We start from the raw sequence: 57,671 nt of genomic DNA, 5'->3' as shown, positions 1-57,671 counted from the left end.
ATGGAAAGAGCTGGCGGATAAGCTCGGATTTGAATTCACACCTGAGCACAATGAACGGTTAAAGGGTGTGAGCAGGATGGCGTCTCTTGATATTTTACTTGAAATCGGCGGATTAACATTTAACAGTGATGAAAAATTCCGGATGGCGGATGAAAAGAACCTGCGGTATCGGGAATACATTCTGAAGATGGAGCCTGACGAGATTCTGCCGGGCGTACTGCCTTTTCTGGATGAACTGCGGATGTCAGGAATCAGGATTGCGCTTGGTTCGGCCAGTAAAAATGCAAAAACAATCCTGAAACGACTGGGTATAATAGCATTGTTCGACGCCATTGTAGATGGTTCAATGGTTCAGCATGCTAAGCCTGATCCGGAGGTTTTTCTGCTTGGAGCCGGACTTCTCGGTGTTCAACCGGAAAAATCGGTAGTATTTGAGGATGCACAGGCCGGTATACAGGCGGCATTAAACGGAGGCATGGTTGCAATTGGTATTGGCGACAGTGGTGTGCTGCAAAACGCACATTATGTTGCAGATGGATTTAAGGATTTTACGCTGAAGAAGCTGCGTGAGATTGTGGAAAATCTTTAAAAGTACCAAAATGAATAATATCATAGAAAAAGATAACTGGAAAATCATTCAGTACCGGTTTGACCCGGAAATGCAGGAGGCGGCTGAAAGTATATTCAGCATCGGAAACGGGAAGATGGGACAACGGGCCAATTTCGAAGAATATTTCAGTGGTGATTCACTCCAGGGGTCGTACATTGCCGGGATATACTATCCTGACAAAACACGGGTAGGTTGGTGGAAAAATGGTTACCCTGAGTATTTTGCCAAGGTACTGAACTCTCCCTCTTTTATTCCGGTTCATGTAACAGTGGAAAATGAAGTGCTGGATCTGGCAACCTGGCAGGTGGTAGAGTTTGAGCGGGTGCTTGATATGCAGGAAGGTGTGCTATACCGGACATTTACAGCAGTTTCGCCACTGGGTAAAAAGATACAGGTAAAAACTGAGCGTTTCCTGAGTATGGATGACCGGGAAACAGCAGCCATTCGCTATTCCATTTCATTACCCGACAGGGGTGCAAATATTTTGATAAAACCCGGCATTGACGGCGACGTCAAAAACAGGGATTCCAACTATGATGAAGTTTTCTGGAATATTCTGGAAACAGAAAATAAAACGCTGACCAATCACCTTTTGGCTCAGACCAGAAAGTTAAACTTCAGGGTGGCATATTCAATGCACAATAAGTTATTTCTGAACCAGGTGGAGCTCACAGCCACACCGAATCACATTGCCACAGATAAGAAAATTGAATCCGCCTATGAGGTTTACCTGGATAAGGGGCTGGAACTGATTCTGGAGAAGCATGTATCCGTTATAAGTTCACTTAACCACCCGGCAGATCAGCTGGCAAAACTGGCTGTGGAAAGGGTAAAGAACGCTGCGCGTACAGGATATGCACAGCTGAAGCAGAATCATGCTGCATGGTGGGCAAAGAAATGGCACGACAGCGATATTGTCATCGAGGGAGATGTTGCAGCACAACAGGGTATCCGCTTTAATATTTTTCAGTTGAACCAAACCTATACCGGTGATGACCCGAGATTAAATGTTGGCCCCAAAGGTTTTACAGGTGAGAAGTATGGCGGATCAACCTATTGGGATACGGAAGCATATTGCGTTCCGTTTTTCCTGGGAACGGCACCTGCCGAAGTTACCCGTAATTTACTGCTTTACCGGTACAGGCATCTGGGAAAAGCCATTGAAAATGCAAATAAGCTTGGATTTAATAACGGCGCGGCACTGTATCCTATGGTAACCATGAATGGCGAAGAATGCCATAATGAGTGGGAGATAACCTTTGAGGAGATACACAGAAACGGAGCCATTGCCTATGCCATATATAATTATACAGAGTATACCGGAGATAAAACCTATCTTGAGGATTATGGCCTCGAAGTGCTGATCGGGATATCCCGGTTCTGGGCTTCACGGGTCAACTGGTCGGAAGAAAAACAGAAGTATGTAATACTTGGGGTGACCGGTCCGAACGAATATGAAAACAATGTCAATAATAACTGGTATACCAATTATATTGCAGCATGGTGCATGCGTTATACCATCAGTGTTATTCATGATTTAAGAAATTCCGGAGCTCAGAAGCTGTTGGCTGTTCTCGGGAAAACAGCATTTGATGAAAATAAGGAGATTAGAAAATGGGATGATATCATTGAAAAAATATATCTGCCATTTGATGAAGAGCGGGGGATTTTTCTGCAGCAGGATGGATACCTGGATAAACAGGATCAGCTCGCAGAAGAGATCCCGGATTCAGAACGGCCGATCAACCAGCACTGGTCCTGGGACAGAATCCTGCGTTCATGTTTTATAAAACAGGCTGATGTCCTGCAGGGCATGTTTATTTTTGAACACGAATTTGATTATAATACCATTAAAACCAATTATGAATTTTATGAACCCAGGTGTGTGCATGAATCATCCCTGTCTCCTTGTGTTCACAGCATAATTGCTACAGGATTAGGAAAAACAGAGCGGGCATACGAGCTTTATCTGCGTACTTCCAGACTCGATCTTGACGACTATAATAAAGAAGTGGCGGAAGGTCTTCATATAACCAGCATGGCCGGTACCTGGATGTCTGTGGTGCTGGGATTCGGAGGTGTTAAGGTCAGGAACGGAAAGCTTCATATTAATCCTGTTCTTCCGGATGGATGGCAACAATTTTCCTTTAAAATAAACTTCAGGGAACGGATCCTTATTGTGACCATCAATGATACCGGTGTGGAACTTTCGCTGGAAAAAGGTAACGACCTTGAACTCTTTTTAAATGGTAATTTAATGGTGATAAACTAAACAATATGATATTAAAACGCATTTTATATCCTATGGCAGTTTTGCTTTCACTGCAGCTTTCGGCTCAGAAGGTTGAAAAAATAGAACCGCCCATGTGGTGGACGGGTTTTGAAAACAGTGCACTTCAGCTGATGGTGTATGGTGAAAACATTACCCTGTTAACACCGGAAATTGAATATCCCGGTGTAACAATAGAATCCATCGTAAGGGCACAAAGTCCAAACTATCTTTTTGTCAATTTAAAGCTGGCACCTGATGTTGAACCCGGAACTGTTGAAATCCGGTTCAGGCAGAAAAACAAAACAGTTCAAACCATCAACTATACTTTAAACCAGAGGGAAGAAGGTTCTGCAAAGCGGCAAAGTTTTTCTGATAAAGATGTAATCTATCTGCTTTTTCCTGATCGTTTTGCCAATGGTGATCCCTCAAACGATAATGTAAATGGTTATGCCGATAAAGCAAACAGGAAGGATTTATTTGGCCGTCATGGGGGAGATATTAAGGGAATTGTGAAGCATCTGGATTACCTGAATGAGCTGGGCATAAGTGCGTTATGGACTACCCCAATGTTAGAGGATAATCAACCGCGTGGTTCGTATCATCATTATGCCACCACGGATTTTTATAAAATTGATCCAAGGTTTGGTTCAAACGAAGATTATAAAAACATGGTGGATGCGTGCCATCAGAAAGGGATAAAAGTGATTATTGACCTTGTTCCGAATCATTGTGGGTCTGCTCATCCATGGATGAAAGATCTTCCGTTTCAGGATTGGATCAATGGCGGGACAACATATACACAAACCAATTACCAGATTCCGACGACGAATGATCCTTATGCTTCAAAACGGGACCGTGATTTAAACTTTAACGGCTGGTTCGTGAGTGAAATGCCGGACCTGAACCAGAATAATCCGTTTATGCTGACCTATCTGAAGCAGTACGCTGTTTACTGGCTGGAATATGCCGGAATTGATGGGATCAGGGTCGATACATATCCGTATAACGATCCTGACAAAGCTGCAGAATGGACCAAAGCAATTATTGCTGAATATCCGAATATGAATATCGTTGGGGAATGCTGGCAGCACTCACCGGCCGAAGTGGCTTACTGGCAAAGTGGTTCCCTGAATTACAACGGCTATGATTCCGGATTACCGTCTGTTATGGATTTCTCCTTGCATGATCAGTTTATGGAGGCCTTTAATGAAGACGATATGAGCTGGAATAACGGCATGCGTCGAATCTGGCATACCTTAACGCAGGATTATTTTTACGCTGATCCGTATAACCTGGTTACACTATTGGAAAACCACGATACACAACGCTTTTCTACCATTGTTGAAAACGACATGCAAAAGTATAAGCTTGGAATGATGTTTCTTCTTACAACCCGCGGTATTCCACAATTATATTATGGCAGCGAAATACTGATGGGAGGTGATAAGAACGTTGGTGATGGCGATATCCGTCGTGACATGCCGGGTGGCTGGGCAGCGGATAAACGATCCGTTTTTAGTCCGGATCAGCGGACTGAAACCGAAGCTGAGGTTTTTAATTACGTCAGCAAACTTATTAAATACCGTACAACACATCCTGTATTGCAGAATGGTAAACTGATGCACTATATTCCAGAGAATAATGTATATGTGTATTTCAGATTCAATGAGGATCAGACAGTCATGATAGTTCTGAACAATAATCCTGAAGAACAGACTTTGGAATTAAACCGTTTTAGCCAGATGCTGGATGGATTTGAAAAAGCTACAGATATCATGAGCCGGGAAGATCTGAAAATTGATGTTTCCCTGAAAATTAAGGGAAAATCAGGATTGTTACTTGAACTGAATTAAAGCCCGGCCTGAATGAGACGGTTCCATGTTTTGTTTATCAGCATCGTGTTGTGGATTCCTTTTTCAGGTGTTGCGCAAAACAACTATATATCACATACATTTGACGGAAAACAACTCATAGTCTGCACAGATTCCGGCGAATATGTTCTATCTGCTTTGCAGGGAAAGGCATTTAAATTATCCTTCGCGAATAAGCGGGTTTATTCCAATAAAATTTATGCCCCTGTCGAAAGAGGTGTAAAGGAGCTTCGTCTGACGGAATCAAAAACCGAGCTGATACTATCATCCGCTGAAGTCACTGTACACCTTGGTAAATCTCCTGTTAGCATCCGATTTGATTACAGGGATGAAGTTAAACTTACCGGACTGGAATTCGCTGTATCCGGCGATACAACTATTTACCAATACAGGATGAAGTCGGATGAAAAGATCTATGGTACAGGTGCAAGAGCTTTGCCTCTTAATCGCAGGGGATATCGTTTTCAGTGCTATAACCAGGCAAACTATGGTTATGGCATGGGAGCTGATTTTCTTAATTATTCCATTCCGCTAATCATGTCTTCTGAAAAATACATGTTGCTGTTCGATAATCCAGCCAGAGCATGGTTTGATATCGGGAAGCGTGATGTGGATCGTTTTTCATTTGAAAGCCTGGGAGGAAATGCAACAGTTTACTTTTTTGCTGATGATTCGTATGATAAGCTGGTGTCTGATTATGTGAAATTTACCGGGATGCAACCTATGCCGCCGGTCTGGGCCCTCGGAAACCTGCAATCAAGATTTGGATATAAGTCACAGATGCAAACCGAAAATGTTGTGGATTCCATGCTTCAGGCTGGTTATCCAATGGATGCCATTATCCTTGATATTTTCTGGTTTGGCCCTCAGATTCAGGATGGTGTAATGGGTAATTTGTCATGGGATTCTATACATTGGTCTGAACCGGAACGAATGATCCGTAAGTTCAGAGATCAGGGTGTGAAGACCATATTGATCAGTGAACCGTTTTTCACAAAAAAGTCAAAGCATTATACCTACCTGGATCAACACGGTTTATTTGGCAAAAATGCTGACGGAACAACCATGACACTCCCCAACTTTTACTTTGGCGAAGCCGGTTTGCTGGATATTTTTAATCCTGAAGCAGGAGACTGGTTGTGGCAGCAATACGATGCATTAAAACAGCAGGGCGTTGAAGGCTGGTGGTGCGATCTGGGAGAACCGGAAATTCATCCTGATTCCATGATTCATGTGAATGGTAAAGCATCGGAAGTACATGGTATTTACGGGCATAACTGGACTAAAGTGTTTTATGATCATTACCGGAAGGAGTATCCTGACGAACGTTTGTTTGTGTTAGGCCGGGCCGGTTATGCCGGGTCACAACGCTTTGGTCTTATCCCGTGGTCTGGCGATGTGGGACGAACATGGAGCGGACTACGTGCGCAGATACCGGTGATGTTAGGCATGGGGTTGTCGGGTCTGGCTTATATGCATTCCGATGCCGGTGGCTTTGCTAGTGGGACTAAGAACCCCGAACTCTATACCCGGTGGTTGCAGTATGCTGTTTTTACACCGGTATTTCGTCCGCATTCCGATTCGCATGCTGAACCGGAACCCATCTATTATGCGGATTCCATTCAGGACATTGTCAGACATTACATCAAGCTAAGGTATGCGATGTTGCCATATAATTACACCTTAGCATGGCAAAACCATCGTTCCGGAGAACCAATGGCAAAACCATTGTTCATGGTATGTGATGATCCCGAACTGTCAGCTAACGACTCCATCTATTTCTGGGGTGACAATTTGTTGGTGGCGCCGGTCATGCGGTCAGGTACAGGCGCGCAAAAAGTTGTGCTGCCGGAAGGAACCTGGTATGATTTTCATTCCGGAGAACTTATAGAAGGTGGCAGAACTATTGATGTTCCGGTTACCCTATCTGACATTCCCGTATTTGTAAAAGCAGGCAGCTTTATCCCCATGATTTCTCCGGTTCAGTCTACCGATGATTATAAAACCGATACTCTTATTGTTCACTTCTTTCCTGACCCGGAACGTAAAGCATCAAACTTTATCATGTATGCGGACGATGGTCATACCTTTGGTGCTTATGAAAAGAACCAATATGAGCTGATAGATTTCACATATAAAAACGGTGTTTTTACGGTTAAAAATTCAGGATATAATTATCCTGGCAGACCGCAAAAAAGGCTGCTTAAATTTGTAGTCCATCAACCTGATTTTGAAAAAGTGAAAATCAACAGGACATGGATAAAGCCTGAAATAAAAGAAAAGACCACCTCATTTATAGTCAACTTACCTGCCAACCGGACCAATGAAATGCAAACCCGGTGATTTATTTTTTCTCTCTTAACCGATAGAGTGCATTCGCAAACTCAATACCCAGATCAATATAATCGGGACTGGTATAATGCCATGGATCGGAATACGAATATTTTTTAGTGGAACGGACAATCGTTGCATTGGCATCTGTCCGGGCAAATTTTTCCTCGCCATACTGAACCAGGTCTCCATAAGGCCATGTTATGCCATTATTCTTCACTCCTGAATCAGATATTTTACCAATTACCACCGGTAGATCATTGGATCTGAAAGCAGCACGGATCAGCTCCATCAGTTGTTTCAGATTATCGTAATAGGCTGCAGCGACCTCTTCAGTGAAATCACCATCCGATTCTCCCTGCATCCAGAAAATACCTGCCGGCACCAGCACGTCCTCAACGCCATCGCCATTGATATCATTTACTGCAGAGGCATTTTTTACGGTTTCCAGAAAATGGTCATACTGATTAATGCCGGTTTTATCTGTGTAGTTGGGATCCCAGCTTCCGGCTCCTCTGGCTGCCCTCTGGTCGATGGATGTGCCGCCCCTGGAATATTTTATCAAGGCTATTTTCTGATCCGGATATAATGCCTGTAAACGTTGGGCAAGGGAAAGTTCTACACCAAACCGGTCAGAATAGGTATTGGATGTGGCATCACTTTTTGTCCCACGTCCGTGACCCGGTTTCAGTTGTTCCCATATCCCGATTCCTCCGCCCGTTTCATTATCTCTTGCTGTATTTCCCTGGAAGATCCATACATCTTTATTCGTCTTTTTCAGTGAGTCGGGCAGGTCTTTCACAAAACCGTATCCATCCATATTGGACTGGCCACCAAGGTAAAATACCATGATAGTATCTTTTACTGCTGTTTTCTTAGCTGATGCAAACGTTGGAATAAATAGTAAAATAGTTAATGCTGTAATTATTCTGGTTTTCATAATAGTATGATTTGTATTTTTATGTAGTGTGTGAAGTGTACCTATACTTCAATATTCACCCGGTGACTAAATTAAGAACTTATTTTTTTAATTCTGTCCCAATCCGGTGAAAAATGTGTTTTTACTTTTTCCAGTTCACCGGGATCAATAAATGGCTTTGGATCAATCCAGGCCGATGGAATGATCTTTGCGAGAAACAACAGTGAATATCGTACAGCCGCGAAACCGATGCGCCATAAAAAATGTAACACGGCGGATTTAAATTTGCGTCTTTTTGTCAGATTTACCCTTTTGGAAAGGTATCGAATTATCTTAAGTTGTTTTTCAGTATATGAGCTGTGTTTTCTGCTGAAATCAACCGAATCCAAATCGATTTCTGCATTGAGTATCCTTGATAATTTCAGTATAAAACCCTTAGGATCGTTCCTTAAGTCATCGTATAAAAGCACTACCGGTTTTTTGGCAAAATAGGTTTTCAACAAGTCAACCTGATGCGAATAATTCAGGTCTGTATGTTTGAAATAACCGTTATCTGACTCCAGGTCGAAGAATGCTGAAAATGTTCCACTGAAACCGTTTTTTACAAAACGACGGTATTGTGAGGCAATATAACTGTCGTGTCTTCTGAACACGATAACAGGTGTTGTGTCGGGAAAGGACTCTGTAAACCAGACGATTTCTTTTTCAAGTTGTTGATCAAATTCTCTTGAGATCAGAATGTTCTGATGATCCGTTTCTCCGATAATCTTTTTTACCTTGCTGTACTTTGTACGCTGAATGTAAAAGATGTTTTTTAATTGAGGGAAAACCCTGTACTGCAGAAAGGTGGTGCCGGTTTTTCCGGTTCCAACATGAAAGAAAATTTGTTTTTGAGGTGCAGAACTCATAGCTATATATCCGCATCAAAGATAGCATGAAATGCGAAAACTGAAAACGATCCTGATGGACTTAATCATCGCTCGTAATCTGAAGGATTACATTACCTGTTTTTTGTCCAGATAGTACATAGGTGTAAGCTTCCCTGATATCTTCAAGCGTATATTTTCGATCAATGAGTGGTTTAAATTTGCCCTTTTTCATCAAATCAAGAACAATTGTAAGACTGCCTTTAATATTTGCCGGTAATGGGAATTTTACTTTTTTGCCGGATGTAAAAGGAGAAACAAGGGCCAGAAAGGGATTTTCAGAATGGGGACCCAGTTCAGATGATATGTAGGTTCCGTTCGGTTTCAGTATGGGTTTGCACTGCGCAAATGAACTTTTCCCGACCGCATCGAACACGAAATCATATAATTCATGATCTTTCGTAAAATCCTCTTTCTGATAATCGATGACCCGGTCGGCACCAAGCGTTTTAACTGTCGTCAGGTGTTCAGATGGGGCTGTGGCAGTAACATGCATCCCCCGGGCTTTAAGTAGTTGAACAGCTGCTGAACCTATGGCTCCGGTTCCACCGTTAACCATTACATTATGATCCATAAACAGCGGAACTTTATTAATAAAATTTACAGCATAATGTGCACCTTCAGCGCAGGCGACTGCCTGGGCAAAGGAAAAACCATCAGGAATTGGAAAGATGGCTTTATCTTCGCGGATCACCATATATTCTGCCTGCGATGACAGCCCGTTATCGTCAAATCCCCACACTTTATCGCCACGTTTAAAGGCGGTTACACCTGTACCAACTTCTTCAACCACGCCTGCAAAATCAGTGCCGGGTGTGGCATCCTTTGGCCTTCCCAAACCTGTAAATGCCTGAATTAAGGCTGGCCTGCCGCGTAAAATGCCACAATCCGTGCGACTGACAGTAGTAGCATAAACTTTAATCAGCAGTTCATTAAACCGTGGTTGCGGTACCGGGATTTCACCTATATTGAGTACCTCAGGAAATCCATATTGGGTGCGGAGTACTGCTTTCATCTTACGGAGCTTCAATATGTTGGTCAATGAGAATCTGGTTTCCATCGGGATCCGAAATCATAAAGCTCGCTGGTCCTTTTGTATTTTCTTCGGCTTCCATTTCAATAGCAATATCCTTAACCTTCAGTTCTTTCTGGATATCACGAATGTCGGTGAACTCATGCAGGGGTTGTGCCTTATCATTCCATCCGGGATTGAAGGTCAGAATATTTTTTTCAAACATGCCCTGAAACAATCCGATCAGAGTTGTATCGTTCTTCATGATCAGGTAATTTTTATCCGGATCACCTGCAAAAACCGTAAATCCAAGTTTTTCGTAAAATGCTTTTGATTTTTCCAGATCTTTCACGGACAGACTAACAGAAAATGCGCCTAACTTCATGGTACAGAATTTATTATTAAAACACCATGAGCAGGTAAATTGTTGAGTACGATTTCTAAATTCCGGTATTACTCAGGCTCAATTATTGTAACTTATATGCAAGTCAATAGAACCGGTTGCATTGTTGCTGGTGTATTGTAACTTCCAGGTGCCCTGCGCTGCAGAAAATGTTTCATTAATCGAAAATGTTTCAGGCCCTGCAAAAGAATTTTTATAAACTTCAGCTCCTTCCGGATCACTGAGAATAACCTCTACAGATTCAGTATGCACAACTATACTTCCGATAAGAGATAGTAAATCAGCATCTTTATCCACATCCATCAATGTAAGGCCGCTGGAATTTGTGTTTATATCAGAATCAAAACCAAAACTGACCGGGGATTTTTTTTCACAGGATGATATCATTACCATCACAAAGAGTAGTATAATTAGTTTTTTCATGTTGTGTGTTTTTATATGAGAGGAACGAACATAGCAGCTATAAGTTACAACGGTTGTCAATGAATAAATCTTTTCTCAGAACGATTAGTAACCTGCGGTTTTAAGATAATTTTCAATCTCTGGTATACTGGTGTAATAGTCTGAAGAGAGCCTTATGCGCTTCCCGTTTTCAAACTGGATTTTTAAAATAAGTACAGGCCGGAACTTCAGATCAATACTTGTCATTTTATCCGTTTTTTTTCTTTGAACAGCTGAAAATGCGTTTGCAGAAAATCTGAATGTTTTAAACCTGTAAGGATATCTGATGGTTATATATTCATCGTTGATTTTGACCTCTTTAATTCCGGATATAAAAACCAGGGCGGTACTGAAAATTATAATCAAAACGGAACAATAAATTATATCTGTCGGATTCCTGTAGTTTATACCGTTAATAAATACTTGAATTATGAACAGAGTAGCAGAGATAATTAAAGCTACCGACGGAAAGGCGATAGCTCTGAGTTTATATCTGCTTTTGATGTTATTTCTTTTCTTATTCAATGTACAAGGTCCTTGATTTAGGATATTTAACCAGGTAGTTTAGATCAAAAGTCCGCTCTTTAGCGGGGTTGAGCTCAAACTCCCATTTCAGTTCTCCTGTGTCGTTATTCATCTTTGCGCCGGACAAATCTTTAATTTCGATTTCAATTTCTTCATTTTTCGATACCGGAACCTGATCCAGGATAACCATGCTGATTTTCTGACTCTTATTGTTTTTTACATTTATTTCCCAGGCACGGCTAACTTCTTTTTTAGTTCCGATAAACTGTCTGCTGGTCTTGTCTTTGAGTAATTCTCTTTGAACCACAACATTTTTGTCTCTTCCAAGTGATACCTGTAATGTATCACCTGCATTTCTCACATCAAGGATCGTTTTGCCGATGTAGGTTTCCTCAAAAAAGATATTGGCTTCACCTTCAAGAAAGTTATACTTACTCCAGTCTGTAATGTTTGCCAGCAGGAAGGCATCTTTGTCAACTTTTGGAATACAGAAATACTGGTAGTTTGCCGGCAAACTGTAATCTACCATTTCAACGGCATATGTTTTTTTATCTGACTTCAGTGAGTAAGGAACCGAGATCTCAAATTCAACAGTCGTTTGATTTTCGGTTTGAACAAATGGTACAGCTATACTTTCTTTATCTGCAATGTTCTTTTTGTTTCGGCTTCGTGAAATATCCAAACCTGCAATTCTACCCTGAAGAGCATCGCTTATACTGGTTGCTTCAACATCTTTAAAACTAACCTCACCTAATTCCTGAGCACTTTCATTTAGAGCGATATTAATTAATGGTTGATTTGCATCAACAGTCTTAGAGCTATACCCTATAAATGATATTTTTAACCGGTTAGAACCGGCAGGTAACATCAGGGAATAATGGCCATTGATATCAGCTACAGTTCCGATAGTCGTACCTTCTACTGATACTGAAGCACCGGGCAGAGGCTCACCTTTATTATCGTATATGTAACCTGATACTTCAGAAATTATGCGCCCATAATTTAAGGGTCTGTAATTATAGCTGATGTAATAGGGATTCAATGTGGGCATGACACCTGAAACATTGGGATCGGATGATGAAAACCTGATTTTAACATTTTCCCAATCCACTTTTGTATCCTGGTGCACATTGGCCTTGTATACGATTTCCACGGGTTCAGATATGTTTTTAGCCCGGATATCATAAGACGGGAACCATCCTGCATTTGTGACAAGATAGGAAAGTTCAAATTCAGACTTGCTGTTTGTTTTGGATTCAATCTTAATTACAATTTCACCGGTTGGAAATCCATGGTTATCCGATAGCTGGTTTCTCTGATTCTCAAGTTGCTGAATCTTTTTCTCTAACTGGTTAATATCGTCTTCCTGTTTAATTTCTTTTAATTTAAGCGCCTTAAGACGTTCCCCGTAAAATGCAGATGTTTCTTTCAGGTTCGTAATGCTCAATTCATTATTCCGTCCACTTATTATGCGGTTGTCATTCAGAAAATCGAGTTCCTTTCTGGTTATCGTAAGATAAGTCTGTCCCAACTTAAGTTCTTTCCGCAGCTCAAGTATTTCAGCATGTAGTTTCTCTGCTTCTGCGAGATCAGGTTTATTGTTCATGTAATTCCTCTGTTGCGAAACAGATTGTACCATCACCTTCCCTTTGACTTTTACCTGGATGCTTTTTGAATCTATATAGGGTGAGAGATTTACAAAAACAATATTTGTAATTCCTGTCGGAACATCAACTGTCTTTTTGCGGGTTACCTGAGCACCATCCAGAAAAACGGTTACATCATTAACTTTGGAATCAATCTTTAGCTCCTGAGTATCCTGAGCCGAAACCGGAATTAGAAGCATTGAAACAGAAAGTAAAAGAATAAAATATTTCATAGCTATTATTTATAACGTTTTGTTTGTTAGATATATGTTGATATGGCAACCATAACTTTTGCGCAATGATTAAAACCTTATTCTATGACCAATGTCTTGTAATATGTTCCGTATTTGTTCTCTGCTTTAAGTATATATACACCGGTGTTGAATTCAGAAAGATTAATTTGACCGTTGCTATCAATTGTCCTCTTTTTAAGAATTTTACCATCAAGTGATACGATACAAACATTGTAAGACTGATCCTGTGTATCAGATGATATTTGAATCTTATCGTGAGCAGGATTCGGAAATACCCGGAATGGGAAGCGGGTGGTTATATCTTTTGCTGTAAATATTTTTGTGTCAACCAGGTTTGATTGAATTGAACCTGATGAAAATGATGCTGATTTGGTTTCTACCGCACAGGAAGAAATATTATCTATTCTTATCTGATAGTACATTTCTCCGGCTGGTGGATATAAATCCGTAAAGGTGAAATAGTTGCTCGCAATTTCAGCTATTTTTTGCATGCCATCCGGAGAAAAACCTCTGTAAATCTGGTACGTATCGAATTCAAGTCCCTCGTAACCACTCCAGATTAAATTCCACGTGTCCCGAATGCCTTTGTTTATCGTCAGATGGATTGTTTTATGCGATAAACTCAGGCCAGTCTCAAATCCACAGGCATCAGAACCTGAAATTTTATACCGGTTGGAGTTCTGCAAAGAATTCGATAAGGTGTCAGTAAAATACGTCTCCTGATCCGCCAGCGCTCCGATTTTTATAAATTCATCCTTTTTTGTTGTTTCCTTATATATATAAACAGTATCACCCGTAAAGGATAAATCCTGCTTTTTAACGATAACATTATGATTTGCACTGTCAACCGTAACCATACATATTTCCGGTTGGTAATCTTCATTTGCCACAAGATACACAGTTTGTGTAGTTGAGTCTTTGCAACCCTTAGAGTTTGAAACTACAACACTAAAGGTTGTCGTTTCAGTTATTTCTGCGAATGGATTTTGTATACTGTTATCATCTAACAGACTATCAGGTGTCCACTTATAAGTTACATCTGTTGCAAACGGACTTCCATTTGTACTCACAGAGAGTTGGGCTTTTTCTCCACAATAAACATCGGTAGCATAAGATGTAGCTTTTAAAGGAGTAAAATTAGCTTTTATTGTATCTTTTGTGATGCAGCCTTTCGAAGTTGAGGCAGTAACAATATAAGTCTGATCCTGAAGAATCTCTACTGTAGGTCTTTGGATATTTGGATCATCCAAACCTGTAGAAGGTTCCCACTTGTAACTTAAGTCATCAAAAAAATAGTAATCAATACGAGGTCTGTTCATTTTCATTTTTAGCCCGCATACAAGATCAATATCATCTCCATAATCAAGAGAAAAGGAAGATACATCAAGATAAATGGAGTCTGTTGCACTATAATTAGTCGGACTCGTAGCAATAACTTTATAGTAACCGGATTCCTTAGGAGAAACAAAAATCCGGTTCTCATATGAATTTTCAGTGTATGGTACCCAGGTGTATTGAAGAGTATTGATATTTATGTTGCCTGTAACGCTGAAAGCGCATTCAACATGGTCTCCAACAACAATCCACTCACTGGTCTGACCTTCCAGTTGAGGATTGTTACATGCCGCACATCCATACAACCATTTAAATATATAGTCACCTTCAGAAAGATAAAGTGTAGTTTGATACGAAGAAGGTATTGTACCGTCAAATGCATAAACCACCTTGTTATTAAGTTTATTTACAATTTCGTAGTTAAAGATATCATCTTCTCCTGTAAACAAGTCTATTTGTAAGCTGGCAGGTAGTAGTACTTCTGCAATTAAATCGACTGTATCACCACAAATAAGGTGATCAGGATCAAAATTATAAACGGGTTCAGCAATTTTCACTCTGAATGTGTCCTGAGATTTTGCGTATAGGGTCGCACAAAGCACTACAGTTAAAACAATAAACTTTTTCATAATTTCAATAAACAGGTTATAAATAATTCAAACAATCAAATGTACTGGAAATTTATTACAGTTCAAATACTTCAATCCGTAACTCTTAAGATGCTGACCAACCATATGAAAGCAACATTTTGAGTTTGAGCTGCAAGCTGAAGAATATAACGGGTTTATACGTTAGTTTTCAATGTTCAGGATTAGTTGTTTTGGGTCGGTGATCCCTTAGTGTGAAAGTTTAAAAGACAAAACCTGAATCCCAAAGCGGATTTATCCGACGTAGCCCAAAAGGGGATCAATACCGGGAAAGCATTTAGCACAAAAAAGCCCACCGAAGTTCTGAAAAAACAGAACTTCGGTGGGCGATGGCGGAGAGAGGGGGATTCGAACCCCCGGTACAGTATTACCCGTACGCCGGTTTAGCAAACCGGTGGTTTCAGCCACTCACCCATCTCTCCTGAAATTGGGTGGACAAATGTATAAAACAGAATCTAAATAAACCAAATATTTAGGTCCAATTTTATTGTGTTTCTTATAATTTTCGCAGAACAACTCCTGATCAGCCTGATTTAAGAGGTGGCCTGGTCTTGTTTTTTCTGCTTTGGTTTGCTCTGAACCTCGTCAATCGATCTCCCCTGCTCATCCTCGTATAAAATAAAACGTTTGTAATACGATATCAGCAAGGTCGTAAAAGGTAAGGCGATAATCATTCCTACGATCCCAAGCAAAGCTCCCCATACGGATAAGGATAAGAGGATGATGGCAGGATTCAGCCCCATGCGTTTGCCCATAATTTTTGGTACTAAAAATCCATCCTGGAACGTCTGAACTACGGCATAAACAATAAGAACAGAAAGTGCTACAATCCAGACAGGCTGCCCTGTTTCAAGCGATTTCAGCAGAATTAGCAAGGTGGCAGGCACAATACTTATAATCTGCAGGTAAGGAATCAGGTTCAGCAGCCCCACAAAAATACCGAACACTATTGCCAGCGGAAGATCAATAATTGAGAAACCAATACTGAACAGCACACCTACAATCGTAGCAATTAAAAATTGGCCACGGAAATAGCGGTTCATGCCATCTTCTAGATCATCGGACAACTTATCAATAAAATGTCTGTATTTGTCGGGAATCAATTTGATCCATCCGGTTGATATTTTATCGAAATCCAGCAGAATAAAAATGATATAGAGCAGTATGACGAAAACCACAAAAATGGATAATACGGCATTTACAGACCCCGAAAAGATTTTCCAGGCCGAGGGCATAATTTTTTCAAACAGTTTTCCGTAATCCTGATTAGCAATGTATTGCTGGATCTCCGGCAACTCAATCAGCTTTCTGAAACTTTTTTCCCAGTTATCCGGGAACAGGATGGAGTCATGATTACTGGCAGCGTAATTCTTAAGCAGAGCTATGGTATGTTCCACCTCATAGGAAATTGGCTGAACCAAAAGGTAAACTAACCCTGTGAGTACACCAATAATAAGTATTAGGGTGATCAGAACGGACAACAATCTTGATTTGACCTTCACTTTATTCTGAATAAAGTTGACCACAGGATTCATAAGATAGGCTATAAGCCAGGCTACAAAAAACGGGATCAGTGCACCTCTGATATGGTTCACCAGAAGATACAATGCGATAATAACAATCGTGCCAATCACTATCCTGACCACCCGGTCGAATGTAAAGGGCTTTTCGTAGTTCGGATGCATGGTTATATTATTCGTTAAACGTCAATGATTTTTGTGACTCACTGTCTTTCAGTGCTTTCCCGAAACATTTACGGCATAAAGGTTCATAAAGTTCCTTTTCACCCAACATAATACGCTGTTTTGATAAGGTTAACCGGTGTGAAAACTGTGCAAGTGCACCGCATTTTACACAAATAGCATGCAGCTTGGTCACATGATCTGCCACAGCAAGAAGACCCGGTATGGAACCGAACGGTTCTCCTTTAAAATCCATATCCAGACCTGCAACAATAACTCTTTTACCTCTGTTGGCCAGTTTTTGACAAATATCAATCAACTCAGAATCGAAAAACTGTGCTTCATCGATACAAACCACGTCAACAGCGGCGCTCTCTTCCAGGATATGTTCAGCTTTTGTTAAGGAGATGCAGGGCACCGCCTTCATGTCATGTGACACAACCTTCGTTTCGGAATACCGCTTATCAACTGATGGTTTAAAAATAATGACGCTCTGTCTGGCAAATTCAGCCCGCTTTATACGACGCATCAGCTCCTCGGTTTTACCTGAGAACATTGAACCGCATATAACCTCAATATTACCTGTCTTTTCGTTAATTTCTGCTTCTGAAAATAGATTCATTATATACTACTTAGAGCAACCAAAATTATAATTTTAAAGCCAGAAACACCATGCTTGGAAAAATAATTTTAATTTTAGGTCGTATTTATAAGAGACCGAAAAACAAGATAAATGGATAGAAGTGCCTTATTAAAACTCATACATAAAGATTTAAACGAATTACAGCTTTTACTTGAAGGGATGGAAGGTTACGGTGATATTCCGGAACCCATAATCAAACTGGCTAAAAGCAAGGCCGAACAGCTAAAGGAAAATATTGACACACTTCCGGGAGAAGTTCGTGTGGCAATTCATGAAGTTGAGGATCAGAAAGAAGAAATACAGGTAGAAGAAGAGCCCCGCAAGCCTGAACCACACAAAGTAGAACCGGAGACAGAGCCAACACCTGAAGCTGCTGTAAAAGAAGATGCTGCAGAGCCGGAAAACGATTATGTACAGTCAGAAAAAGAGGAAACAGAACCTGTGTCTACTGAAATACAGGAACCTGAAATTCCGGTTCAACCCGAAGTAGTTGATGAAGAAATTGAAAACAGAGATGAGCGGGAAGATGAGCCCGTAATTGAGGTGGAGGAAGAAATGTTGAAAGTGGAGAGTGAAGCAGAAGGGGAAAGTAAAATTGTTACGACTAAAAAAAGAACTATCACCGTTTTGGGTGAAACAATCGAAGCAGGAGAAAAGGTTATTGACCGCATAAAGAAAGATATTTCGAATTCCATAAGTGCCAGGCTGGAGGGTTCACCCATTACGGATTTAAAAAGGGCAATCAATATTAATGAGCGGTTTATGTTTCAGAAAGAGTTGTTCAATAACGACCGGGATCTGTTTTTTAAAAGTCTGGATGACCTTAATGCCATGGACTCTTTTGATAGTGCTCTGGAGTATATGGTTCAGCACTTTGACTGGGATTTTGATGATGATACAACAGGACGATTTGTGTCATTGGTAAACCGAAGATATAAACAGTAGAATGGGAGCCGGTAAGTTATATGTAGTTCCAACACCAATTGGAAACCTTGAGGATATGTCGTTCCGGGCTGTCAGGGTGTTAAAAGAGGTGGATCTGATTCTTGCGGAAGATACACGGGTATCAGGCATTCTTCTGAAACACTATGATATTAAGACACCCATGCAGTCGCACCATAAGTTTAATGAACACCAAACGGTGCAACGTGTTGCTCAAAGCATTAATGCCGGATCAGATGTTGCTTTAATTACGGATGCCGGAATGCCGGCCATAAGTGACCCGGGCTACCTGCTGGTTCGGGAATGTGTGGCACAGGATGTCGATATTGAATGTTTACCGGGATCGACAGCATTTATTCCTGCCCTGGTTGTTTCTGGACTGCCGAATGACCGGTTCACCTTTGAAGGTTTTCTGCCGCAAAAGAAAGGACGACAGAAAATGCTGACCATTCTTTCTGAAGAGGACCGGACCATGATATTTTATGAATCTCCACACAGATTGGTAAAGGCACTTTCCCAAATGGCGGAGATTTTCGGATCTGAACGAAAATGCTCTGTATCGCGTGAAATAAGCAAGATCCACGAAGAAGTAAAGCGGGGAACACTGGAAGCTGTAAAGTGTTATTATGAAGAAAATCCACCAAGGGGCGAGATTGTGATTTGTGTGGATGGAGCCGGAAAAGCAAAACGAAATGAAGCTGAATAAAAAGTATAAACATCTGTTTTTTGATCTTGACAATACCTTGTTTGATTTTGATGCGTGTGCATTGCTTTCGCTGAAGGAGTGTTTCGATAAGTATAGTTTGAACCGGTGGTTTGAAAGTTTTGATGCTTTCTATACGGTATATGCAGAGATTAATATAAAACTCTGGAATGAATATAAGGTCAACAAGCTTAAAAAGGAGGATGTTAAGTATGGCCGCTTCAGAAAAACACTTGCCGTAAAAAATGTAGAGGATGAAAAACTGACTTACGCATTGGCAGAGGACTTTTTGCTTTTTTGTTCCGATAAAAATATTCTTGTTGATAATGCTCTCAGTGTGGTTAAGAAACTGCATGAAAACTATAGCCTTTATATTATTTCCAACGGATTTGTAGAGGTTCAGAACCGTAAGATGGGGCTGACAGGGCTTGCACCGTATTTTAAAAAAGTGGTATTATCTGAAGAAGTAAAAGCTCAGAAACCTTCACGGACTATTTTTGAGTACGCCGTAAAGTCCGTTAATGCCAGAAAGTCAGAAAGTGTGATGATAGGTGATAACATTGAGGCCGACATTGAAGGAGCCCGCTCATTTGGCATGGATCAGGTTTATTTTGATTACAATAAGCTCCCGGAGAACCATGGTGTAGCTACCTGGACGATTCAGAACCTGGAAGAGCTGCTGGAGATATTTTAACGCGATAAGGTTACGCTTACCTGTTGTGTCTGCCCACCAAGCGGAGGATTCACTTTGGATACTTTTACCGATGCTTTGTCCAGATCCGGATATTGATTGTAGATTACATCAAGTATGCGTTGGGCAACATGCTCCAGGAGATGCGATGTAACAGCCATCTGTTCCTGAACCAGGTTAAAAATAATCTGATAATTTACAGCGTCTGCAATATTGTCACTTTTTGCCGGAATGCTAAAATCTCCTTCAAGTCTGACATTTACCATAAAAGAGTTTCCAACTACCTGTTCTTCTCTGAAACAGCCATGGTAGGCGAAAAACTCCATATTTTCAAGTTCTATTACTCCCATTTCATATTAAAAATCAGGCTGCAAAATTAAGCTAATTTGCAACGACTAGCAATCTAAATGGGTTTTAAAGAAATTTAATACAGCTATTTTTTGTCATAAAAACTATCTTTGCATGGAATTTGTTAATAAAGGAGTTAAATTCTAAATTTAATATGGCAGAAGCTGATTTGCTTGTTCAAAAAGTAGTAGAAGGAATTCAGGAAAAAAAAGGAAAACGAATTGCAGTGGTTGATATGACTAAACTTGAAAATTCTGTTTGTTCATATTTCGTCATTTGTGAGGGAGATTCTACAACTCATGTGAACGCTGTCGCTGAGTCCGTTATTGATTACGTCCGTGAACAAATTAATGACAAACCCATTAATAAGGACGGATTTAAAAATTCAGAATGGATAGCTGTAGATTACGGTAACTTAATTGTGCATGTGTTTCAGAAAGAACCACGTAATTTTTACAAGGTTGAATCGCTTTGGGCAGATGCCGACATAACATGGATAGAGGATATATATTAATTATGGAAGAAAATAATAATTCACAAAGGAGACCTTCGGCTGGCGGATCGAGGCCTAAACCCGGAGATAAGATGCCTCCGATGAAACCTAAATTTAATCTTTACTGGATTTATGGTCTGATAGCCATATTTCTTGTTGTATTAAGTGTTTATGGAAATGGATCAGAGGGGAACTCCATGGCTTACGGTACCTTCAAAAATACCATACTTAAAGACAATGCAATTAAAAGGATTGATGTTATTACCAATCAGGATAAAGCAGAAATTTACCTGAAACCGGATAAAATCAGTGATTATATTAAGGATGGAAAAGATGATACGCCCGGGCCGCACTATACGGTTAAAATTCCAAGCGTTGAGATCCTTACAAACGATGTGGATGCTGCCAATGAGCAGAACAAGGATGAAAAGCTTACAGATATTCGTTATGAGGAACGGCCCGAATACTGGGGGAGCTTTCTGAGTTTCCTGCCTTTTGTGGTACTTATTGTATTGTGGTTCTACATCATGCGCCGTATGTCGTCACAGGCCGGAGGAGGTCCCGGTGGTATTTTCAGCGTGGGTAAATCAAAAGCAAAACTGTTTGACAGGGAGTCCAATATAAAAATTAATTTCAACGATGTGGCCGGCCTGGCTGAAGCCAAGCAGGAGGTAGAAGAAATAGTATCCTTCCTCAAAAGCCCTCAGAAATATACGGAACTTGGTGGTAAAATACCAAAAGGTGCCTTGCTTGTAGGCCCTCCCGGAACTGGTAAAACTTTGCTTGCGAGAGCTGTGGCGGGTGAGGCAAATGTACCCTTTTTCTCCCTGTCAGGATCCGATTTTGTGGAGATGTTTGTGGGCGTAGGTGCTTCAAGGGTGCGTGATCTTTTTAAGCAGGCGAAAGAAAAAGCTCCCTGTATCGTATTTATTGATGAGATTGATGCCATTGGACGCGCCAGGGGAAGAACACCAAATATGAGCTCCAATGATGAACGTGAGAATACACTGAATCAGTTACTCACAGAGATGGATGGTTTTGATACCAACAGTGGTGTCATCATCCTTGCAGCAACAAACAGGGCCGACATCCTGGATAAAGCGCTGATGCGTGCCGGACGTTTTGACAGACAGATCCATGTGGAACTGCCTGATCTTAATGAACGAAAGGAAATATTCCAGGTTCATCTTCGTCCTTTAAAAATCGATGAGTCAGTGGATTCTGAGCTGATGGCTAAACAAACACCGGGATTCTCGGGTGCAGACATCGCAAATGTTTGTAACGAAGCCGCACTTATTGCAGCACGTAAGGAGAAAAAAGTGATTGAAAAGCAGGACTTTCTTGATGCAGTTGACCGTATTATCGGTGGCCTTGAAAAGCGGAATAAAATTATCACCATGGATGAGAAGAAAGCCATCGCTTATCATGAAGCGGGCCATGCAACAGTCAGCTGGTTGCTTGAACATGCACATCCACTGGTTAAAGTGACTATTGTTCCCCGAGGAAAAGCTTTAGGTGCTGCATGGTATCTGCCCGAAGAACGGCAGTTAACTACCAAAGAACAACTGCTGGATGAGATGTGCTCTACCTTAGGAGGCCGTGCTGCCGAAGATCTGGTTTTCGGACGGATTTCTTCCGGTGCATTAAATGACCTGGAACGTGTGACCAAATCTGCTTATGGCATGGTTTCTTACCTTGGTATGAGTGATGTGATTGGGAATCTCAGCTACTACGATTCAATGGGTGGCGAATACAATTTTACCAAACCATACAGTGAAAGAACAGCTGAATCAATAGATGTTGAGGTTAAAAAGCTGATTGATGAACAGTATGAAAGAGCTAAGGATATCCTGACCAAAAATAAGGAAGGCCACAGTAAGCTGGCAGAAAAACTTCTGGATAAGGAGGTTATCTTTACGGAAGATATGGTAGAGATCTTCGGTGAGCGTCCATGGAAAAAAGAGTTGGTTAAGCCAGCTTCCCCTGAAAAGAAAATGGATGGTGTGGTTAAAGGAGAAACAAAAACCAAAAAAGCAAAGGCCGACGGGGCAAATAAAAAAGCAGTCAAAGCTAAGGAAGTTAAAGTAGAAGACGTTCCATTGTCAGATAAAAAAGAAGAAGGTAAAGAGAAAACAGCTGAATCCTGATGACATCGCGTGATGCCATATTAAGCAGGATCAGACGGATAGCAACCGGGGATGATCTCTTTGATATCATAGAACCTGAATGGAAGAAAGATGAGTTGGTTCCTGTTGATGAGGATTTGACATCTGAATTTCAAAAACAGATTGAAAAAGTGAGCGGTATCTGTTACAAAATAGATTCACCGGATCAACTGGCGGAGAAAATAGAATTTCACGTAAAAGAAGAGGACATTGATGGTGTTGCCTGTAGTTCTGAAATTATATCATCCATTACCGGAATACAATATAAAGCGTCTGCGGATAATGAGGATGCTTTTGTGGTGCCATGCGAAGCGCTTATAGCCTCAACGGGATCTGTTCTGGTTTCTGCTGTTTCAGGCGGGAACAGACGGAATCATGTTTTCCCTCCGGTTTTGTTCGTCATCGCATCAAACAGTCAGCTGGTTCCATACTTAAAACAGGGAATAGAAGTTCTTAAATCGAAATATAACAAACTGCCTTCAATGGTTTCGCTTATTACCGGACCAAGCAGAACGGCAGATATTGAAAAAACTTTAGTGCTTGGAGCACACGGACCCAAAAAACTAATTGTATTTTTGTTGCCTGAAAATGAAATGTTTTTAAACCATTCAAAACAGGCATAAAAGATGAAAGATTTACTGGTCCGAAGCCTTTCCGGGATCGTATATGTTGCTGTTATATTCTTAGCCACCAGGTACATGATGGTGGGGTATGTTGTATTCCCGTTACTCATGGTCATAGGTATCCGTGAATTTCTAAAAATGGGCGGTGATGATTTCTCTCAAAGCAAATTTGCAACCGTAACTTTTATTGCTGTTTTGCTTTTTACTGCCATGCATTTCATGCGTAAAGATCCGGATATTGTAAGTTTTCTGGCCGGTGGAGCTGGAACAATAGTATTGATGTTGTCGGTTTTTTTATTTACAAAACCAAAACTAAATACAGCCCGATCCTCAATTGGATTCACTATTGTATACCTTGGAATCCCATTTGCCTTAATACCTGTGTGGTACAGCAATCAGTGGGGTTTTACATCCGGTAATCTCCTGTTGCTGTTTGTAATCATCTGGGTAAATGATTCATTCGCATACCTGTTCGGGGTGACTTTCGGAAAGCATAAACTTATGCCATCTGTATCCCCTAAGAAATCCTGGGAAGGACTTATTGGGGGCGCTGCAATGTCGGTTCTTACTGGAATTCTGGTTCACCGATTAAACTGGATAAGCGGTTTTGAATTGGTTGAGTTTGAGATATTTATTTTAATTGCTATAATTGCAGCAAATTTAGGAGACCTTGTTGAGTCAAAGTTCAAAAGAGAAGCCGGAGTTAAAGATTCTGGTCATTTGATTCCGGGACACGGGGGAATTCTGGACAGACTAGACAGTTTTATTTTTGCACTGCCGGCCGTGTCCATGTTGTTAGTATTAATTCAGTGAAGGAATGATTAGGATTCACAAAGAAGGGAGGACAATTTTATTGGTTTTTTTGTTGATCTTATTAATGGTCAACCTGGCGATTGCTATATATTCTGATAACGAGGTCGCTAAATCATTAACCACCACTGCTTCTATTTTATTTTTCATATTTGTTTCTTTGTTCTTTAGAAATCCGAACAGGGATTTTGTTCATCATGAACAGAAGGTTATTGCGCCTGCTGATGGGAGAATTGTTGTTATTGAAGAGGTGTATGAACCGGAATACTTCAGGGATAAGCGCCTGCAGGTATCCATTTTTATGTCTATTTCAAGTGTTCATGTGAACCGATGGCCGATAAACGGACTGGTGCGTTACTACAGACATCATGCCGGAAGGTTTTATGCGGCTTTTCTTCCAAAAGCCAGTACTGAAAATGAGCGATCAACAATTGTACTGGAATTTGAACCTGGAAGGGAAATCATGATCAGACAGATTGCAGGTGCCATGGCCCGACGCATAGTGACCTATGCTGAAGAAGGGGAGTTGGCGGTACAGAATAAAGACATGGGGTTTATTAAGTTCGGTTCACGGGTGGACCTGATTTTACCGGTTGGCACCAGGCTCGATGTTGCTGTTGGCGACCGGGTAAAAGGAGGGATCAGTCAGATCACAAAATTCTGATAAATGTTACGAAAAAGTATTCCCAGCATATTAACCATGTTATCGCTGTTGTCAGGAATTACAGCATTGTTTTTTGTGTTTAATACTGACTTTCAGCACGCAATGATCGCCATATTGGTTGCGGCGTTTTTTGATTTTACGGACGGATTTGCTGCACGGCTTTTAAATGCAACATCTGAATTTGGTGTTCAGCTGGATAGTTTATCTGATATGATAAGTTTTGGTGTTGTCCCGGCTGTTGCTGCCACTGTTTTTACCGCTAGTATTATAGGGCTTCATAATATTGACCAGTTAACTCTGATCAGAACACTTGATCTGGTAATAATAGGTTTGCCGTTACTCATTGGTGTAGGATCGGCTTTGCGACTGGCAAAATTTAATATAGACAAGAATCAGAAATCACATTTTATAGGATTACCGACACCCGCGAATACGCTGTTTGTCTTTTCATTTATTCTGCTCATCAAGGAACAGGGCGCTGTGTTTGAGGGTAACAGTTTGTTTTTGAAAGGATTACTGGTAGTAATATTCCTGTGTTCGGCGGTCATGCTTGTTCTGCCGGTAGATCTATTTGCATTAAAGTTTAAATCGTTTGGATTAAGCAATAACTGGTACCGTTATCTTTTACTCATAACGGGGTTGGTGGCCCTGGTGATTTGGGGTTTGAAGAGTTTTGTGGTAATCATTCCTTTTTACATCATTTTATCCGTGATTTTAAACTTTTTTAGCAAAGAGAAGGTGGGCTAATTGGCTGATTTTTTTGTTTTTGTAAAAAAAATAAGGGTTTACTTTTTGTGCTGTAGGATAAAAGATATATATTTGCATGCTCAAAAATAACAGGAATCTGTAAGTATAACTAAATAAAATTATTAAAGATGACTAAAGCTGATATTGTCAACGAGATTTCAAAAAATACAGGGATTGAGAAGATGACAGTTTTGAAAACTGTAGAGGCTTTTATGGAAACTGTAAAAGGTTCCCTGGCTGATGGAAATAACGTATATTTAAGGGGATTCGGTAGCTTTATCGTTAAGAAAAGAGCTGAGAAAACTGCCCGTAATATTTCAAAAGGTGTTACGATTAAGATTCCTGCTCATTATGTACCATCTTTCAAGCCTGCAAAGACTTTCATTACACAGGTGAAAGATACAGTTAAGTAATATTATTAATCCAGTAAAAGTATAAGCTATGCCTAGCGGGAAAAAGAGGAAAAGACATAAAATGGCTACGCACAAGCGTAAAAAAAGACTTAGAAAAAACAGACATAAGAAGAAGAAATAACTCCTGTTATTTCTCTTATGTGAGATAAAGATCTTAAGAACAAACTTTATGCATAGAGTTTGTTCTTTTTTTAAGTAGTCGAACCATTTGTTAAAACGACTGAAAAAGTAAAACGTGAACAGCGAGCTCATCATTGACGTTTCGTCAAAAGACATATCAATAGCGTTATTAGAAGATAAAAGGCTTGTCGAACTTAGCACCGAACAACGCGATGTAAAATTCTCCGTTGGGGATATACATCTGGGGAAGGTTAAGAAGATCATGCCCGGACTGAATGCTGCTTTTGTTGATGTTGGCTACGAAAAAGATGCATTCCTGCATTATCTGGATCTGGGTCCACAGTTCAGTTCACTGAAAAAATTTATTGCCTTACAGTCGGGGCCTAAAAAAGGGCCTAGCCTGCAAAAGTTCAGAAATGAACAGGATATCGATAAAAACGGATCCATCGGTTCTGTCATGAAAAACGGGATGGAGATTGTGGTTCAGATTGCCAAGGAACCAATTTCAACAAAAGGACCCCGTTTAACTTCAGAACTGTCAATTGCGGGAAGGTATATGGTATTAATGCCGTTTTCGAACCGGATTTCAGTCTCCCAGAAGATCAATTCCGTTGAAGAGAAAAGCCGGTTGAAGAAGCTGGTTCAGAGCATTAAACCAAATAATTTTGGTGTCATCATCAGAACGGTTGCAGAAGGAATAAAGGTAGCCGATCTTGACAAGGAGCTGAAAACGCTTGTGAAACGCTGGGAGGAAACGGTTGAAGTCCTTACAAAAGCTAAATCACCTCAATGCATCTACGAGGAAGTTGGCAGAACTTCGGCAATTCTGAGGGATATTCTTAATCCCGAGTTTTCAAATATTTACATCAACGATAAGGCTGTGTACAATGAGGTAAGAGATTTTGTATCCATTATCTCATCAGGACAGGAAAAAATCGTTAAGTTGTATAAAGGCGATGCGCCTATATTTGACCAGTTCGGCGTCACCAAACAGATCAAATCATCATTTGGTAAAACCGTTTCATTTAAGAATGGTGCATATCTGATTATAGAGCACACCGAGGCACTTCATGTCATTGATGTAAACAGCGGTAACCGGTCCCGGAGCGGACAGAATCAGGAGACCAATGCCCTGGAGGTAAATTTAGCCGCCGCTGACGAAATTGCCCGCCAGTTACGCCTACGTGATATGGGAGGTATTATCGTGGTCGATTTTATTGATATGCATGGTTCCGAACATAAGCAAAAAGTGTTTGAGCGGATTAAAACAGCCATGGCACAGGATCGTACCAAACATCAGATTTTACCACTCAGTAAATTCGGTCTTCTGCAGATAACACGCCAAAGGGTAAGGCCGGAGATGCATAAAGAAACAGATGAAACCTGTCCGAGTTGTTTCGGAAAAGGAGAAATCAGGCCTTCAATTTTGTTTGTGGATCAGTTGGAAGGAAAAATAGATTACCTTGTTAATACCTTAAAGGTTAAGGAGTTTCAGCTTGAGGTCCATCCTTACGTATATGCCTATATAACAAAAGGTTTCTTTTCTGTTTTAAGAAACTGGCGTAAAAAGTACACTTCGCGGATTAAAATAAAATCCATAGAATCGTTCGCATTTCTGCAGTATAAATTCTATGATAAGAACATGGAAGATATAGACCTGAAGGAGGAGATGGATTAGATCCTACAGGTTTGACTCTTTCTTTTTTTCATTGATTAAATCCAGCTGTTTCAGGTTGGAGAGATTCTGTGCAACACTTTTTTTCTGAATCTCTGCCTCCCCGGATAAAAATTCAAGATCTCCGGGTATGGTAAGCTCCTGCCTGAATGTGTCTCTTTCTCCGCTTTTTTTAATCCCGATGAGCGTAATTTCATAAAGCCCTGCAGATTCATAATAATGTATGAGTTCATTGCCTGCAAATCGTTCAATTCCGTCGCCGGTTTTCCAGTAAAACAACATGTATGGATCTTCACTTTCGTGCTGTGTCATATTAATAAATTTTACTGTTTCCTGATCGTTGTACATGTAAGCATTGAAATTGATCTGTCCAACGGCATTGAATAATCCAATGAGAGAGAAAAAAATGGTCAAGTAGAGTTTGTGCATTTTATTTGTGTTAAGTGTTGCTCAAAGATATAAAATGTCATGATTCTTTCCAATGAAAATAAATATAAAATTAACAAAAAATAAATCATCGATGGGTGAATGTATTCTTAGTGTTAAGTTAATGAGACGTAAAGCGATTACTTAATGGATCCGGCCCTTGCTATAAATCGCCTAAAGTTACTACATGTGTGAAGTATGAATAAATGTAAGCAGATGAGCTTGTATACTGTGCGAATCAACCGGAAGTCATGACATATTGATCATGTTAGCCTTATAAACAGATAAAAGTGTTAGCAATAATGCATGAAATTCTACTCTGTATGGCATATGGTTATTTTGAGGTGGCTCAGGATTTCACATAATAAAATTAAACCAGGTGAATAAATAATGGGGTATAATGCGGATTATGTACTATTTTTTTTGAAATAAACTATGAAATTTGTATAAAACAATTCAAATTTTATGTATTTACAAAAAAATATCTATTTTTGCATCCAGATATTAAAATGACATAAATTTAAAGATTATGAAGACAAAATTGGAGTATATCTGGCTTGATGGATACAAGCCAACTCAGTCATTAAGGGCTAAAACAAGAGTTGAAGAGAACTTTAGTGGAAAACTGGAAGATTGTCCGGTATGGTCATTCGATGGTTCATCAACTGAACAGGCTACTGGTGGTTCATCGGACCTTTTGCTTAAGCCGGTTGCTATATGCCCTGATCCCACGCGTAAAAATACGTATGCTGTAATGACTGAGGTGTTGAATGCAGATGGAACTCCTCATGAATCTAATGGTCGTGCTCATATTGATGATGACGATGAAGATTTTTGGTTTGGTTTTGAGCAGGAGTACTTCCTGATGGATCCACAGACGAACAAACCACTTGGATTCCCGGCTGACGGTTATCCGGCTCCTCAGGGACCGTATTATTGTGGTGTCGGTGCACAGAATGCATTTGGTCGTGAAATTGTAGAAGAACATTTTGATGTTTGTTTGGAAGCTGGTCTGAATATTGAAGGTATTAACGCAGAAGTTGCTGCAGGGCAGTGGGAGTTTCAGATTTTTGCAAAAGGAGCTCACAGCGCAGGTGACCAGATCTGGTTAGGTCGCTATTTCCTTGAAAAAATTGCGGAGAAATATGGTGTGGTTGTAAACTGGCATCCAAAACCACTTGGCAAGGAGCTTGACTGGAACGGTTCAGGTATGCATGCTAACTTCTCAAATGGTTTAATGAGAACATGTGGTGATAAAAATGTATTCACTGCAATTTGCGAGGAATTTGGTAAAAACATTAAATCGCATATTGATGTATATGGTGCTTATAACGATCAGCGTCTGACAGGTAAACACGAAACGGCTGCAATTACAGACTTCAGTTATGGCGTTTCTGACCGTGGTGCTTCAATTCGTATTCCTGTTGGAACTATTGAAAACGGATGGAAAGGTCGTCTTGAGGATCGTCGTCCTGCTTCAAATGGTGACCCATATAAAATTGCTGCTGTAATTATTAAAACAACATCAAAGGCAGTGAAAGGATTGTAATAAACGATTCAGATATAAATAAAAAGCTGTCCTTCAGGGCAGCTTTTTTTATATCTGGCTGTATGAATACTGTCTATTCTATGACGGCTGAGTCGCAAATGTAAGTCGGAATAATACCGGAACCACTTATTCTTACACTGGCCATTTCAGGAAGTGTATTTCCGGATAATACAAGAGCAGTATCAAGTCCGAATTTATTGCCCCCGATAATATCGGTGTATAAGGTATCGCCAACCATGAGAATTTCTTTTCGTTTGACCTGGATATCCTGCAGTGCCCTTTCGTAAGCCAGGAGAAACATTTGGGCATCAGGCTTTCCAAACCGAATAAAGTTTTTTCCTATAATATTCTCAACCAGATCAGCCAGGCCTCCTATTGCGACAGAAATTTCATTTCTGCTTACCGGGTAATTAATGTCAGTATTGGCAACAACAACGGTCATATTTTTCTTACGCAACAGGTTTATGGTCTTGTTAATATCCTCGTTCCAGTTAAATCCCTCATCATCAAGAAAGGCAAACGATTCAATTATATCAAGATTATCCATGTCAACTTCCTGAATCGGAATGGTTTTAAGGCCAACAGATTCAATATAGTGTGCCGAAGCTGGTGTGCCCAGATAGGCAACTGCGTGTCCGTTTGTGAGTTTTGTCTTAAAGAACTCCATTGCCAGCATTCCGGATGACAGAATCTTATCAGTTGTAATCTGATTTATTCCCCTGTCCTGATACCATTTGGCCAGATCTTCAGGACTTCTTGAGGAATCGTTGGTGAGGATATAGTAGAAAATCCCTTTTCGTTCAAGATAGTCAAACGTTTTATTTATCTCAGGGATCAGTCCCTTATGATTCTTCAGTACCCCAAAAGCATCAAAAAAGACGGCTTTATAATTTTTTACCACACTGCGGAAACTCTTCGTTCTCATTTGAATTATATTTTCAATGCATTTAATATTTTTTCGACTTTAAAATTGGCATCCATGGCGGGAAAGTAAGTCTGATAAGCCTCATTAATTAATTTTGAAGAGTAAATTTTTCGGAAGAAATAGGGGCCATCTTTAATAACATAGTTTAAGATAAAGAAGCGGTATACTTCTTTGATGAATCTTACCTCAGGCTCCGTTAAGGGAAAAATACGGTGATATTCCTTCAGGAACATCATAAAACGGTCTTCCATCAGGGTATCTACAAGGTAGCTGAAAACGGTACGGTCACCAACATCTGATACCACTCTGCTGAAGAAATAAAAATCCATTACCCTCGATGACATTCTGAACCAGTCATAGTCCCATCGTGAGTAAAACTTGCCATCTCCGGATATAGAGAAATTGCCAATGTTCCAGTCCACAAATACCGGTATGGTTTCAAATCCGGTTGCATAATTCACCTTATCCGCATTGTTCAGGTAATAATCACAATGCTTTTTAATCATGTCCTTATGAACTTCACACATTTCAATTTCATTCCTGCTGATCCTCCTCTGAAGAGCAAGGATATCAGTGACCGTGGTTTTTGACGGATTGGGAAGCTGATTGCATACATTGGTACAAGCCCGATGAAATCGTGCCAGTTCTCTTCCCATTTTTCTGATTTGTTTGTCATCAAGCCTTCTGGGGAGTTTGTGCATGGTGCGGATAGGATTGTAAAAAACAACCCATGCGCTGTGATTTTCCTGATGGAAAAGATAGATGAACAGTTCGTTCTTCTTTACCAGTGACTGGGCAAGAAAGTTTTCGTATGGCCGTTCAAGATTATTTGCAAGATTATTAATGATAATGTGATCTTCCCTGAAATCCTCAAATTTGCCGTAGTCAGAGAGTTTGGCAAATACAGGTTCACGGTTATAAAACGATATTTTATATACCTGGTTTGTCGATACATAGGCACTGACGTCATAAACACCACGTATTTCGTGACGGTCATCAAATTCGCGCCAGGCATGTTTTATAATTTGAATGTAGTCTATCTTCCGCATGAATTTTAATTAAATAATCTCAAAATAGCGTTTTAATTCCCAGTCTGTAACCTGGTTCATGAACTGACGCCATTCCCATATCCGGGTTTTCGTAAAATGGTTGACAAAAGCTTCTCCAAAAAGTTCTTTTGCTATCGGTGAAGCCGCCATTTGAACTGTTGCATCCAATAAATTATCGGGTAATTTCACCCTTTTCTTATCCTGATATGCATTGCCATCTGAGGGTGGAATGTCAAGTTTAAGTTTGTGTTTAATGCCATACAGGCCGGAAGCCAGTGCTGCAGCAAATGCCAGGTATGCATTGGTGTCTGCGCCGGGAACGCGGGATTCAATTCTTGTGTTTTTATCATTTACTCTAATGACCCGAATTGCAGCTGTTCTGTTATCCATTCCCCAGGTCACGGTTGACGGAGCCCAGTCACCATGCCCGATTCTTTTGTAGCTGTTTATGGTTGGTGCAAACATGGGCAGGATATCCGGCAGGCATGTGAGTTGACCGGCGATATAGTATTCCAGAATTTCACTCATCTTATCTGATCCTTTATCGAAGGCAAACAGATTTTTTCCGCCATAATTGTCCCACAGACTTTGATGAATATGTCCACCGGATCCCGGTAATTTAATATTCCACTTTGCCATAAACGTTGCGGTCATATTATGACGGTAAGCAATCTCTTTAACAGCTGTTTTGAACAGAATGGCTTTATCTGCTGCCGGAAGGATATCATCATATATTATGGCTGCTTCATATACTCCGGGGCCGGTTTCGGTATGAATGCCCTCAAGCGGGATGTTAAACGCTTCAAGCATCTCGAATAAATCATTGCAGTAGGACTGATTCAGTGAAGTTCGTAAAAGTGAATATCCAAACATCCCGGGAGTAACCGGTTCCGGTACGTGAAATTCATTGGATGACATGTCACCGGGTTTTCCTTTAAAATTGAACCATTCAAATTCCTGGGAAAATCGGGCTTTAAATCCCATGGACTCGCAATCTGCATTAATTTTTTTGAGCAGGCTTCTGGGGCATGTGCTTTCCGCGTATTTTTTATCTTCACTGAAATCGGCAAGGAAAAAGGGAGTTCCGTTTTCCCACGGAATCCTGCGAAAGGTAGAAACATCCAGAACAGCTTTTGCGTCAGGATATCCACTATGCCATCCGGTAACCTCAGTATTATCATAACAGACGTCTCCTGAGTCCCATCCAAAAATGACATCACACAATCCAAGCGTTTTGTCCAGTGTGTCCAGAAATTTATGCTTGTGAATGTATTTACCCCGTAAAATACCATCGATGTCAGCAACAGCAATTTTTACTTTCGATTCATTTGAATCTTTTAAAAATTGTATGATCTCTTCTTTATGCATAAACAACTATTATATGAAGAAAGTGTAATTGGTGTTTCACTCAAACTAACACGTATAAAAATACCTCTTTGCCCTGAAAGTATTCACAAAATATGGAATCATCAAACAAAATTACATATTTTCATAATCACAGCTCAAATTTCCCGATTTAATCCGTAATCATGGGAGACAAAAATATTCGTCCGGATACATGATTTAAGTGTGAGTGTGTTGTGTGAACAGGGGTGGTGCTGAGAAAATATATTTATTTTTAAAATGTAGTCTGTAAAATGAGGGGGTGGATTGAAAAAATATTGTATTTTTGCATCCGAATTGCACCTTGTAAGTGGGGTGTGCTTCGTCCCCTTAAATAAATTAGATTATCAACTTAATAAAAAAACTATGGCAGTTTTAAGATTTCAGGCTTTGGATGAGTTATTCAGACGACAGCCTATGGATGTAAAATTTCCATCCAATAAAGTTACAGATTATTACGGTGAATATGTCTTCAATCTGGAGTCGATGCGTAAGCATTTGCCAAAAGATGCGCTTAGGGCAGTGATGGCAGCTATCGATAAAGGTGAACCCATTGAACGCAAAATGGCTGATGCAGTTGCGGCAGGCATGAAAGGTTGGGCTATTGAAAAGGGTGCAACCCATTATACACACTGGTTTCAACCCCTTACGGATGGTACCGCTGAAAAGCATGATGGATTTATAGAGTTCGGTGATGGTGGTGAGATGATAGAAAACTTCAGTGGAAAACTCCTCGCTCAGCAGGAACCTGATGCTTCATCATTTCCATCAGGAGGTATCCGTCAGACATTTGAAGCCAGAGGTTATACGGCCTGGGACGTTTCATCACCTGCTTTTATTGTAGGAACAACTTTGTGTATACCTACTATATTTATATCATATACCGGCGAAGCTCTGGATTATAAAACGCCACTGCTGAAAGCCCTGGCCAGAGTAGATAAAGCAGCGCTTGATATCTGTCAGTTTTTCGATAAAAATGTCACCAAGGTCAATTCTAACCTGGGATGGGAGCAGGAATACTTTTTGATTGATGAGGCTCTTTATAATGCAAGACCCGACCTGGTGCTGACCGGCAGAACGCTGATGGGGCATTCCTCATCCAAGGATCAGCAGCTGGATGACCATTATTTCGGATCAATACCTGAAAGGGTGGCAAAATTTATGATGGCTGTTGAAATTGAAGCACATCAACTGGGTATACCCGTAAAAACAAGACATAACGAGGTGGCTCCAAACCAGTTTGAGGTAGCCCCTATATTTGAAGAAACAAACCTTGCAAACGATCATAATCAGCTTCTGATGGACATCATGAAGAAGGTTGCAAGAAGACACCAGTTCCAGGTGTTGTTTCATGAAAAGCCATTTAAAGGCATAAACGGATCCGGAAAACATAACAACTGGTCCCTGTCTACCGATACCGGTGTAAACCTGTTCTCTCCAGGTAAAAACCCCAAAGGTAACATGCAGTTTCTTGCTTTTCTGGTAAATACAATGGCTGCGGTATATAAGAATCAGGATTTGTTACGTGCATCTATTTTGAACGCGGCTAACAGTCACCGTTTAGGAGCCAATGAAGCACCTCCTGCTATATTATCCGTATTTACCGGTTCTCAGATTGCCGGCATGCTCGAAGATCTGGAAGAAAAAGTGTCCAATAAAAAAATGTCGCCTGAAGAAAAAACAGCGTTAAAGCTTGGCATCGGTCGGATTCCGGAAATTCTTCTGGATAATACAGATCGCAACAGAACATCACCATTTGCCTTTACGGGAAACCGTTTTGAGTTCAGAGCTGTTGGATCATCCGCAAACTGTGCAACTGCAATGACTGCACTAAATGCAGCTGTAGCGGTTCAGCTGGAAGAATTCAAAAGAGATGTGAACAAGCTTATCGACAAGGGAACAAAAAAAGACGAAGCCATCCTGCAGATGATTAAAAAACTGATTCTGGAATCAAAGCCAATTCAGTTTAACGGAGACGGCTATTCTGAATCTTGGTTGAAAGAAGCAAAGAAAAGAGGACTGACAAACATAACAAGTGTTCCCGAATCACTTATGACCTATCTCTCCGAACAGAGTAAAAAAGTACTCGTTGGAGGTGGCATTATGAGTGAAAAAGAGTTGGAAGCACGTGTGGATGTTGAAATGGAAAAATATACCAAAAAGATACAGATTGAGGCAAGGGTACTGGGCGATTTGGCTGCAAACCATATTGTTCCAACAGCTATTGCATACCAAAGTAGTCTGATTGAAAATGTTAAGGGGCTGAAAGATATCTTTGATCCCCAGGAATTTGCAACACTGGCTGGTTCCAGAAAAGAACTGATAAAGGAGATTTCTGTACACATTTCCACCATAAAGGCTGAGGTCAAAAACATGATTGATGCCCGGAAAAAATGTAATGCTATCACGGATGAAAAAGAGAAAGCATTTTCTTATGACAAAGAAGTAAGACCATATCTTGATCTGATTCGCTATCACATCGATAAGCTCGAGCTGATAGTGGATAACGAGATGTGGCCCTTACCAAAATACCGTGAACTTTTGTTCGCGCGATAGTGATCCGTTAGGTTCATAATCTTTATTTTAGGGGCGAAAGCAGGTTCTTTTTTGAGCCTGCTTTTTTTTTTAATTATTTTTAATACCTTTGTGTTTTATAACAATGTTGTAAAGCAGTAAAATGGCAGAGAGAAGCATTTTACATGAAGCTTCAATTTCATTAGTGAAGCAACTATGGGAGTTATTGAATGAAGAACAGAAAGTCTTCGTCAGCGAAAACTATCAGGTTCATCATTTTAAGAAAAATCAGATTATCTATAAAGAAGGTGAACTTCCCGATTATTTGCTTTGTCTTGTAAAAGGGAAAGTGAAGATTTTCAAGGAAGGTGTTGGAGGACGTGGACAGATTGTTCGGATGGTTAAAGCCCCGGGCATATTTGGAAAACGTGCGTTGTTTGCTGATGAAGAGTATACAACAAGCAGCATCTGTATTGAAGAGTCTGTCATTATCACTATACATAAAGATATTCTGATGGAAGTTCTGCATCATAATGTGGAACTGTCATTATTCTTCCTGAAAAGTTTAGCCAAAGAGTTAGGATTCTCGAACAACCTGACCGTGTCGTTAACCCAAAAGCATATCCGGGGGAGACTTGCGGAAGCCCTTTTGTTTCTGAAAGAAACGTACGGTCTTGAAAGCGATGGGGTGACCCTCAATATTTACCTTTCAAGAGAAGATCTTGCAAATCTGTCCAATATGACCACTTCTAATGCCATTCGAACCTTATCTAATTTTGCAACAGAAAAGGTCATTTCAGTGGACGGTAGAAAGGTTAAGATCTTAAATGACGAAGCATTGAAACGAATCAGTAATTTAGGATAAGATAAAGGAGGCACGAGCCTCCTTTTTTGTTGTTGTTATTTCAGGAATATTCCGGCCCTGAACCCGATGGTTGGAAGAAAACCTGAATATCCCGGATCGAAGACTGTTTCACTCCAGAATTTATCGTCAGATTTATCCTTGTCAAAGTCGCTTAACCGGAAACCCCAGCCAATGTACATATCAAAAAAGAACCGGTCCACAGTACCCTGGTATCCAATTAGCAGGTCATATCCAAACTGATTGAATTTTTTGCTGACTTCCTGATTCACCAGTTCCGAATAGGTGTTTCCAAGTTCCATATACGATATCCATTCATCACCCCAGTATTGCAAATTAAAATACTTATATACTAACCCCGCCCCAATGTAAGGTCCTTCCGGTTTTTCATTTTGCGAAAATATATACCTGTAGTTGACATTCATGCCTAAACCCTTCATGTCTGTGCTCTCAGGATAAAACAAGGTATAATTCTCATTATAATACATCTGAGGTGCCAGGGTGAGGTATTGATTTTGTTTGAGCTTAAGATCAAAGTCAATCCGCATCCCGCTTACGATAGCATATTGCGGCACAAGGCCAATGCTGAATTTCCACTCTGGTTCAGCATTTACATTTTCGTTTTTCTGTTGTGCCATTGCAGGCAGAACAGCAAGGCAGAATGCTATGGAAATAATTATGGTTTTCATATGTTTTTACTTAGTTTGTGAGTATTGAGCTTATTAAAGTAAGATTGTCATTTTCGTATAAATATTGCCTCAGGCCATCTGTGCTGATCAGAATAAGAAGACCGTTATAGGGAATAACATCATAAGCGCCGTTTATATCTGTAAAGGTATTGATGTGTACCAGGTCGGTTGCGGAATTCTTTTTAAATACTTTAAGTCCGTTATCGCAAACAAACAGCAGGCCATCATCGGTGCCGAGTCCCTTAGGATTGTTCATATTGTATGTTCTTTCCAGTTTTGGATTTGTGATGTTGCTGATATTGATAACCTGCAGCTGATTAACCGATCTGTTGCACCAGTTACTGCCCGAGCTTAGTGTGACGTAGGCATAGTTCCCACTGACAACTACCGGATCACAACTGACGACATGTTCATACTTCGAGGTGTATTGTGGCTGATCAGGATTTGATATGTCAATGATGTGCATTCCGGTTGTGGTTCCCAGGAAGAGTTTATTATGGTATGGGAAAATAGTCTCAATTCCTCCGGACCAGTCCATCTGCCAGCTCGATTTTAAGGTTATTTTATTCCGGTCAGTTAAGTCAAACGTCTTAAGTGTGTATCCATCAACAGTATACAGTTGGTCTCCCACAATGGTAAAACGTGCCATACTACCACCTGTTCCGCTTCCGTTTAAACCTTCAGCCATCGTGTCAGTACGGTTGTACGTAAAGTTAATATCACTGTTTTCGCATGACCCGAATATCAGTATCAGTATCATGCCGGTATAGATTAATCCTGTTTTCATGATTCGCGTTTTATCCAGTTAACAATGATGGTATTTGCCGGACGGTTTTCTTTCCTGAAATCATCGGGAATATACCGGAGTTCGGGATGTGTGAGTTCAGGGAATACATTTTTCACACGGTTTACAACCGTAGCGTTCTTCACGTCTGATATATTTACCGACACCAGATCCACTGCATTATCCGCAAACAACAGATTGTTCTTTACGGCAACATCAACCACTCCGGGAATGGTAATGAAAGCCAGACTTACAGGATGTGAAGGATCATAATCGTTTATGATATGCACACCTTTAAACTTCTCAACAATGAACAGCAATGAATCCTTAATATATATCTTACCGGGGTTTTCCATTGCAACCGGATCAACTGAATGGATTGATTTTTCCAGATTGGATCGTTCCATCAGTACAGGGGAATATGCGTTGTAATACGATAAATCGTCCACAGAGAATCCCCATAACGTAGTTATCACTACGAGCAGCAAAACAATTTTTCTCATGTTTTAAAAATTACGGTTTAATAAATACTTTTTTCCCTCCTCCTATTTCAAAACCAAGTTTGAATGAAAGGTAGTTAAGTTCAGTGACATCATTCGGGACCAGGTTGTATTCTATACCAAAACGAATATGCTCAACACTAAAGCCAATACGCAGCATAGCTCCGGGTAATAAAAGCGTTTCATCGTTATTGATAAATACATTCTGCTCCTTCAGCGATGCATAATACAAACCAAGACCGACTCCGGCAAATGGCCTTAGTTTATGGGTGTTGAAGTAATAATCACATGTTCCTGTAAAGGATGATATGTAGCCATCACTTTCTATATTTTTCCAGTAGAGATTATCGTTTAATGGAGAATTAATGATAGACTGGTCTTTCTGTGAAAAGTACACATATTCATAACGGCCTCCAATAGTAATTCTGTTCGTCAGGTTCAGTTTTAATTCGGCATAAGGTGTAATGAATCCGGCATGCGGACCGGTCAGTTCACCGAACGCCATTCCAACGTCCAGTTTCAATGGCTTGTAAATAAGTTGCGCCTGAACCGGAAGAATAACGGATAACAAAAATATGATATGGAATAGTCTTTTAACCATATTATTTTACTATAAATGTGTATACCGCATCATCGTAAATGCTGGTATTCGCAAAATCCTTATTCTCATATGAATTTACGTTGTCAGGAATTGAAAAGTGGTACTCAATAAATGCTTTATATTCAAAATCTTTCTTATTCTCGTTGTAATAAAAGCCCATGTCATACCAGTAATTTTCACAGTCGGTTATACAGGGATTGTTTAACTGCTCAGCATCTTCTGGATTGGGGTAGTTGACAAAGTTGATGGAATACTTCCCGATGTCCGGAAACTGCAGGCCGACTTCAAGATCGGGCAGTTTGTCCGGATAGCCGAATGCTACGGTGATAAGATCACCTGTTTTAGAAACCAGTTGTCCCGATTTAACGATCATATTATAGGCCGGAGAGGTATTCTCTATCAGGTCTGTAATCTGAAACTGGCAAATTAACCGGGCATCATCCAAAGGAATATAGACGCCCTGTTCTGATATCTTATCGGTGAAAAGCTGACTGTTGATTTTCAGTTTCAGCCAAAGTGTATCACCATACGAAAGATTCCCTTCAGGTAATACTGATACATACTGATCAAAAACCATTTCATTATCCGATGGGATCACATCGTACATCGTGCCTTCCTGAGAGAGATCACTTTGGGCGCAGGATAAAAATCCCAGTACCATGATTATGTTTATGTAAATAAGAACGTGTTTCATTTTAATACAAATTAATATCGTTATCTGTTGCAGAAATGCTTATTCGGGGCAGAACCCCGTCAGTAGATGGCGTAATGTCGAGCTTTTCACCCTGTTCTGTTTTCTCTGCATTATATTCAATGCTGTTTATTTCCCCGCCTTTTGTTTCCAGCCGGAATGCATAACTTCCTTCCGATTTATTTATGATGGTGGTTTCACAATAGTTCGTTTGCAGGTCAGCTACCAGTGGGTTTCCGTTTAAAAACAATGAGAGATTTCCCAAAGTTGCTGTTCCGCTGAGTTCTCCACTTACGGACTGAAGTTTAATTCTTGTGTTCCTTGTATTGATTATCCCCGTTACCGTTCCGCCATTAATGGTAAGCTCACCAAGCGAAATGTTTAAATTAAGTTTCGATGTACAATTATTCAGTTCAGCTTTTGCATACTCCAGTTCCAGGTAGACCCCTTTATCCAGGTTTTTCAATACGATGTTTCCCAATTGATTTTTAATCTTCACATGACACTGCTCCGGCACTTTAATATGGTATTCATTTTTAAAAATCGATCCTGATTTATCATTCGCATCGTTGAACAGAATATAGTTTTTTATGAAAAGCCGGTCCCGTGAGCTGTTTTCTACAAACTTTTGTGCTTCCAGATGTTCTCTGGCAATCTCCTGACTTGGATTTTTAACAATTTGTTTCAGTTGTAATTCCACGGTATTGCCGGGAATAGTTTCGATGGTAATATCTGCTTTTTCGGCATCAATATCCAGAAGAAATTCATCGGTGTAGGTATAACTCTTCTCAATAATTCTTGTCAGGACCTTAACCTTGGTCTGGGCCTGAAGTGAAATCATTAAGACTCCCATGATCAGCGATATGTAAAATTTTACTTTCACTCGGTCAGTTCTTTTGCTTTTTTAGGAGTGATCCCGAATCCGATACCGATTTTAACAAAAGGCAATAGTTTATTCTTAGGAATCAAGTCGTTGTACACCTGCATGTTCACGCCAAAAGCCATATCAAAATACCCGATATCCAGAAAACGCCTTTGTATGCCATATCCGAACTGGAGTAATCCAATCATCTGTATCTCATTCACCGGGAGGTCACCCAGGTCATAATCATAAAAGTATTGCCTGTTCAGCTGTGATTCAAGTAAAGAGGGAGTGTCGCCAAAGGGAGTGGCCAGTGCAGCCATAAAATAATTGCCTGAAAAACCATTCGTATTCCTGCCCCGCTGTTCTCTGAATCTGAAATTGTGGTAACACTTTAATCTTACTTCAGGTGTGACCATATATTTCAGTCCGTTTTGCTGAGATACCCCAAAGCCATCAATTCTTAATGCCGGTTCAATGGTAAGACATTTATATATGCGTTGCTCAAATACAAATGATGGGCTAAGTTGACCCCAGTCTACAGCGTTTAATTTGAACAGGCTGTTAATCTGCCTCTTGTCCCCGGACAACATATTAAACAAACGGTCATATTCACTGGTTTGAGCAGAGCTGTCTTCCGATACCACAACACGGGTTTCCTGTGCAGTTGCTGCAAGCGTGATCATGAATAATATGGAGGTTATCAATAATCTCATTCAGAACATGGCTATTAGTTTGCGTTCTATTGTAGATAGCTCCAGATTGATGTGTTCAATATAAAGATCAATCTGCGGATCTGAGTCAAACAATTTAAGTTTATTCAGCTCTTTTTTCTGTGCTTTCAATTCATCCAGCTGTTTTTTTAATTGAGTAAATTTACCGGTACTGCAAACAGACGGATACTGATCGCAATATATGGTTATTTCTTTATTCAGTTCCGGCGTTTTTTGCGGTACCACATCTTCGGTTATTATCTCTTCTGCCACTATAATCTGGTCGTTTTGCCGGTTGGGTTTCAGCAGTATGGTGAGTGAAAATATAATAATAACTGATGCCGCTGCCATCCAATAAGGTAAAAACCTGAGAACAGACTTCCTGTGTGGGAGCTCCGCACTGATTTTATCCCAAATATCGTCCGGTGCTTCTCGTTGTGGCAGCTTATTGAAAATCCCGGACTGTGGCATCTTTTCTTCTATGCCTTCCCAGAGCCGTTCATCTGCTGAATGGGACGGAAGCTGAGATAGTTTATTCTTTATGTTGTTATAATCTTTCAATATTATTCAGTTCATTAAGTGTTGACTGTAATTTCTTTTTTGCTCTGGACAGTTGCGATTTACTTGTTCCTTCGCTAATACTCAGCATATCTGCAACCTCCCGGTGCTTGTAACCTTCCACCTCTACCAGCAGAAAAATGGTGCGGTAGCCTTCGTCCAGTGAAAGGATCGCTTTCTCGAGCATTTCGCCGGTCAGCTCATCATCGGGCTCGAACGGCTCATATGAGTAGGCCTCTTCAATGTCGGAGACATAAACCCGTTTTCTGACTTTCTCAAGTGCCGTACGTATAAAGATTGTTTTCATCCAGGCCCCCAGAGTAGACTTGCCACTGAAGCTGTCTATCTTGGTGAATACCTTTATAAAACCTTCCTGTAATGCATCCTCAGCGTCCTGAGTATTGCCCAGAAAACGGAACAAAATGGTGAACATGGCATCTTTGTACGACATAAAAAGTTCATACTGAGCTTTCCTGTCGTTTTTTAATGCCCCTTCAATAAGGTATTTCTCTTTGTCACCAGGTTCCTTCATTCGATTAATTCAGTCAAAAGAGGTTGTTATACGCCAAAGCGTTGCATCAGGATTTAATTTTATGCAATTTAATTAAATAAGGATACACAAAAAACCGTATGGATTAGTTTTGAAGATAAATCATTATTTGTTAATTTGTGTTGTTAAAACATTAGGTTATGAGGATAGGAATATTATCTGCCGGGGGTGATTGCCCCGGAATAAATGCCACGATAAGAGGTGTGGGAAAAACTGCCATTGTTCAGTATGGCATGGAGGTTATTGGGATAAATAACGGATTTAGTGGATTACTTTATAACGATTATATAGACCTGTCAGAGAAGCAACTGTCAGGTATTTTAACGCTTGGGGGTACTATACTCGGCACATCGAGGGAAAAGCCCTTTAAAAAAATGGAAGATGATATTGTGGCCAATAAGCCACAGGCTATCAAACGGAATTATGAAAATCTGGGGCTGGATTGTCTGGTGTGTATTGGTGGTAACGGCACTCAGAAGACCGCGAGTCTTTTAGCAGAAGAGGGGCTGAATGTTGTTGGTATTCCCAAAACAATTGATAATGATATCTGGGGTACAGATGTAACTTTTGGTTTCGATTCTGCTGTAAATATTGCAACAGAGGCCATAGACAGGTTACATACAACAGCCAATTCTCATAAAAGGGTTATGGTAATAGAAATAATGGGGCATCATGCGGGTTGGCTGGCGCTGCACTCAGGTATGGCATCCGGTGGTGATATTATACTATTGCCGGAAATTGAGTATGATATCAACACGGTGTGCAAAACGTTAAAAGATCGTTCCAGAAAAGGAAAGCCCTATTCCATTGTGGTCGTTGCCGAAGGAATAAAAACGCCAAACAATAAACCCGCAGGTCGGTATATTGCCAAACAGATTACGTCCAAAACGCACCTGGAAACACGTGAGACCGTACTGGGTTATATTCAACGCGGAGGATCGCCTTCACCTTATGACAGAATTTTGTCAACAGAGTTTGGCGGTCATGCTGCGGAACTGATCCATGAAAAAAAATTCGGACAGATGGTTGCACTGATCGATGGAAAAATTAGTTCAATTCCACTGAGTGAAGTCGCCGGAAAACTTCACCTGGTACAGCACGACGATCCGCTGATAGAGCAGGGACGCCGCATGGGCGTTTGTTTTGGAGAAAAGGTTAAAACCGGTGAAAAAGAAAAAGAACGGACGGTTTAACCGGATTAATATTACTTTTGTAGCGCTGTTTCACTTATAAAAGATGATGGTATTACCCGGTAATATGAACCTTTCAGAAACGAATACACCACGCTGGATCGTATTTCTTTTTGATGTTTTTCTCAGCGTATTCGCAATTACATTTGCGTATTTGCTGCGCTATAATTTTCAGATACCGGATCAACAGGACTATTATATGCTTTATGGTATACTTGTTGTTACAGGTATCCGAGCGCTTAGTTTTGTTATTTCAAAAATATATGCCGGTATTGTAAGATACGCCACCTTTCGGGATACCGAGCGTATATTGCTTGTGCTGCTCATCGGTTCTGCAGCCATCATGTTTGTAAACGTCCTTTCGAACGGCGTCTTTGGAGGGAAATTCCTCTTTCCTTTTTCGGTTATACTGATCGACTTTCTTCTGGTGGCTTTCCTGATGATTTCCACCAGGGTCATGGTTAAGGGTGTTTACTGGAAGCTGATGGCCAGTGAGGAGCGGCACCAGGATGTGGTGATTTTCGGTGCCGGACAAACCGGTGTTATCGTTAAACAAACCTATGAACGCGAATTGGGTGGAGCTGCCAATATTGTTGCATTTATTGACCATAACCGCCGGAATGTAGGAAAGAAGATTGATGGGGTTGAGATTTTTCATTACTCCAGTTTTGAGTCCATTGCGGAAGAACATGATATCAATACACTTCTTTTTGCAGATGATACAATCGATAATCACCTTAAAAAAGAACTGATTGAAAAAGCTCTGTCACTCAATATTAAAACACTTACAGTGCCCAAAGCCAGTGACTGGGCCAAGGGTGAGCTAAGCTATAACCAGATCAGGAAGATCAGAATTGAGGATTTACTGGAACGTGATCCGATTAAGCTTGATGAATCAAATATATCAGAACAGGTAAAAGGCAAATGTATCCTGGTAACAGGTGCTGCAGGATCTATCGGCAGTGAGATGGTCCGACAACTTACCCGGTTCAACCCTGAAAAGATTATTCTTGTTGATCAGGCTGAAACACCGCTCTATGACATTCAGCTTGAACTGGAAGAACAACTCCGGTTTAAAAAGTTTGAAGTGGTTATTGGTAATATTACCCGCGAACCGATGATGCGAAAGATATTTGCCAGGTATAAGCCAAATGTGGTTTACCATGCGGCTGCATACAAGCATGTTCCGATGATGGAATTTCATCCGGTTGAAGCGGTCCAGAATAACGTGCTGGGTTCTCAGATTCTTGCCGACCTGGCCAATGAATACGGTGTGGACCGGTTTGTCATGATATCTACAGATAAAGCCGTGAATCCAACAAACGTTATGGGAGCGTCGAAACGCATTGCTGAAATATACATTCAATCCCTGAACAAGCTGAGCAAAACACGGTATATTACAACCCGGTTTGGAAATGTTCTTGGATCAAATGGTTCGGTCATACCGCGGTTCAGACGGCAGATTGAAAGTGGTGGCCCGGTTACCGTTACTCATCCTGAAATCACTCGGTTTTTCATGACTATTCCTGAAGCCTGTCAGCTGGTACTGGAAGCAGGAGCTATGGGAAAAGGAGGAGAGATTTTTATTTTTGACATGGGCGAATCCATCAAAATAGCCGAGCTGGCCAAAAAGATGATTAAACTGTCGGGGCTGATTCTTGAAAGGGATATTGAGATTGAGTATACCGGCTTGCGACCGGGAGAAAAGCTTTACGAAGAACTGCTGAATGTGAGCGAGAATACACTGCCAACCTACCATTCAAGGATTATGATTGCAAAAGTGAGGGAGTATGCATTTGAAGAAGCAAAAATGGATCTTCACCAGCTTTACGATATAACGGATAAAGGCAATACAATGGAAATCGTTAAATCGATGAAAAAAATTGTTCCGGAGTTTATCAGTAAGAATTCGGTTTACGAACAGCTTGATACGAAAACGAAGGTTTCCTGAACCAAACTACTGTGCCACTGATCAGAGGCAGTAAGTTATTAATAAACCACAGCATCATTCCTGCAATACCTATCAGGGCAGCATCACCTGTAATACCTGAAAAAAGTACTATAGCTACCGATCCTCTCAATGCCGGATCTGCCAGGGAAAAGGCGGGTATAAAAGTCAGGATCATAAAATAAACCGGGATCCATAAAGCATATTGCAAAAGTGAAGCATCAGGTAAAACAATGTGGATCATTAAAGCAAACTGTGCATAAAAAACAAGGGTTCTTAAACCTGCAATGCCAAGACTCTTTATTCTGAATTTACCTTTCAGCCAGTCGACCCGAATCTCAGATGCTGATTGGCGGAAAAATTTATGGTTCAATATACGTTTGAACAGACTTCCGGACCACAGAAATAAAAGGGTTAGAAAGAAAAGAATGGTCAGGCCTGTCACTATGGTCGTCGGCCTGAACTGATGACCGGAGGTGAAAATGATAATGAGTGACAACGTCCCAAAAAGACTCAGAGAAACGGTCTTTACAATCCCGGCCAGTGTAGCTGCCGCTGTTACCTCTTTGCGTAATTCAGGCGAAAAAAAACTTGCTCTCCCGGGCCACTCACCTATTTTCATTGGCGTAACCATGGCAGGGATTAAACTACCCAACACTATTTTTAATGCCGTGTGAAATTGAATGTATGTGACACCGGAAACAGAAAACTTCCAGTGCCAGGACTCGAGGAAAATATTCAGAGGCATGAGCAGGATCACCAATAAAAGTAACACGATCTGTTGAACATTCAGGGTGAATAAACTGAGTGTGTTCCAGTGTTGGAATGTCAGGATTTTATAGCATAGAAAACCCCATGCCAGTATAGCAGTAATAAGTTTAACAGTGCGAATTACCTTATGCCGTTGCAATCTCTTTACTTTTTTTATTATTCACCAGCGGAAGTACAATAACTGAGATAAAACCTACAATAATAATCATCAGTGTCATAGAAGAGTGAACGACAAGTGCAAATGTTTCTGCAGGTGTTTCTTTGACGCCAAAAAGGACGAGGGCTGAAATTGTAAGTGCATGCCATGGGCCGAATCCACCCTGAACCGGTGCCACCATGCCATAGCTTCCCATTACAAATACAAACAGTCCAACCATAGGGCCAAAAGAGGACGTGAAATCAAACGCAAAGAAGCAGACATAGTTCATCAGGTAATAACAGAACCAGATGAAGATGGAGTGAAAAATAAACCACCCTCTTTTTTCCATTTTTTTTATGGAACTGATGCCTTCCCAAATCTGTAGAAGGATCTGCTTGATTCTGGTATATCCTTTTGATTTTTTTAAAAAGAAATGTGCTGCAATAAAGGCCAGAATGAGTCCGGCAATGGCTACCCAGAGCCAGGGTGAATAAATAAAGCCGGCAATGGCTTCCTTAACTGACGGGTGTGCATCAATGTAGCGGATAAATACATTGTGTTCAGATATAACGGCAATAAGAGTGATGATAAGAAGAATAACAATATCAATGGCACGCTCAAACATCACTGTCCCCACCAATGTGGAGAATGAAACTTTTTCGTATTTACTCAGGACGCCGCATCGCGCTATTTCACCCATACGTGGGAGAGCCAGGTTGGCAAAATATCCAATCATTACGGCAAGGAAAGTATTCTTTAGTTTCGGACTAACACCGGTGGGTTCTATGAGTAATTTCCAGCGGATGGTTCTGCTGATATGGCTTATCAGTCCCAAAAGCAAAGAGACGATAATCCAACCGATTTTGAATTCATTTTTAATGATTGCCAACATTTGTTCTTTGTTGGCATCTTTATAGTAGAGCCACAGAAGACCTGCACCAATTCCCAGAAATACAATGAATTTAAGTGCGTTCAGTAGTCTTTTTTTCAAAATATCACAGCTTTAGTTAATAATCTGTTACCTTTGCCAAGGTATCCCACGGCACAAAATTAAGAATTCTTATTAATCGTCCTAATTGAATAACTGATAATGCAAAAAGTCAGGGCAAAAAAGCATTTGGGTCAGCATTTTTTAAATGACACATCCATAGCCAAACGCATCGTTGACAGTCTAAATACACCTGCAGATGTTCCTGTTTTGGAAATTGGCCCCGGAATGGGAGTCCTTACTCAATATCTGGCCGGAAACAGAAAGCTTAAGGTCGTTGAGATTGACACAGAATCAGTGGAGTATCTGTCAGAAACCTACCCGGATCTAAGGGGAAATATCATCAGTGATGATTTCTTAAAACTTGATATTTCCCAAATATTTGATGTGCCTTACAGTATCATCGGAAACTTTCCATATAATATCTCTTCGCAGATTATGTTTAAGGTCCTGGAGGCCAGAGATTCTGTGCCTCAAGTGGTTTGTATGCTTCAGCGGGAGGTGGCCAGACGCATTGCTTCCGGACCCGGAAATAAGGATTATGGCATTTTAAGTGTGTTCTTACAGGCTTACTATGATATTGAATACCTGTTTACCGTTAATGAAGGCGTGTTTACACCGCCACCAAAAGTTAAATCGGCAGTAATACGATTGACCCGGAACGATGTGAAGAAGCTGAATTGTTCTGAGGATTTATTCTTAAAAGTGGTGAAAGCTGCTTTTAATCAGCGCAGAAAAACATTGCGGAATTCACTGAAATCTTTTTTTAATCCTGATGATCAAATAACCCGAATCGAAATATTTAATCTGCGGCCGGAGCAGTTAACTGTAAATGATTTTGTATTTTTAACCTCCGCGGTCGAAAAACAGACTTAAACTATTGTAGAGGCATGGAGCTAAACAGGGAATATATTGATAAACTGAAGGAGATTATTGAGGCTGGTGATGAGGAACAGGCACTCAAGATGATGGAATCGCTGCATGCAGCTGATATTGCAGATATCTACGATGAGTTGTCCATTGAGGAGGCCAGGTTTCTCTATCTGTTGCTTGATGGTGAAAAAGCTGCAGATGTTCTGATCGAGCTAACTGATGACGATCGCCAAAAGTTCCTGAAAGTGCTGCCAAGTGAGGTCATTGCCCGGCAGTTTATTGATAATATGGATTCCGATGATGCTGCTGATATCATCGGGGAGATGGAGGAGGAAAGACAGGAGGAAATTCTCTCGCACATTGATGACCTGGAACAGGCCGGTGATATTGTTGATCTTCTGAATTACGACGAGGATACGGCAGGTGGTCTGATGGCCAAGGAACTTATTGCTGTGAATGAAGAATGGAGTATGCCAACCTGTTTGAAGGAGATGCGCAAACAGGCCATAGAGGTGGATGAGGTATACTATATATATGTGGTGAACGATTCCAGGGTATTGACCGGTGTTCTGCCTTTAAAAAAGATGTTGCTGAGCCCTTCTGTTTCAAAGGTTAAGCATGTCATGAAAAAGGAACCCATCAGCGTGAAGACTGATACGCCGAGTGAGGAGGTGGCGCAGATCATTGAGCGGTACGACCTTGTTGCTTTGCCGGTAGTGGATGGTATAGGGCGTTTGGTTGGACGAATAACAGTAGATGACGTGGTAGACGTGATCCGTGAGGAAGCTGACCGTGACTACCAGATGGCTTCGGGTATTTCGCAGGATGTGGAAGCATCGGATAAAGTGATCCGGCTCACCAGGGCAAGAATCCCGTGGCTTTTGATCGGTTTATTTGGTGGTGTGTGCAGTGCGCTTGTTATTGGACTTTATGAAGGTAATCTCCACCTTGATCATCGTCTTGCATTTTTTATACCACTGATTGCTGCGATGGGCGGTAATGTCGGAATTCAGTCGTCTGCCATTATCGTGAAAGATATTGCCGCCGGAGTAAATATTTTTGACAGGACACTGTTCAAGCTGTTTAAAGAAATTTCTGTTGCATTAATTAATGCTGTTATCCTGTCATCACTGATTTTCAGTTATAACTTTTTTTTTAACGAAGGTGTTGATTTTGCGTTAACCGTAAGTATATCCCTGTTTTCGGTTATCATTTTTGCCTCCCTGTCGGGCACAATAGTTCCATTGACGCTGCATAAATTAAAAATTGACCCGGCACTGGCTACCGGCCCTTTCATTACAACCATGAACGATATTGTGGGGCTTTTTATTTATATGACCATCAGCGGGCAGTTTTTTGGTTAGCAGTCAGATACACCTTTTCAGACTTCCGAATAATTTCGAAAAATAAGTGGGGTAAAATTTGCATTTTTAAGTAAAGAAAATCTATCTTTGCACTCCGAAAATTGCGGACGTGGCGAAATTGGTAGACGCGCTAGACTTAGGATCTAGTACCGCGAGGTGTGGGGGTTCGAGTCCCTTCGTCCGCACATGAAAAAAATCGCCTTACCTGTATGGTTATCAGGCGGTTTTTTTACATTACGGTTGTTTATAATAACTATCATCTGATGAATATCACAAAACAAGACATCAATGACGTTAATGCAGTGATTACACTCAACGTCGAAAAATCTGATTACGAGGAGAACGTAAACCGTGTATTAAAAGACTATCGCAAAAAAGCCAATGTGCCGGGATTCAGACCGGGCAAGGTACCTGCTTCGCTGATACAGAAAATGTATGGTAAGGCAGTGCTGTTTGACGAGGTGAATAAGCTCATGTCTGATGAGCTGAATAAATACCTTTCAGAGGCCGATTTTCAGGTTTTAGGTGATCCGCTGCCAAGCGAAGACCAGGAGACCATTGATTTTGATAATCAGGAATCGTTTGAGTTTAAGTTTGATATCGGAATTTCTCCTGAAGTGGAAATTTCACTGACAAAAAGAGAAAAACTGAAGTACTACGATATTCAAGTTGATGATGAGCTGATCAACAAACAGGTGGACTATTACCGTTCACGTTTTGGCAAACAGGTTGATGTGGAAGAAGCGGAGGAGAAGGATCTGCTGAAAGGTGATCTGGTTCAGCTTGATGAAGCCGGAAATGCACTTGAAGGTGGCATTGAAGCCAAAAATGTGGTGCTTTCACCCGAAAGAGTGGTTGTGGAGGATTTGAAAAAGGAATTTCTGGGTAAGGTTAAAGGAAAAACCATTCGGTTCAACCCCAAAACTGCTTTTGAAAATGATGCCGAAGTAAGTTCTCTTCTCAATATCAAAAAGGAAGAAGTTGCAGATCTTAACAGCGAATTTAATTTTACCGTTAACGAGATTTCTCATTTTGAACAGGCTGAGATCAACGAAGATTTATTCAAACAGATCTATCCTGAGGATGAAGGCATAACAGAAGAGGAAATGCGTAAACGTATTGCTGATGAGATTAAAGAAAACCTGATCAGCAACAGCGACTATAAATTCCTTCTGGATGCTAAAGACAAACTTGTCGATAAAGTTAAGGATGTAGAGCTTCCTGAAGCCTTTCTGAAACGTTGGGTTGTGGCTACGAATAAAGAACTCACCGATGAACAGCTGGAGAAAGAATTTCCGATGTTCCTCGAAGATCTGCGCTGGAATATGGTTAAGGGGGCTATTGCCAGGGCAAATGAAATTAAACTGGAGGAAGCCGATATAATGAGCTATGCCAAAAAAGTGGCACAGTCGCAGTTTGCTCAGTATGGCATGACGAATGTTCCGGATGAACACCTGGAAAATTATGCAAAGGAAATTCTGAAAAACCAGGATCAAAGCAGAAATATCAGTGAACGGGCGTTTGAAAACAAAATTCTTGATAAAGTAAAAGAGTTGGTTAAGCTGGATGTGGAAGAGATTACACTCGATGCTTTTAACGAGCTTGTTAAATAAAAACACAGCATTTTAAATGCAAATTAATCTTAAAGGGTGTTCTAAATAAGAGCACCCTTTATTTTTCTGCGAAAAGATAGTTAACTTTGAGTTTCGGAAAAAAGATGAAAAATGGATAAAAACAACGATTTCAGAAAATTTGCTACCCGTCATCTTGGAATGAACGGGTTGGCATTTGACCAATATGCTGACATCACAAGCAGTTATATCTCTCCAACAATTATAGAAGAGAGACAGTTGAATGTTGCATCTATGGATGTGTTTTCACGTTTAATGATGGACCGGATAATATTTCTTGGTCTGCCCGTTGATGATTATGTGGCCAATGTGGTACAGGCTCAGCTTTTGTATCTCGATTCCACAGATTCCACACGCGATATTTCAATCTATCTGAATACACCCGGTGGATCGGTTTACGCCGGTTTGGGTATTTATGATACCATGCAGTTTATAGGCCCTGATGTAGCAACGATATGTACCGGTATGGCAGCGTCCATGGGTGCGGTCCTTCTTACTGCCGGTGCCGATGGCAAACGTTCAGCGCTGAAACACTCAAGGATAATGATCCATCAGCCAATGGGCGGGGCACAGGGTCAGGCATCAGACATTGAGATCACTGCCCGTGAGATCCTTAAACTTAAAAAAGAATTGTACCAGATCATCGCTGATCACTCTAAAAATCCTTACGAAAAGATCGAAAAAGACTCCGATCGTGACTACTGGATGACATCAGAAGAAGCTAAGGAATATGGTATGATCGATGAAGTTTTATTTCGGTTAAAAGATAAGAAGTAATAATCTGAGAAATTAATTATGGCAGTAGAGAAGTGTTCTTTTTGCGGGAGACCAAAGAAAGATGTAAATCTGTTGATTGCAGGAGTTGACGGACATATCTGTGATTTCTGTATTACACAGGCTTACGATATTATTAAAGAAGAGGTGAATTCAGGAGGGGATTTTGATCTCCACAGGGAAGACCTGCCCAAACCTGCAGAAATCAAGGCATTTCTTGATGGGTATGTTATTGGCCAGGAAGCAGCTAAAAAATACATCTCGGTTGCAGTGTATAATCATTACAAAAGGATTATGCAGACCGATCATAATGAAGTGGAGATTGAAAAATCCAACATATTAATGGTTGGCCCCACAGGAACGGGGAAAACACTTCTGGCAAGATCTATTGCCAAACTTTTAAAAGTACCGTTTACCATTGTTGATGCCACGGTTCTGACCGAAGCCGGCTATGTGGGTGAGGATATTGAAAGCATTCTGACACGGTTGTTACAGGCATCGGATTATAATGTGGCAGCGGCTGAGAAGGGGATTGTTTTTATTGATGAAATTGATAAAATAGCCCGAAAGAGCGATAATCCATCCATCACGAGGGATGTCAGCGGAGAAGGTGTCCAGCAGGGATTGTTGAAACTGCTTGAAGGTTCGGTTGTAAATGTACCCCCTCAAGGTGGAAGAAAACATCCGGATCAGAAAATGATTCCTGTCAATACAAAAAATATTCTTTTTGTATGTGGTGGTGCCTTCGACGGCATTGACCGGCACATAGGCAACAGGCTTAATACCAAGGCTATCGGTTATGCTGCAGCAAAAGGCAATGAAACAATTGATCGCAGTAACCTGCTTCAGTATATTGCTCCTCAGGATGTAAAATCGTACGGCCTGATTCCTGAAATAATCGGACGTCTGCCGGTGCTGACTTATCTTGATCCTTTGGACCGGGAAGCTTTAAGACAGATATTGACTGAGCCACGAAATGCCATTACAAAGCAGTATGTTAAGCTCTTTGAAATGGACGGGGTAAAACTGGTATTTGAAGAAGCCGCACTGGATTACATTGTGGATAAAGCCATTGAATTCAAGTTGGGAGCAAGAGGACTGCGTTCTATCGCTGAGACGATAATGATGGATGCAATGTTCGAAATCCCTTCCAAACCACAGAAAACACTGAAAGTAACGGTAGCACTTGCCCGCAAAATGCTGGGGAACATGAATAAAAACCGGCTGAAGGTGGCTTAATGTAAGCTGTTATTTATAAGACTATTAATGTCTTGAAAACTTGCATATAACCATAGTTTTTTTAACTTTGTTTTAAGGCTTTAATATATTATTGGGAATGAGTGAACATAGAGACCTCTATACTGCTTTAAAAACTCATTTTGGTTTTTCAACATTTAAGGGTAATCAGGAGCAAATAATTCATAATGTACTTGACCGGAACGATACGTTTGTATTGATGCCAACCGGTGGAGGTAAATCTTTATGTTATCAGTTGCCGGCCCTGATGATGGAAGGAACGGCGATAATAATCTCGCCCCTGATCGCTTTAATGAAGAATCAGGTGGACGCCATGCGCACCTTCAGTTCTGAAGACGGGGTGGCTCATTTTATGAATTCGTCACTTTCACGTTCAGCACTGGAGCAGGTTAAAACAGATATACTCTCGGGCAAAACCAAAATGGTTTATGTGGCGCCCGAATCGTTAACCAAGGAAGATAATATCGCTTTTCTGAAAAATGTTAAGGTGTCGTTTTACGCCATAGATGAGGCCCACTGTATATCGGAGTGGGGACATGATTTCAGGCCTGAATACCGGCGCATTCGTCCCATTATTAATGAGATCGGTACTGCACCTCTTATTGCCCTGACCGCAACAGCAACGCCAAAGGTTCAGCATGACATTCAGAAGAATCTGGGCATGCTTGATGCCAGGGTGTTTAAATCTTCCTTCAACCGCCCGAATTTATACTACGAAATACGTCCGAAGGTTAATACCGAAAAGGAGATCATCAGGTTTATTAAGAATAATGAAGGTAAATCGGGTATAATTTATTGCCTGAGCCGTAAAAAGGTGGAACAGCTTGCTGAAACACTCCAGGTGAATGGCATTAAGGCTCTGCCCTATCATGCGGGTATTGATCCTGCAACACGTTCCGCAAATCAGGATGCATTCCTGATGGAACAGGTGGATGTAATTGTGGCAACCATAGCTTTCGGTATGGGAATTGATAAGCCCGATGTTCGCTTTGTGATCCACAATGATATACCAAAGAGCCTTGAAGGTTATTACCAGGAAACAGGACGAGCAGGAAGGGATGGCGGAGAAGGACAGTGTATTACGTTTTACAGTTACAAGGATATTCAGAAACTGGAGAAGTTTATGCAGGGTAAACCTGTGGCTGAGCAGGAAATCGGAAAGCAGTTACTGCTTGAAACATCTGCATTTGCTGAGTCATCTTTATGTCGCAGAAAAGTACTCCTTCACTATTTTGGTGAAAAGTATGAAGAAGATAATTGTCATACCTGCGATAACTGCATACATCCTAAGAAACAGATTGATGGTCGTGAGTACCTGATTCAGGTGATAAATGCCATAATAAAGCTTAATGAAAGGTATAAGGCAGAGCATGTCATTAATGTGCTGGTTGGTAAAGATGATGCAGCTGTAAAGTCCTATAAGCATCATAAGCTGGATATCTATGGATCGGCTTCCGATACAGATCCGAAGTTATTTGCCGCAACAATAAGACAGGCATTGATTGAGGGTATTCTTGACAAGGAGATCGAGAACTATGGCTTGCTGAAAGTTACGGCAAAAGGTCATGAATATCTTAAAGCACCTTATGAATTCAGAATCGTAGAGGATCATGAGTACAAAGATGACGATGATGAACCCGGTATTCGTGGGGGTGGAACATCGTCTGTTGATCCGGTGCTCTTTTCCATGCTTAAGGATTTAAGAAAACATATATCCAAAAAGCAGTCCCTGCCACCATTTGTTATTTTTCAGGATCCTTCACTGGAGGCTATGTCCACCAACTATCCAATCTCCATTGAGGAACTGCAGAATATGCCTGGTGTTGGAGCCGGTAAAGCGCGTCGTTATGGTAAAGATTTTGTGGAGCTGATTAAGCGCCATGTGGAAGAAAATGAGATAGAACGTCCCAGCGATCTGGTTGTAAAAAGCATTGCCAATAAAAGTAAGCTAAAGGTGTATATCATACAGAGTATTGACCGCAAATTACCACTGGATGAAATTGCCGATGCCAAAGGTCTGGAAATGGGTGCTCTGCTGGCCGAAATTGAGTCTATCGTTTATTCAGGAACCAAACTGGATATAAACTATTATATCGAAGAGGTGATGGATGAGGACCACGTGGAAGATGCGTTTCTCTACTTTAAAGAAGATGCTGAAACTGATGATATACAGGCTGCCCTCGATGAATTGGGTGAAGATGAATTCTCTGAAGAAGATATCCGGATGATCAGGATAAAGTTCCTTTCCGAATTAGGAAATTGATTAGGAACAGAAATGCTGTTGTTTTATTTGCGTTAAGGGAAAAAAATAAAGCCTCCTTTCGGAGGCTTTGGTTTTCGTTGTAAATTGGATTTTACTGCAAATGGTTGATTAATTTCTTTAGTTGGTCAGCACTCCTGAAAAACTTTGCATTAGGAGGAAACTGTATTTGTTTGTTTTCGAATTGCAATCCCGAAATAAGTAATATTTTTTTATTAAAAGTCTGACTAATGTCATCAACAAGCTTCTGGAGCTCTTCTTCAAGGATATACGATGTTTTTGTAGTCAGCAAAATATCAAAATCACGTATGTGATGATACATTTTCAGGTCCTCGAGCGGAACAGACTGTCCAAGATAGATCACCTTAAATCCCATAGACCTTAATATGTAATTGTAGAACAACAGTCCAAGCTCATGCAGTTCTTCATCCGGCAGAAAAAGGATGAATGTATGCCGTTTTGATGGTGCCGGAAGTCCGTCAATTGCAGTTATTATTTTTTGTCGGACAAAATTGGACAGGAAATGTTCCTGGGTTGTATCAATAGTACCGGTCTGCCATAATACACCAATTTGTTTCATCACCGGCCTTATGATAATATTAATAGCTTCCTCCATTCCAAGCAGGTCTACCGACTGATCGAAAAGTAATTGAAGTACAACATCATCCTGATCCAGTACAGCAGTAATGATCTGATCAATTATATCTATGTTGTTGGAATCGGGTTTATTAAAACGGCGTACTTTTTCAGCCATTTCATCGTTACTCATCCTGGCAATGTGAGAGATTTTGGTTCCTCTCTTATTCAAAAAAGCAATGTTCATGATTTTTTTCAATTGCTCATCTGAATATCTTCGGGAATTCCCATCCGTCCTGTCAGGATGCACTATCCCATACCGCTGTTCCCATATGCGTATCGTATGTGCTTTAATGTCAGTTAAAGCCTCAATGTCTTTTATGGTATACGTCTTTGACATGCTCATACAAAGATAATGAAAAATGTTTAATAAAAACAACAAAGAGTTAAACAAAATGTTTAACTCTTTGTCAGAATTTTACTCCTTGATTAACTTCATCGTGTCCCTGCTGTTGTCTTCGTATTGCACATTGAGCATATAATAGCCGCTTTTAAGTTCTTCAGAACTGATTCTGATAACCCGGGATAAAACATTCATCTTTGTGTAAACCTGTTTTCCTGATAGGTTATAAATCTCTATTTGTTTAACTGGTTTATTGCTTTGCAGAGTGAAGCTGTTATGGATTGGATTGGGGTAGGTTTTCAGTGCAACATCCGTTACACTTTGAACAGAGGTTGAAGTATTAACAGGCAGTTCTACCAGTTCTCCACCGGAAGGCAGTGCAACATACAATCCGAATGCTGGTCCATCGCTGTTAACGGCAGGATTGAGAAATCCCGAGGCCAGAACGGTTAGTGCAGAGCCACCCAGACCAAGCGTTTGCAGGGGAGCTGAATAGGAGGCAACTGTGGTTGACCCTGTTTCATCCCGTACATCAAGGATGTAATCCATGGTACCCAGTTCAAGGTAGCCGGTAAATTCCCCATAGGCCATGTCGTCAATGATGGTTCCTGCCGGAACAGATGTTTCCACCACGTCAACAGTGGGAGCATCGGTGGCACCATGAAAAACCATCACATTGGTTTTACCTTCGGGTGCAGTTTCCATCGCCATATCATACACATAAATATTAAACGGAGTTGCAGGCTCATATCCTGAAGGACTAACGATACCGTTGGCTACCAGTATATACGATTTATTCTCCAGTGTTGTTGTCAGGTTGTAAAGCGATTCATCTGCCGAAGCACTGTTTTTCGGTGCAATATCAATGGAAGTTGGGACACCTGCTCTGAGGTCAATGAATGGAGTTGCATTTCTGAACGCAAAATTGTC

The 57,671-nt window shown here is 40.7% G+C and carries 54 protein-coding genes and 2 tRNA genes (1 of these 56 running past the window's edge); 27 read left to right on the top strand and 29 right to left on the bottom strand.

The genetic code is table 11. The annotated features are described in order from the left end of the window. The 4 genes in view from pgmB to ACE1EF_RS05750 are tightly spaced (at most 12 nt apart) and all read left to right on the top strand, a layout consistent with a single transcriptional unit that may run on beyond the window. A protein-coding gene (gene pgmB / locus ACE1EF_RS05765) for a beta-phosphoglucomutase (protein WP_375719675.1) crosses the window boundary here: on the top strand, positions 1-589 show its 3' portion. 71 nt of this gene lie to the left of the window's left edge; 589 of the gene's 660 nt are visible here — the last part of the coding sequence; the start codon falls outside the window, past its left edge; its stop codon occupies positions 587-589. A gap of 10 nt (positions 590-599) precedes the next feature. Next, entirely contained in the window at positions 600-2,882 is a 2,283-nt protein-coding gene (locus tag ACE1EF_RS05760) for a family 65 glycosyl hydrolase domain-containing protein (protein WP_375719674.1), read from the top strand. A gap of 5 nt (positions 2,883-2,887) precedes the next feature. After that, positions 2,888-4,735: a glycoside hydrolase family 13 protein gene (locus tag ACE1EF_RS05755; RefSeq protein WP_375719673.1), complete on the top strand. Its 1,848-nt coding sequence runs from the start codon at positions 2,888-2,890 to the stop codon at positions 4,733-4,735. Positions 4,736-4,747: 12 nt separating this feature from the next. Then, positions 4,748-7,096 carry a TIM-barrel domain-containing protein gene (locus ACE1EF_RS05750; protein WP_375719672.1) on the top strand — a complete coding sequence of 783 codons (2,349 nt, stop codon included), beginning with the start codon at positions 4,748-4,750 and terminating at the stop codon, positions 7,094-7,096. Between the two features lies 1 nt (position 7,097). Here ACE1EF_RS05750 and ACE1EF_RS05745 read toward each other — a convergent pair whose 3' ends face one another. The 11 genes from ACE1EF_RS05745 to ACE1EF_RS05695 all read right to left on the bottom strand — a co-directional run bounded on the left by ACE1EF_RS05745 (position 7,098) and on the right by ACE1EF_RS05695 (position 17,496). Further along, on the bottom strand, positions 7,098-8,024 hold the full coding sequence (locus tag ACE1EF_RS05745; protein ID WP_375719671.1) for a sialate O-acetylesterase: 927 nt from the start codon (positions 8,022-8,024) through the stop codon (positions 7,098-7,100). Between the two features lie 71 nt (positions 8,025-8,095). After that, complete coding sequence (locus tag ACE1EF_RS05740; protein ID WP_375719670.1) at positions 8,096-8,911, bottom strand: hypothetical protein; 816 nt, start codon at positions 8,909-8,911, stop codon at positions 8,096-8,098. 61 nt (positions 8,912-8,972) lie between these two features. Further along, positions 8,973-9,944, bottom strand: coding sequence for an NAD(P)-dependent alcohol dehydrogenase (locus ACE1EF_RS05735; protein ID WP_375719669.1), 972 nt, complete (start codon positions 9,942-9,944; stop codon positions 8,973-8,975). Position 9,945: 1 nt separating this feature from the next. After that, entirely contained in the window at positions 9,946-10,326 is a 381-nt protein-coding gene (locus ACE1EF_RS05730; RefSeq protein WP_375719668.1) for a VOC family protein, read from the bottom strand. 78 nt (positions 10,327-10,404) lie between these two features. Further along, complete coding sequence (locus tag ACE1EF_RS05725) at positions 10,405-10,767, bottom strand: hypothetical protein (protein WP_375719667.1); 363 nt, start codon at positions 10,765-10,767, stop codon at positions 10,405-10,407. Between the two features lie 84 nt (positions 10,768-10,851). Next, positions 10,852-11,310 (bottom strand): hypothetical protein, encoded by a 459-nt coding sequence (locus ACE1EF_RS05720; RefSeq protein ID WP_375719666.1) that lies wholly within the window; start codon positions 11,308-11,310, stop codon positions 10,852-10,854. Further along, positions 11,303-13,189: a mucoidy inhibitor MuiA family protein gene (locus tag ACE1EF_RS05715; RefSeq protein WP_375719665.1), complete on the bottom strand. Its 1,887-nt coding sequence runs from the start codon at positions 13,187-13,189 to the stop codon at positions 11,303-11,305. Before ACE1EF_RS05715 ends, ACE1EF_RS05720 begins: the two co-directional genes overlap by 8 nt. Before the next feature lie 77 nt (positions 13,190-13,266). Continuing rightward, complete coding sequence (locus ACE1EF_RS05710; RefSeq protein WP_375719664.1) at positions 13,267-15,174, bottom strand: T9SS type A sorting domain-containing protein; 1,908 nt, start codon at positions 15,172-15,174, stop codon at positions 13,267-13,269. 348 nt (positions 15,175-15,522) lie between these two features. After that, positions 15,523-15,614, bottom strand: a tRNA-Ser gene (locus tag ACE1EF_RS05705). A 111-nt stretch (positions 15,615-15,725) separates the two neighbouring features. After that, on the bottom strand, positions 15,726-16,877 hold the full coding sequence (locus ACE1EF_RS05700) for an AI-2E family transporter (RefSeq protein ID WP_375719663.1): 1,152 nt from the start codon (positions 16,875-16,877) through the stop codon (positions 15,726-15,728). A gap of 7 nt (positions 16,878-16,884) precedes the next feature. Further along, the gene (locus ACE1EF_RS05695) at positions 16,885-17,496 is read right to left on the bottom strand and encodes a thymidine kinase (protein ID WP_375719662.1); all 612 of its coding nucleotides are present in this window, start codon (positions 17,494-17,496) and stop codon (positions 16,885-16,887) included. Positions 17,497-17,607: 111 nt separating this feature from the next. Between ACE1EF_RS05695 and ACE1EF_RS05690 the strand changes: the two genes are divergently transcribed. From ACE1EF_RS05690 to ACE1EF_RS05680, 3 genes are read left to right on the top strand one after another with little or no spacing between them, the layout of a single operon-like run. Beyond that, on the top strand, positions 17,608-18,462 hold the full coding sequence (locus ACE1EF_RS05690) for a hypothetical protein (RefSeq protein ID WP_375719661.1): 855 nt from the start codon (positions 17,608-17,610) through the stop codon (positions 18,460-18,462). A gap of 1 nt (position 18,463) precedes the next feature. Further along, positions 18,464-19,165, top strand: coding sequence for a 16S rRNA (cytidine(1402)-2'-O)-methyltransferase (gene rsmI, locus ACE1EF_RS05685; protein WP_375719660.1), 702 nt, complete (start codon positions 18,464-18,466; stop codon positions 19,163-19,165). Next, positions 19,152-19,856: a YjjG family noncanonical pyrimidine nucleotidase gene (locus ACE1EF_RS05680; RefSeq protein WP_375719659.1), complete on the top strand. Its 705-nt coding sequence runs from the start codon at positions 19,152-19,154 to the stop codon at positions 19,854-19,856. The genes rsmI and ACE1EF_RS05680 overlap by 14 nt, the downstream gene beginning before the upstream one ends. Here ACE1EF_RS05680 and folB read toward each other — a convergent pair. After that, positions 19,853-20,203, bottom strand: a complete 351-nt coding sequence (gene folB / locus ACE1EF_RS05675; RefSeq protein WP_375719658.1) for a dihydroneopterin aldolase — start codon at positions 20,201-20,203, stop codon at positions 19,853-19,855. The genes ACE1EF_RS05680 and folB overlap by 4 nt on opposite strands. A 152-nt stretch (positions 20,204-20,355) precedes the next feature. Between folB and rsfS the strand changes: the two genes are divergently transcribed. The 8 genes from rsfS (at position 20,356) to ACE1EF_RS05635 (ending at position 27,914) form a co-directional block, all read left to right on the top strand. Then, positions 20,356-20,715, top strand: a complete 360-nt coding sequence (rsfS, locus tag ACE1EF_RS05670; RefSeq protein WP_375719657.1) for a ribosome silencing factor — start codon at positions 20,356-20,358, stop codon at positions 20,713-20,715. Between the two features lie 2 nt (positions 20,716-20,717). Continuing rightward, on the top strand, positions 20,718-22,841 hold the full coding sequence (gene ftsH / locus ACE1EF_RS05665) for an ATP-dependent zinc metalloprotease FtsH (RefSeq protein WP_375719656.1): 2,124 nt from the start codon (positions 20,718-20,720) through the stop codon (positions 22,839-22,841). Beyond that, positions 22,841-23,482, top strand: coding sequence for a LutC/YkgG family protein (locus tag ACE1EF_RS05660; RefSeq protein WP_375719655.1), 642 nt, complete (start codon positions 22,841-22,843; stop codon positions 23,480-23,482). The genes ftsH and ACE1EF_RS05660 overlap by 1 nt, the downstream gene beginning before the upstream one ends. 3 nt (positions 23,483-23,485) lie before the next feature. Beyond that, positions 23,486-24,295: a phosphatidate cytidylyltransferase gene (locus tag ACE1EF_RS05655; protein ID WP_375719654.1), complete on the top strand. Its 810-nt coding sequence runs from the start codon at positions 23,486-23,488 to the stop codon at positions 24,293-24,295. A gap of 4 nt (positions 24,296-24,299) precedes the next feature. Continuing rightward, complete coding sequence (locus tag ACE1EF_RS05650; protein ID WP_375719653.1) at positions 24,300-24,956, top strand: phosphatidylserine decarboxylase family protein; 657 nt, start codon at positions 24,300-24,302, stop codon at positions 24,954-24,956. 3 nt (positions 24,957-24,959) lie between these two features. After that, positions 24,960-25,703 carry a CDP-alcohol phosphatidyltransferase family protein gene (locus tag ACE1EF_RS05645; protein WP_375719652.1) on the top strand — a complete coding sequence of 248 codons (744 nt, stop codon included), beginning with the start codon at positions 24,960-24,962 and terminating at the stop codon, positions 25,701-25,703. Positions 25,704-25,831: 128 nt separating this feature from the next. Further along, a complete protein-coding gene (locus ACE1EF_RS05640; RefSeq protein WP_375719651.1) occupies positions 25,832-26,116 on the top strand; it encodes an HU family DNA-binding protein in 285 nt (94 codons plus the stop codon). 235 nt (positions 26,117-26,351) lie between these two features. Next, positions 26,352-27,914 carry an Rne/Rng family ribonuclease gene (locus ACE1EF_RS05635; protein WP_375719650.1) on the top strand — a complete coding sequence of 521 codons (1,563 nt, stop codon included), beginning with the start codon at positions 26,352-26,354 and terminating at the stop codon, positions 27,912-27,914. Positions 27,915-27,917: 3 nt separating this feature from the next. Here the strand turns inward: ACE1EF_RS05635 and ACE1EF_RS05630 are convergent, their stop codons facing one another. Continuing rightward, positions 27,918-28,340: a hypothetical protein gene (locus tag ACE1EF_RS05630; protein ID WP_375719649.1), complete on the bottom strand. Its 423-nt coding sequence runs from the start codon at positions 28,338-28,340 to the stop codon at positions 27,918-27,920. 526 nt (positions 28,341-28,866) lie between these two features. Here ACE1EF_RS05630 and ACE1EF_RS05625 point away from each other — a divergent pair. Then, complete coding sequence (locus tag ACE1EF_RS05625) at positions 28,867-29,886, top strand: glutamine synthetase beta-grasp domain-containing protein (RefSeq protein ID WP_375719648.1); 1,020 nt, start codon at positions 28,867-28,869, stop codon at positions 29,884-29,886. Between the two features lie 73 nt (positions 29,887-29,959). On the opposite strand, the gene ACE1EF_RS05620 is transcribed toward ACE1EF_RS05625, so the two are convergent. The 3 genes from ACE1EF_RS05620 to ACE1EF_RS05610 are packed head-to-tail and all read right to left on the bottom strand — an operon-like array spanning position 29,960 to position 33,228. Further along, a complete protein-coding gene (locus ACE1EF_RS05620; RefSeq protein WP_375719647.1) occupies positions 29,960-30,811 on the bottom strand; it encodes an HAD-IIA family hydrolase in 852 nt (283 codons plus the stop codon). A gap of 5 nt (positions 30,812-30,816) precedes the next feature. Next, positions 30,817-31,860 (bottom strand): hypothetical protein, encoded by a 1,044-nt coding sequence (locus tag ACE1EF_RS05615; protein WP_375719646.1) that lies wholly within the window; start codon positions 31,858-31,860, stop codon positions 30,817-30,819. 9 nt (positions 31,861-31,869) lie between these two features. Next, positions 31,870-33,228, bottom strand: coding sequence for a glutamine synthetase family protein (locus ACE1EF_RS05610; protein WP_375719645.1), 1,359 nt, complete (start codon positions 33,226-33,228; stop codon positions 31,870-31,872). 381 nt (positions 33,229-33,609) lie between these two features. Here ACE1EF_RS05610 and ACE1EF_RS05605 point away from each other — a divergent pair, with 381 nt between their 5' ends. After that, positions 33,610-35,799 (top strand): glutamine synthetase III family protein, encoded by a 2,190-nt coding sequence (locus ACE1EF_RS05605; protein WP_375719644.1) that lies wholly within the window; start codon positions 33,610-33,612, stop codon positions 35,797-35,799. 121 nt (positions 35,800-35,920) lie between these two features. After that, positions 35,921-36,622 (top strand): Crp/Fnr family transcriptional regulator, encoded by a 702-nt coding sequence (locus ACE1EF_RS05600; protein ID WP_375719643.1) that lies wholly within the window; start codon positions 35,921-35,923, stop codon positions 36,620-36,622. Between the two features lie 35 nt (positions 36,623-36,657). Here the strand turns inward: ACE1EF_RS05600 and ACE1EF_RS05595 are convergent, their stop codons facing one another. The 9 genes from ACE1EF_RS05595 to ACE1EF_RS05555 are packed head-to-tail and all read right to left on the bottom strand — an operon-like array spanning position 36,658 to position 42,549. Next, complete coding sequence (locus ACE1EF_RS05595; protein ID WP_375719642.1) at positions 36,658-37,308, bottom strand: hypothetical protein; 651 nt, start codon at positions 37,306-37,308, stop codon at positions 36,658-36,660. Between the two features lie 10 nt (positions 37,309-37,318). Beyond that, on the bottom strand, positions 37,319-38,095 hold the full coding sequence (locus ACE1EF_RS05590; protein WP_375719641.1) for an LVIVD repeat-containing protein: 777 nt from the start codon (positions 38,093-38,095) through the stop codon (positions 37,319-37,321). Beyond that, on the bottom strand, positions 38,092-38,595 hold the full coding sequence (locus ACE1EF_RS05585) for an LVIVD repeat-containing protein (RefSeq protein WP_375719640.1): 504 nt from the start codon (positions 38,593-38,595) through the stop codon (positions 38,092-38,094). The genes ACE1EF_RS05590 and ACE1EF_RS05585 overlap by 4 nt, the downstream gene beginning before the upstream one ends. 10 nt (positions 38,596-38,605) lie before the next feature. Next, positions 38,606-39,193 (bottom strand): hypothetical protein, encoded by a 588-nt coding sequence (locus ACE1EF_RS05580; RefSeq protein WP_375719639.1) that lies wholly within the window; start codon positions 39,191-39,193, stop codon positions 38,606-38,608. Position 39,194: 1 nt separating this feature from the next. After that, the gene (locus tag ACE1EF_RS05575) at positions 39,195-39,887 is read right to left on the bottom strand and encodes a hypothetical protein (RefSeq protein WP_375719638.1); all 693 of its coding nucleotides are present in this window, start codon (positions 39,885-39,887) and stop codon (positions 39,195-39,197) included. Between the two features lies 1 nt (position 39,888). Then, positions 39,889-40,767, bottom strand: a complete 879-nt coding sequence (locus ACE1EF_RS05570) for a hypothetical protein (protein ID WP_375719637.1) — start codon at positions 40,765-40,767, stop codon at positions 39,889-39,891. Next, positions 40,764-41,462, bottom strand: coding sequence for a hypothetical protein (locus ACE1EF_RS05565; RefSeq protein WP_375719636.1), 699 nt, complete (start codon positions 41,460-41,462; stop codon positions 40,764-40,766). Before ACE1EF_RS05565 ends, ACE1EF_RS05570 begins: the two co-directional genes overlap by 4 nt. After that, positions 41,463-42,020 carry a hypothetical protein gene (locus ACE1EF_RS05560; RefSeq protein WP_375719635.1) on the bottom strand — a complete coding sequence of 186 codons (558 nt, stop codon included), beginning with the start codon at positions 42,018-42,020 and terminating at the stop codon, positions 41,463-41,465. Next, on the bottom strand, positions 42,007-42,549 hold the full coding sequence (locus ACE1EF_RS05555) for an RNA polymerase sigma factor (RefSeq protein ID WP_375719634.1): 543 nt from the start codon (positions 42,547-42,549) through the stop codon (positions 42,007-42,009). Before ACE1EF_RS05555 ends, ACE1EF_RS05560 begins: the two co-directional genes overlap by 14 nt. Positions 42,550-42,707: 158 nt before the next feature. On the opposite strand from ACE1EF_RS05555, the gene ACE1EF_RS05550 reads away from it, so the two are divergent. Both ACE1EF_RS05550 and ACE1EF_RS05545 read left to right on the top strand, forming a co-directional pair. After that, positions 42,708-43,760 (top strand): 6-phosphofructokinase, encoded by a 1,053-nt coding sequence (locus ACE1EF_RS05550; RefSeq protein ID WP_375719633.1) that lies wholly within the window; start codon positions 42,708-42,710, stop codon positions 43,758-43,760. A 43-nt stretch (positions 43,761-43,803) separates the two neighbouring features. Next, entirely contained in the window at positions 43,804-45,708 is a 1,905-nt protein-coding gene (locus ACE1EF_RS05545) for a polysaccharide biosynthesis protein (RefSeq protein ID WP_375719632.1), read from the top strand. Here the strand turns inward: ACE1EF_RS05545 and ACE1EF_RS05540 are convergent. Both ACE1EF_RS05540 and ACE1EF_RS05535 read right to left on the bottom strand, forming a co-directional pair. Next, positions 45,656-46,615, bottom strand: a complete 960-nt coding sequence (locus ACE1EF_RS05540; RefSeq protein WP_375719631.1) for a hypothetical protein — start codon at positions 46,613-46,615, stop codon at positions 45,656-45,658. The genes ACE1EF_RS05545 and ACE1EF_RS05540 overlap by 53 nt on opposite strands. Beyond that, positions 46,602-47,606 (bottom strand): lysylphosphatidylglycerol synthase transmembrane domain-containing protein, encoded by a 1,005-nt coding sequence (locus ACE1EF_RS05535; protein ID WP_375719630.1) that lies wholly within the window; start codon positions 47,604-47,606, stop codon positions 46,602-46,604. The genes ACE1EF_RS05540 and ACE1EF_RS05535 overlap by 14 nt, the downstream gene beginning before the upstream one ends. Positions 47,607-47,705: 99 nt before the next feature. Between ACE1EF_RS05535 and rsmA the strand changes: the two genes are divergently transcribed. The 7 genes from rsmA (at position 47,706) to recQ (ending at position 55,765) form a co-directional block, all read left to right on the top strand. Next, the gene (rsmA, locus tag ACE1EF_RS05530; RefSeq protein ID WP_375719629.1) at positions 47,706-48,479 is read left to right on the top strand and encodes a 16S rRNA (adenine(1518)-N(6)/adenine(1519)-N(6))-dimethyltransferase RsmA; all 774 of its coding nucleotides are present in this window, start codon (positions 47,706-47,708) and stop codon (positions 48,477-48,479) included. A 14-nt stretch (positions 48,480-48,493) separates the two neighbouring features. After that, complete coding sequence (gene mgtE, locus ACE1EF_RS05525) at positions 48,494-49,840, top strand: magnesium transporter (RefSeq protein WP_375719628.1); 1,347 nt, start codon at positions 48,494-48,496, stop codon at positions 49,838-49,840. Positions 49,841-49,943: 103 nt separating this feature from the next. After that, a tRNA-Leu gene (locus ACE1EF_RS05520) sits at positions 49,944-50,025 on the top strand. Positions 50,026-50,103: 78 nt separating this feature from the next. Further along, entirely contained in the window at positions 50,104-51,453 is a 1,350-nt protein-coding gene (gene tig / locus ACE1EF_RS05515; protein ID WP_375719627.1) for a trigger factor, read from the top strand. 111 nt (positions 51,454-51,564) lie between these two features. Then, positions 51,565-52,248: an ATP-dependent Clp endopeptidase proteolytic subunit ClpP gene (gene clpP / locus ACE1EF_RS05510; protein ID WP_375719626.1), complete on the top strand. Its 684-nt coding sequence runs from the start codon at positions 51,565-51,567 to the stop codon at positions 52,246-52,248. A gap of 18 nt (positions 52,249-52,266) precedes the next feature. Continuing rightward, positions 52,267-53,484, top strand: a complete 1,218-nt coding sequence (gene clpX, locus ACE1EF_RS05505; protein WP_375719625.1) for an ATP-dependent Clp protease ATP-binding subunit ClpX — start codon at positions 52,267-52,269, stop codon at positions 53,482-53,484. Positions 53,485-53,581: 97 nt separating this feature from the next. After that, positions 53,582-55,765 carry a DNA helicase RecQ gene (recQ, locus tag ACE1EF_RS05500; RefSeq protein WP_375719624.1) on the top strand — a complete coding sequence of 728 codons (2,184 nt, stop codon included), beginning with the start codon at positions 53,582-53,584 and terminating at the stop codon, positions 55,763-55,765. A gap of 91 nt (positions 55,766-55,856) precedes the next feature. Here the strand turns inward: recQ and ACE1EF_RS05495 are convergent, their stop codons facing one another. Together ACE1EF_RS05495 and ACE1EF_RS05490 are read right to left on the bottom strand one after the other, a co-directional pair. After that, positions 55,857-56,738 carry a MerR family transcriptional regulator gene (locus ACE1EF_RS05495; RefSeq protein WP_375719623.1) on the bottom strand — a complete coding sequence of 294 codons (882 nt, stop codon included), beginning with the start codon at positions 56,736-56,738 and terminating at the stop codon, positions 55,857-55,859. A 78-nt stretch (positions 56,739-56,816) separates the two neighbouring features. Continuing rightward, on the bottom strand, positions 56,817-57,671 hold an 855-nt coding region (locus tag ACE1EF_RS05490), incomplete at its 5' end, for a T9SS type A sorting domain-containing protein (RefSeq protein WP_375719622.1).

It is taken from the genome of Quyinboa sediminis, from assembly GCF_042219855.1.
GTDB lineage: Bacteria > Bacteroidota > Bacteroidia > Bacteroidales > UBA5342 > JBHJHP01.
This window is presented reverse-complemented; position numbering and strand designations above follow the sequence as displayed.

Excerpts from the sequence above, each read along its gene's own strand:
- ACE1EF_RS05495 (WP_375719623.1), bottom strand. The coding sequence starts at position 56,738 with ATGTCAAAGACGTATACCATAAAAGACATTGAGGCTTTAACTGACATT.
- ACE1EF_RS05710 (WP_375719664.1), bottom strand. The coding sequence starts at position 15,174 with ATGAAAAAGTTTATTGTTTTAACTGTAGTGCTTTGTGCGACCCTATAC.
- ACE1EF_RS05590 (WP_375719641.1), bottom strand. The coding sequence starts at position 38,095 with ATGAAAACAGGATTAATCTATACCGGCATGATACTGATACTGATATTC.
- tig (WP_375719627.1), top strand. The coding sequence starts at position 50,104 with ATGAATATCACAAAACAAGACATCAATGACGTTAATGCAGTGATTACA.
- ACE1EF_RS05695 (WP_375719662.1), bottom strand. The coding sequence starts at position 17,496 with ATGAATCTATTTTCAGAAGCAGAAATTAACGAAAAGACAGGTAATATT.
- ACE1EF_RS05545 (WP_375719632.1), top strand. The coding sequence starts at position 43,804 with ATGATGGTATTACCCGGTAATATGAACCTTTCAGAAACGAATACACCA.
- ACE1EF_RS05645 (WP_375719652.1), top strand. The coding sequence starts at position 24,960 with ATGTTACGAAAAAGTATTCCCAGCATATTAACCATGTTATCGCTGTTG.
- ACE1EF_RS05725 (WP_375719667.1), bottom strand. The coding sequence starts at position 10,767 with ATGAAAAAACTAATTATACTACTCTTTGTGATGGTAATGATATCATCC.
- ACE1EF_RS05730 (WP_375719668.1), bottom strand. The coding sequence starts at position 10,326 with ATGAAGTTAGGCGCATTTTCTGTTAGTCTGTCCGTGAAAGATCTGGAA.
- rsfS (WP_375719657.1), top strand. The coding sequence starts at position 20,356 with ATGGCAGAAGCTGATTTGCTTGTTCAAAAAGTAGTAGAAGGAATTCAG.
- ACE1EF_RS05680 (WP_375719659.1), top strand. The coding sequence starts at position 19,152 with ATGAAGCTGAATAAAAAGTATAAACATCTGTTTTTTGATCTTGACAAT.
- ACE1EF_RS05650 (WP_375719653.1), top strand. The coding sequence starts at position 24,300 with ATGATTAGGATTCACAAAGAAGGGAGGACAATTTTATTGGTTTTTTTG.
- ACE1EF_RS05575 (WP_375719638.1), bottom strand. The coding sequence starts at position 39,887 with ATGAAACACGTTCTTATTTACATAAACATAATCATGGTACTGGGATTT.
- recQ (WP_375719624.1), top strand. The coding sequence starts at position 53,582 with ATGAGTGAACATAGAGACCTCTATACTGCTTTAAAAACTCATTTTGGT.
- ACE1EF_RS05700 (WP_375719663.1), bottom strand. The coding sequence starts at position 16,877 with ATGCATCCGAACTACGAAAAGCCCTTTACATTCGACCGGGTGGTCAGG.
- ACE1EF_RS05630 (WP_375719649.1), bottom strand. The coding sequence starts at position 28,340 with ATGCACAAACTCTACTTGACCATTTTTTTCTCTCTCATTGGATTATTC.
- ACE1EF_RS05615 (WP_375719646.1), bottom strand. The coding sequence starts at position 31,860 with ATGCGGAAGATAGACTACATTCAAATTATAAAACATGCCTGGCGCGAA.
- ACE1EF_RS05580 (WP_375719639.1), bottom strand. The coding sequence starts at position 39,193 with ATGGTTAAAAGACTATTCCATATCATATTTTTGTTATCCGTTATTCTT.
- ACE1EF_RS05595 (WP_375719642.1), bottom strand. The coding sequence starts at position 37,308 with ATGAAAACCATAATTATTTCCATAGCATTCTGCCTTGCTGTTCTGCCT.
- ACE1EF_RS05660 (WP_375719655.1), top strand. The coding sequence starts at position 22,841 with ATGACATCGCGTGATGCCATATTAAGCAGGATCAGACGGATAGCAACC.
- ACE1EF_RS05715 (WP_375719665.1), bottom strand. The coding sequence starts at position 13,189 with ATGAAATATTTTATTCTTTTACTTTCTGTTTCAATGCTTCTAATTCCG.
- ACE1EF_RS05585 (WP_375719640.1), bottom strand. The coding sequence starts at position 38,595 with ATGAGAAAAATTGTTTTGCTGCTCGTAGTGATAACTACGTTATGGGGA.
- ACE1EF_RS05600 (WP_375719643.1), top strand. The coding sequence starts at position 35,921 with ATGGCAGAGAGAAGCATTTTACATGAAGCTTCAATTTCATTAGTGAAG.
- ACE1EF_RS05690 (WP_375719661.1), top strand. The coding sequence starts at position 17,608 with ATGGATAGAAGTGCCTTATTAAAACTCATACATAAAGATTTAAACGAA.
- rsmA (WP_375719629.1), top strand. The coding sequence starts at position 47,706 with ATGCAAAAAGTCAGGGCAAAAAAGCATTTGGGTCAGCATTTTTTAAAT.
- ACE1EF_RS05745 (WP_375719671.1), bottom strand. The coding sequence starts at position 8,024 with ATGAAAACCAGAATAATTACAGCATTAACTATTTTACTATTTATTCCA.
- ACE1EF_RS05740 (WP_375719670.1), bottom strand. The coding sequence starts at position 8,911 with ATGAGTTCTGCACCTCAAAAACAAATTTTCTTTCATGTTGGAACCGGA.
- folB (WP_375719658.1), bottom strand. The coding sequence starts at position 20,203 with ATGGGAGTAATAGAACTTGAAAATATGGAGTTTTTCGCCTACCATGGC.
- ACE1EF_RS05625 (WP_375719648.1), top strand. The coding sequence starts at position 28,867 with ATGAAGACAAAATTGGAGTATATCTGGCTTGATGGATACAAGCCAACT.
- clpP (WP_375719626.1), top strand. The coding sequence starts at position 51,565 with ATGGATAAAAACAACGATTTCAGAAAATTTGCTACCCGTCATCTTGGA.
- ACE1EF_RS05755 (WP_375719673.1), top strand. The coding sequence starts at position 2,888 with ATGATATTAAAACGCATTTTATATCCTATGGCAGTTTTGCTTTCACTG.
- mgtE (WP_375719628.1), top strand. The coding sequence starts at position 48,494 with ATGGAGCTAAACAGGGAATATATTGATAAACTGAAGGAGATTATTGAG.
- ACE1EF_RS05735 (WP_375719669.1), bottom strand. The coding sequence starts at position 9,944 with ATGAAAGCAGTACTCCGCACCCAATATGGATTTCCTGAGGTACTCAAT.
- ACE1EF_RS05550 (WP_375719633.1), top strand. The coding sequence starts at position 42,708 with ATGAGGATAGGAATATTATCTGCCGGGGGTGATTGCCCCGGAATAAAT.
- ACE1EF_RS05655 (WP_375719654.1), top strand. The coding sequence starts at position 23,486 with ATGAAAGATTTACTGGTCCGAAGCCTTTCCGGGATCGTATATGTTGCT.
- ftsH (WP_375719656.1), top strand. The coding sequence starts at position 20,718 with ATGGAAGAAAATAATAATTCACAAAGGAGACCTTCGGCTGGCGGATCG.
- ACE1EF_RS05565 (WP_375719636.1), bottom strand. The coding sequence starts at position 41,462 with ATGAGATTATTGATAACCTCCATATTATTCATGATCACGCTTGCAGCA.
- ACE1EF_RS05620 (WP_375719647.1), bottom strand. The coding sequence starts at position 30,811 with ATGAGAACGAAGAGTTTCCGCAGTGTGGTAAAAAATTATAAAGCCGTC.
- ACE1EF_RS05640 (WP_375719651.1), top strand. The coding sequence starts at position 25,832 with ATGACTAAAGCTGATATTGTCAACGAGATTTCAAAAAATACAGGGATT.
- ACE1EF_RS05555 (WP_375719634.1), bottom strand. The coding sequence starts at position 42,549 with ATGAAGGAACCTGGTGACAAAGAGAAATACCTTATTGAAGGGGCATTA.
- rsmI (WP_375719660.1), top strand. The coding sequence starts at position 18,464 with ATGGGAGCCGGTAAGTTATATGTAGTTCCAACACCAATTGGAAACCTT.
- ACE1EF_RS05605 (WP_375719644.1), top strand. The coding sequence starts at position 33,610 with ATGGCAGTTTTAAGATTTCAGGCTTTGGATGAGTTATTCAGACGACAG.
- ACE1EF_RS05750 (WP_375719672.1), top strand. The coding sequence starts at position 4,748 with ATGAGACGGTTCCATGTTTTGTTTATCAGCATCGTGTTGTGGATTCCT.
- ACE1EF_RS05760 (WP_375719674.1), top strand. The coding sequence starts at position 600 with ATGAATAATATCATAGAAAAAGATAACTGGAAAATCATTCAGTACCGG.
- ACE1EF_RS05610 (WP_375719645.1), bottom strand. The coding sequence starts at position 33,228 with ATGCATAAAGAAGAGATCATACAATTTTTAAAAGATTCAAATGAATCG.
- clpX (WP_375719625.1), top strand. The coding sequence starts at position 52,267 with ATGGCAGTAGAGAAGTGTTCTTTTTGCGGGAGACCAAAGAAAGATGTA.